The sequence below is a fragment of the Nocardia tenerifensis NBRC 101015 genome, from assembly GCF_000308715.1.
Classification (GTDB): Bacteria; Actinomycetota; Actinomycetes; order Mycobacteriales; family Mycobacteriaceae; genus Nocardia; species Nocardia tenerifensis.
On record NZ_BAGH01000376.1, the window covers coordinates 1 to 47,610 of the forward strand.

The 47,610-nt window shown below is 68.5% G+C and carries 46 protein-coding genes, 4 tRNA genes and 2 pseudogenes; 18 read left to right on the top strand and 34 right to left on the bottom strand.

Going from position 1 to position 47,610, the window contains the following annotated elements; genetic code table 11:
* Positions 1-139 precede the first annotated feature (139 nt).
* From ON39_RS29825 to rplJ, 11 genes are all read right to left on the bottom strand, one after another.
* Positions 140-1,381, bottom strand: a complete 1,242-nt coding sequence (locus ON39_RS29825; RefSeq protein ID WP_040739338.1) for an MCE family protein — start codon at positions 1,379-1,381, stop codon at positions 140-142.
* Positions 1,378-2,571 (bottom strand): MCE family protein, encoded by a 1,194-nt coding sequence (locus tag ON39_RS29830; RefSeq protein WP_040739340.1) that lies wholly within the window; start codon positions 2,569-2,571, stop codon positions 1,378-1,380. The genes ON39_RS29825 and ON39_RS29830 overlap by 4 nt, the downstream gene beginning before the upstream one ends.
* Before the next feature lie 41 nt (positions 2,572-2,612).
* A complete protein-coding gene (locus ON39_RS29835) occupies positions 2,613-3,866 on the bottom strand; it encodes an MCE family protein (RefSeq protein WP_040739341.1) in 1,254 nt (417 codons plus the stop codon).
* 1 nt (position 3,867) lies between these two features.
* On the bottom strand, positions 3,868-4,878 hold the full coding sequence (locus ON39_RS29840) for an MCE family protein (RefSeq protein ID WP_040739376.1): 1,011 nt from the start codon (positions 4,876-4,878) through the stop codon (positions 3,868-3,870).
* Positions 4,878-5,954 (bottom strand): MCE family protein, encoded by a 1,077-nt coding sequence (locus tag ON39_RS29845; protein ID WP_174412577.1) that lies wholly within the window; start codon positions 5,952-5,954, stop codon positions 4,878-4,880. Before ON39_RS29845 ends, ON39_RS29840 begins: the two co-directional genes overlap by 1 nt.
* Positions 5,951-7,321, bottom strand: coding sequence for an MCE family protein (locus ON39_RS29850; protein WP_051187330.1), 1,371 nt, complete (start codon positions 7,319-7,321; stop codon positions 5,951-5,953). Before ON39_RS29850 ends, ON39_RS29845 begins: the two co-directional genes overlap by 4 nt.
* Positions 7,318-8,106, bottom strand: a complete 789-nt coding sequence (locus tag ON39_RS29855) for an MlaE family ABC transporter permease (protein ID WP_246002811.1) — start codon at positions 8,104-8,106, stop codon at positions 7,318-7,320. The genes ON39_RS29850 and ON39_RS29855 overlap by 4 nt, the downstream gene beginning before the upstream one ends.
* A gap of 81 nt (positions 8,107-8,187) precedes the next feature.
* Positions 8,188-8,982: an MlaE family ABC transporter permease gene (locus ON39_RS29860; RefSeq protein WP_051187322.1), complete on the bottom strand. Its 795-nt coding sequence runs from the start codon at positions 8,980-8,982 to the stop codon at positions 8,188-8,190.
* A gap of 11 nt (positions 8,983-8,993) precedes the next feature.
* Positions 8,994-10,070, bottom strand: coding sequence for an ABC transporter ATP-binding protein (locus ON39_RS29865; RefSeq protein WP_051187323.1), 1,077 nt, complete (start codon positions 10,068-10,070; stop codon positions 8,994-8,996).
* Between the two features lie 243 nt (positions 10,071-10,313).
* Complete coding sequence (gene rplL, locus ON39_RS29870; RefSeq protein WP_040739343.1) at positions 10,314-10,694, bottom strand: 50S ribosomal protein L7/L12; 381 nt, start codon at positions 10,692-10,694, stop codon at positions 10,314-10,316.
* 68 nt (positions 10,695-10,762) lie between these two features.
* Positions 10,763-11,323 carry a 50S ribosomal protein L10 gene (gene rplJ, locus ON39_RS29875; protein ID WP_040739345.1) on the bottom strand — a complete coding sequence of 187 codons (561 nt, stop codon included), beginning with the start codon at positions 11,321-11,323 and terminating at the stop codon, positions 10,763-10,765.
* A gap of 402 nt (positions 11,324-11,725) precedes the next feature.
* Between rplJ and ON39_RS29880 the strand changes: the two genes are divergently transcribed.
* A complete protein-coding gene (locus tag ON39_RS29880) occupies positions 11,726-13,348 on the top strand; it encodes an MFS transporter (RefSeq protein ID WP_051187324.1) in 1,623 nt (540 codons plus the stop codon).
* A 48-nt stretch (positions 13,349-13,396) separates the two neighbouring features.
* Here the strand turns inward: ON39_RS29880 and ON39_RS29885 are convergent, their stop codons facing one another.
* The 11 genes from ON39_RS29885 to ON39_RS29935 all read right to left on the bottom strand — a co-directional run bounded on the left by ON39_RS29885 (position 13,397) and on the right by ON39_RS29935 (position 19,252).
* Positions 13,397-13,927 (bottom strand): NADPH-dependent FMN reductase, encoded by a 531-nt coding sequence (locus ON39_RS29885; RefSeq protein WP_040739347.1) that lies wholly within the window; start codon positions 13,925-13,927, stop codon positions 13,397-13,399.
* Between the two features lie 145 nt (positions 13,928-14,072).
* A complete protein-coding gene (gene rplA / locus ON39_RS29890) occupies positions 14,073-14,786 on the bottom strand; it encodes a 50S ribosomal protein L1 (RefSeq protein ID WP_040739348.1) in 714 nt (237 codons plus the stop codon).
* Positions 14,787-14,861: 75 nt separating this feature from the next.
* Positions 14,862-15,296 (bottom strand): 50S ribosomal protein L11, encoded by a 435-nt coding sequence (gene rplK / locus ON39_RS29895; protein WP_040739349.1) that lies wholly within the window; start codon positions 15,294-15,296, stop codon positions 14,862-14,864.
* 97 nt (positions 15,297-15,393) lie between these two features.
* Positions 15,394-16,206: a transcription termination/antitermination protein NusG gene (nusG, locus tag ON39_RS29900; protein ID WP_040739351.1), complete on the bottom strand. Its 813-nt coding sequence runs from the start codon at positions 16,204-16,206 to the stop codon at positions 15,394-15,396.
* A 118-nt stretch (positions 16,207-16,324) separates the two neighbouring features.
* Entirely contained in the window at positions 16,325-16,717 is a 393-nt protein-coding gene (secE, locus tag ON39_RS29905; RefSeq protein ID WP_040739352.1) for a preprotein translocase subunit SecE, read from the bottom strand.
* Between the two features lie 106 nt (positions 16,718-16,823).
* Positions 16,824-16,896: transfer RNA gene (locus tag ON39_RS29910), tRNA-Trp, on the bottom strand.
* Between the two features lie 278 nt (positions 16,897-17,174).
* Positions 17,175-18,236, bottom strand: coding sequence for a fused (3R)-hydroxyacyl-ACP dehydratase subunits HadA/HadB (locus ON39_RS29915; RefSeq protein WP_040739382.1), 1,062 nt, complete (start codon positions 18,234-18,236; stop codon positions 17,175-17,177).
* A 268-nt stretch (positions 18,237-18,504) separates the two neighbouring features.
* Complete coding sequence (gene rpmG / locus ON39_RS29920; protein ID WP_014988500.1) at positions 18,505-18,675, bottom strand: 50S ribosomal protein L33; 171 nt, start codon at positions 18,673-18,675, stop codon at positions 18,505-18,507.
* Between the two features lie 42 nt (positions 18,676-18,717).
* Positions 18,718-18,793, bottom strand: a tRNA-Met gene (locus ON39_RS29925).
* 90 nt (positions 18,794-18,883) lie between these two features.
* Positions 18,884-18,956, bottom strand: a tRNA-Thr gene (locus ON39_RS29930).
* A gap of 213 nt (positions 18,957-19,169) precedes the next feature.
* Positions 19,170-19,252, bottom strand: a tRNA-Tyr gene (locus tag ON39_RS29935).
* A gap of 168 nt (positions 19,253-19,420) precedes the next feature.
* Here ON39_RS29935 and ON39_RS29940 point away from each other — a divergent pair.
* Positions 19,421-19,912 (top strand): YajQ family cyclic di-GMP-binding protein, encoded by a 492-nt coding sequence (locus ON39_RS29940; RefSeq protein WP_040739353.1) that lies wholly within the window; start codon positions 19,421-19,423, stop codon positions 19,910-19,912.
* Positions 19,913-19,918: 6 nt separating this feature from the next.
* Here ON39_RS29940 and htpX read toward each other — a convergent pair whose 3' ends face one another.
* Both htpX and ON39_RS29950 read right to left on the bottom strand, forming a co-directional pair.
* A complete protein-coding gene (gene htpX, locus ON39_RS29945; protein ID WP_040739354.1) occupies positions 19,919-20,800 on the bottom strand; it encodes a zinc metalloprotease HtpX in 882 nt (293 codons plus the stop codon).
* Positions 20,801-20,882: 82 nt separating this feature from the next.
* Entirely contained in the window at positions 20,883-21,905 is a 1,023-nt protein-coding gene (locus ON39_RS29950) for a polyprenyl synthetase family protein (RefSeq protein WP_040739355.1), read from the bottom strand.
* A 193-nt stretch (positions 21,906-22,098) separates the two neighbouring features.
* Between ON39_RS29950 and ON39_RS29955 the strand changes: the two genes are divergently transcribed.
* From ON39_RS29955 to ON39_RS29965, 3 genes are all read left to right on the top strand, one after another.
* Entirely contained in the window at positions 22,099-23,364 is a 1,266-nt protein-coding gene (locus ON39_RS29955; RefSeq protein WP_040739356.1) for a geranylgeranyl reductase family protein, read from the top strand.
* A gap of 91 nt (positions 23,365-23,455) precedes the next feature.
* Positions 23,456-23,929, top strand: coding sequence for a helix-turn-helix transcriptional regulator (locus ON39_RS29960; protein ID WP_051187325.1), 474 nt, complete (start codon positions 23,456-23,458; stop codon positions 23,927-23,929).
* A gap of 9 nt (positions 23,930-23,938) precedes the next feature.
* Positions 23,939-24,376 (top strand): VOC family protein, encoded by a 438-nt coding sequence (locus ON39_RS29965; RefSeq protein ID WP_040739357.1) that lies wholly within the window; start codon positions 23,939-23,941, stop codon positions 24,374-24,376.
* Positions 24,377-24,424: 48 nt separating this feature from the next.
* On the opposite strand, the gene ON39_RS29970 is transcribed toward ON39_RS29965, so the two are convergent.
* The gene (locus ON39_RS29970; RefSeq protein WP_040739358.1) at positions 24,425-24,931 is read right to left on the bottom strand and encodes a DUF2505 domain-containing protein; all 507 of its coding nucleotides are present in this window, start codon (positions 24,929-24,931) and stop codon (positions 24,425-24,427) included.
* A gap of 39 nt (positions 24,932-24,970) precedes the next feature.
* Between ON39_RS29970 and ON39_RS29975 the strand changes: the two genes are divergently transcribed.
* The 4 genes from ON39_RS29975 (at position 24,971) to ON39_RS29990 (ending at position 31,992) form a co-directional block, all read left to right on the top strand.
* Positions 24,971-25,423, top strand: a complete 453-nt coding sequence (locus ON39_RS29975; RefSeq protein WP_040739359.1) for a DUF3592 domain-containing protein — start codon at positions 24,971-24,973, stop codon at positions 25,421-25,423.
* A 320-nt stretch (positions 25,424-25,743) separates the two neighbouring features.
* Complete coding sequence (locus ON39_RS29980) at positions 25,744-26,883, top strand: glycosyltransferase family 4 protein (RefSeq protein WP_083894775.1); 1,140 nt, start codon at positions 25,744-25,746, stop codon at positions 26,881-26,883.
* Between the two features lie 52 nt (positions 26,884-26,935).
* Positions 26,936-27,730 carry a demethylmenaquinone methyltransferase gene (locus ON39_RS29985; protein WP_255219310.1) on the top strand — a complete coding sequence of 265 codons (795 nt, stop codon included), beginning with the start codon at positions 26,936-26,938 and terminating at the stop codon, positions 27,728-27,730.
* Between the two features lie 113 nt (positions 27,731-27,843).
* Positions 27,844-31,992 (top strand): bifunctional nitrate reductase/sulfite reductase flavoprotein subunit alpha, encoded by a 4,149-nt coding sequence (locus ON39_RS29990; protein ID WP_040739385.1) that lies wholly within the window; start codon positions 27,844-27,846, stop codon positions 31,990-31,992.
* Between the two features lie 17 nt (positions 31,993-32,009).
* On the opposite strand, the gene ON39_RS29995 is transcribed toward ON39_RS29990, so the two are convergent.
* Entirely contained in the window at positions 32,010-33,044 is a 1,035-nt protein-coding gene (locus tag ON39_RS29995; protein WP_040739361.1) for an aldo/keto reductase, read from the bottom strand.
* An 82-nt stretch (positions 33,045-33,126) separates the two neighbouring features.
* On the opposite strand from ON39_RS29995, the gene ON39_RS30000 reads away from it, so the two are divergent.
* The gene (locus ON39_RS30000; RefSeq protein WP_040739362.1) at positions 33,127-33,735 is read left to right on the top strand and encodes a TetR/AcrR family transcriptional regulator; all 609 of its coding nucleotides are present in this window, start codon (positions 33,127-33,129) and stop codon (positions 33,733-33,735) included.
* Here ON39_RS30000 and ON39_RS30005 read toward each other — a convergent pair.
* The gene (locus ON39_RS30005; protein WP_040739363.1) at positions 33,732-34,193 is read right to left on the bottom strand and encodes a MarR family winged helix-turn-helix transcriptional regulator; all 462 of its coding nucleotides are present in this window, start codon (positions 34,191-34,193) and stop codon (positions 33,732-33,734) included. The two genes, ON39_RS30000 and ON39_RS30005, sit on opposite strands and share 4 nt — an antisense overlap.
* Positions 34,194-34,254: 61 nt before the next feature.
* On the opposite strand from ON39_RS30005, the gene ON39_RS30010 reads away from it, so the two are divergent.
* Complete coding sequence (locus ON39_RS30010; protein WP_040739365.1) at positions 34,255-34,761, top strand: SgcJ/EcaC family oxidoreductase; 507 nt, start codon at positions 34,255-34,257, stop codon at positions 34,759-34,761.
* Between the two features lie 6 nt (positions 34,762-34,767).
* On the opposite strand, the gene ON39_RS30015 is transcribed toward ON39_RS30010, so the two are convergent.
* Entirely contained in the window at positions 34,768-35,346 is a 579-nt protein-coding gene (locus tag ON39_RS30015; RefSeq protein ID WP_040739366.1) for a TIGR03086 family metal-binding protein, read from the bottom strand.
* Positions 35,347-35,550: 204 nt separating this feature from the next.
* Between ON39_RS30015 and ON39_RS30020 the strand changes: the two genes are divergently transcribed.
* Entirely contained in the window at positions 35,551-35,787 is a 237-nt protein-coding gene (locus ON39_RS30020) for a DUF8836 family protein (RefSeq protein ID WP_040739367.1), read from the top strand.
* A 132-nt stretch (positions 35,788-35,919) separates the two neighbouring features.
* The gene (locus ON39_RS30025; RefSeq protein WP_040739368.1) at positions 35,920-36,162 is read left to right on the top strand and encodes an Rv3202a family protein; all 243 of its coding nucleotides are present in this window, start codon (positions 35,920-35,922) and stop codon (positions 36,160-36,162) included.
* A gap of 19 nt (positions 36,163-36,181) precedes the next feature.
* Here the strand turns inward: ON39_RS30025 and menD are convergent, their stop codons facing one another.
* From menD to ON39_RS30040, 3 genes are all read right to left on the bottom strand, one after another.
* Positions 36,182-37,825, bottom strand: a complete 1,644-nt coding sequence (gene menD, locus ON39_RS30030) for a 2-succinyl-5-enolpyruvyl-6-hydroxy-3-cyclohexene-1-carboxylic-acid synthase (protein ID WP_040739369.1) — start codon at positions 37,823-37,825, stop codon at positions 36,182-36,184.
* Between the two features lie 206 nt (positions 37,826-38,031).
* Complete coding sequence (locus tag ON39_RS30035) at positions 38,032-38,478, bottom strand: DUF6918 family protein (RefSeq protein WP_040739370.1); 447 nt, start codon at positions 38,476-38,478, stop codon at positions 38,032-38,034.
* Between the two features lie 85 nt (positions 38,479-38,563).
* A complete protein-coding gene (locus ON39_RS30040; protein WP_051187326.1) occupies positions 38,564-39,208 on the bottom strand; it encodes a PaaI family thioesterase in 645 nt (214 codons plus the stop codon).
* 155 nt (positions 39,209-39,363) lie between these two features.
* Between ON39_RS30040 and ON39_RS30045 the strand changes: the two genes are divergently transcribed.
* The 3 genes from ON39_RS30045 (at position 39,364) to menE (ending at position 42,202) form a co-directional block, all read left to right on the top strand.
* Positions 39,364-40,257: a 1,4-dihydroxy-2-naphthoyl-CoA synthase gene (locus ON39_RS30045; RefSeq protein ID WP_040739371.1), complete on the top strand. Its 894-nt coding sequence runs from the start codon at positions 39,364-39,366 to the stop codon at positions 40,255-40,257.
* A gap of 1 nt (position 40,258) precedes the next feature.
* Positions 40,259-40,651: a VOC family protein gene (locus ON39_RS30050; RefSeq protein ID WP_040739372.1), complete on the top strand. Its 393-nt coding sequence runs from the start codon at positions 40,259-40,261 to the stop codon at positions 40,649-40,651.
* Between the two features lie 417 nt (positions 40,652-41,068).
* Positions 41,069-42,202 carry an o-succinylbenzoate--CoA ligase gene (gene menE / locus ON39_RS30055; RefSeq protein ID WP_040739373.1) on the top strand — a complete coding sequence of 378 codons (1,134 nt, stop codon included), beginning with the start codon at positions 41,069-41,071 and terminating at the stop codon, positions 42,200-42,202.
* A gap of 10 nt (positions 42,203-42,212) precedes the next feature.
* On the opposite strand, the gene ON39_RS30060 is transcribed toward menE, so the two are convergent.
* Both ON39_RS30060 and ON39_RS30065 read right to left on the bottom strand, forming a co-directional pair.
* Positions 42,213-42,641, bottom strand: coding sequence for a TA system VapC family ribonuclease toxin (locus ON39_RS30060; protein WP_040739374.1), 429 nt, complete (start codon positions 42,639-42,641; stop codon positions 42,213-42,215).
* Positions 42,641-42,871, bottom strand: coding sequence for a hypothetical protein (locus tag ON39_RS30065; protein ID WP_040739375.1), 231 nt, complete (start codon positions 42,869-42,871; stop codon positions 42,641-42,643). Before ON39_RS30065 ends, ON39_RS30060 begins: the two co-directional genes overlap by 1 nt.
* A 92-nt stretch (positions 42,872-42,963) precedes the next feature.
* Here ON39_RS30065 and ON39_RS30070 point away from each other — a divergent pair.
* Positions 42,964-43,951, top strand: a pseudogene (locus ON39_RS30070) (ATP-binding cassette domain-containing protein).
* A pseudogene (locus tag ON39_RS30075) lies at positions 43,948-44,785 on the top strand (ABC transporter permease). The pseudogenes ON39_RS30070 and ON39_RS30075 overlap by 4 nt, the downstream one beginning before the upstream one ends.
* 96 nt (positions 44,786-44,881) lie before the next feature.
* On the opposite strand, the gene ON39_RS30080 reads toward ON39_RS30075, so the two are convergent.
* A partial coding sequence (locus tag ON39_RS30080; RefSeq protein WP_040739387.1) for an ATP-binding protein occupies positions 44,882-47,610 on the bottom strand: 2,729 nt, incomplete at its 5' end.

A 47,610-nucleotide genomic window follows, 5' to 3' on the forward strand; every position in this document is an offset into this window, starting at 1 on the left:
GCCTCGATCGGCGCCTCCGCGACCGCCTCGGACCGCCCGACGCCGTCGGCGGGGTCCGGTGATTCCGGCGGCTCGTTCTGGTCGAGTCGCTTGTCCGCATCTGAGGTCACGCCAGCCACCCTAACGTCATCGTTGCTGGTCACCGCTTCGGCGTAACCCCCATCAGGGTGGCCATCTGCACGGCGATCGGATTCAGGTTCAGCCGATCCGGATCGGTCTTCGGGGTGGAGTCCCAGGGCTGCACGACGTTCGGATCGGCGAGGACGGCCCGTTCGCCGCCGCGCACGGCGGTCGGGTTACCTTGCGGCACAAGGCACTTCGCGTCCTTGTTGAACGGGAACTCGTCGCGGGTGTCGTCGAAGTTCGGATTCTGCGCCTTCATCTGCTCGAGGATCCGCTGCGTGCCCTCGTAGCCGACGGTACAGGCGGGCGGATTGTTCGCCTCCAGCACGAGCCCGAAGTGGGTGGTGCCGTCGCCCGGCGCGGTGGACGAGCCGCCGATCGACAGCTGCGGCAGGAACTGCAGCAGCGGGCGGATCGCGTAGAACTTGGGCGAGATGGCCAGTAGCAGCTGACGCAGGTTCCCGAGGTCCTGGGTGAGCGCGCCGCCGCTCTCGTGCAGCAGCGCGTCGAGTTGCCGGCCCGCGTCGGCGCCGGTGCCGATCAGCCGCCGGATGTCCGGGTCGCTGGAGCGCAGCTGTGCGGTGAGCTTGTCGAGGCCGTCGCTGAACTCGCGAATGGCGCCGGACTGCTCGGCCTGGGTGCCGAGCGCGACCTTGCTGTCGCGGATGAGCTGGATCGTCTGCGGCAGCGTCTCGTTGAACGTGGCGGTGAACTTGTTCAGCGAGTCGACGAAGACCTGCAGATCGTCGCCCTTGCCGTCGAACGCCTTGCCGAGCTCGCGCACGGTGGTGTTCAGCGCCGCGAGATCGACCGAGCGGGTGAACGTGTCGACGCTGGCGACCAGTTGCTCGACCGGCACCGGCGTGGTCGCCGAGGAGATCACCGAGTTGTCGTGCAGGTAGGGGCCGGAGTCGTTGTCCGGCTGCAGGTCGACGTACTGCTCACCGATCGCGGAACGGTTGGCCACCACGGCCTTCGCGCTCGCGGGGATCTTCGGCGAGTTCGAGTCGATGACGAGGTTCATGACGACGCCGTCGTCGGTGAGTTCCAGCTCGCCGACCCGGCCGACCGGCACGCCGCGGTAGGTCACCTCGGCGCCCTTGTAGATGCCGCCGGTCTGCGTCGACCGCACCTGCACGTCGTACTGGCCGAAGCCGAGCATGTGGTCGAGCCGAATGTACTTGGCACCCACGAAGACCACGCCCACCACCGCGATGAGGGCGAACGCGATCAGCTGCCAGCGGACCAACTTACTCATCGGGTACCACCCACTCCGAGCTGCTCGAGGATGGCGCCCACCGGATTCGGCGGCACGCCCGGCGCGGGCGGCTGCGCCATGTTCGGCGGCAACGGCAGGATCGACACCGTCGGCCAGCCGGGCCGAGGCCCGTTGCCGTTGTAGTAGGGGTTGGTCGGATTCACCGGCACGGGCGGGCCGAGCGGCGGGACGTAGACCGGGTCCGGCTTGCCCACGCCGAGATTGCTCAGCGTGACGCCGATCTGCTGATCCACCGACAGCCAGGTGTTGACCGAGCCGCCGAACGTGGACTCCAGCGTGGAGTCCGGGAACGGGTAGGTCGGGATCAACGGCAGCGCGGTGATCAGGTCCGGGGCGGACCTGCCCAGCTCCTGCAGCGTCGGGCGCAGCGAGGTCAGATCGCGGATGAGGTCGTCCTTGGAGTGGTCGAGCACGTCGAAACCGGCCTGGCCGACCCGGTCGAGCTGGCTGAGCAGCCCGACGAGCTGCGGGCGCTGCTCCTCCAGGATCTTGATGCCCTGCGGCAGCTGATCGAGGATCTTGCCGATCTGGTCGGTCTGCCTGCTCACCCGGCTGCTCAGCACGTCGAGGCCGTCGAGGGCGCGGGTGATGTCGTCGACCTGATCATCGAGGCCCTTGATCAAGGTGTTGGCCTGATCGAGCAGCGAACGCACCCGCTCCTCGCGACCGCCGATGGTCTTGTTCAACTCGGTGACGATCGGCTGCAGCTGGGCGACGCCGCCGCCGTTGAGCAGCAACGACAACGCGCCGAGCACCTGCTCGATCTCGGTCGCGTGCCGGGTGCGCTCGATCGGGATCACCGCGCCGTCGGCCAGCTTCTTCGCCTCCGGCTCGGCCGCGGGCTTGGACAGCTCGATGAACTTCTCGCCGAGCAGGTTCGACTGGCGCACCTCGGCGCGCGCGTTCGCGGGCAGGTCGACCGAGGAGTTCACCACGGCCCGCACCGTCGCGGTCCACTGGTCCTTGCCGATCTTGATCTCCTCGACCCGGCCCACCTGCAGGCCCTCGACCTTCACCGCGGACTGCGGCACCAGGTCGAGCACGTCGTCGAACTGGATGTCGAGGTGGATCGGGTGCTCGCCGAGGTCGGCGCCGCCGGGCAGCGGAACGCTGTAGATGCCGTCGGACGAGCACGAGGCGACCAGCGCCGTGGCCAGGCCGGCGGCCATCGCGGCGCCGAGACCGCGTGTGACAGAACGGATTCGGCTACTCACCGCTCCCCTCCCTGCGACGGCGGAAGCCGATCGGACGGCGTGCCGGGCACGGTGCCCGGCACCGGCGCGCGCTGCTCGTTCTCCCCGCTGAGAATGCCGAACGGCAGGATCAGCGTCGGCGTCTGCACCCCGGCGGTGATCTGGTCGGCGATCTCCTTGCAGTGGTCCAGGATCGGCCGCATCTGCCTGCCGAGCGCGTCGAACTGGGGATCGCCCGGCCGCAGCTTGGACACGTCGATCAGCTTGCACATCACGCCGAACGGGTCCTGCAGGTCGGTGAAGTTGGCGCGCATGTCCAGGGTGCCGGACTCGCCGTTGTGGATATTGATCAGATTGCTCAGCGCGAGCGGCAGCACCGGCAGCGCGGCCGCGAGGTCGTCGCGCTGATCGGACAGCGTCTTGGTGAGCGTCACCAGGCCCTCGGCGTTGCTGGCGACCAGGTCCCGGTTGTTGTCGATGAACCGGGCGACGTCGCCGAGGGCGACCGAGAGCAGGTTCAGCGCGGCGCCGAGGTCGCTGCGTTCGTTGGCCAGGAAGGTGGACAGGTCGGCGAGCTGGGTGTTGAACTGGCGCACCTGCGCGTCGTTCTCGGCCAGCATCGCGACGAAGCTCTGCAGGTTCTTGACGGTGTCGAAGATGTCGCCGCGCGCGTCCGACAGGTACTTGGCCGCCTTGGACAACTGCGTGAGGCTGTTGGCCAGCGCCTCGCCGTTGCCGTCGAGGTTGGCCGCGCCCGTGCGCACCAGCTCGTTGACCGCGCCGTCCTTGTTGGCGCCGTTGGGGCCCAACGCATCCGAGAGCTCGGTGATGCTCTTGTACAGCTGGTCCACCTCGACCGGGGTGACCGTGCGTTCGCGCGGAATGGTCGCGGTGCGCGGCATTTTCGGGCCGCCGGTGTAGACGGGGGTCAGCTGGATGTAGCGGTCGGACACGATCGACGGCGTGATCTGCGCGGCCCGCGCGTCGGCGGGCACATCGTAGGAGCGATTCACGCTCATCACGATCTTGACCTGATCGCCCTGCGGCTCCACCGATTCCACCCGGCCGACGGGAACGCCGAGCACCCGCACGTCCGAGCCCTCGTAGATGCCGACCGAACGGTCGAAGTAGGCGGTGATCTTGGTGGTGGTCAAACGATCGAAGGTCCACCACAGCACGCCGGCGGCGACCACCGCCACCACCACGACCAGCGCGATGGCGATCTTGGTGCCGCGGCCCGAATTCCGTAGTGCCCGTACCCGGTCCGCCACGTCAGTTACCTCCCATGTTGCGGATCGGCGGGCGGGCGCCGGGGATGTCCGGCAGCGCGGGCGGGATCAGGTTGACGATCACCGCGTCGAACCAGCGACCGGTGCCGAGCACATTGGCGTAGATCCCGTAGAACGGCGCCGCCAGCTCCAAGGTCTTGGAGATGTTCTGCTGGTTGGCGTTGAGCAGATCGATCGAGGCGCGCAGATTCTTCAGCGCGGGGCCGATCTGCTCCTCGTTGTCGTGCACCAGCGCCGAGAGCTCCGCGGACACCGTCTTCGCGCCGGAGAGCAGCTGCGCGATCGACTGCTGACGAATGTTGAGCTCGGCGAGCAACTGTCCGCCGTTGGCGAGCAGTCGCTCGAACTCCGCGTTGCGGTCGGCGAGCACCTGGGTGGTCTGCCGGGTGGCGGCGAACAGCTTCTTCAGTTCCTCGTCGCGCTTGGCCAGCGTCTCCGACAGGCGGGCGACGCCGTCGATGGAGCCGCGCAGCTCCGGCGGCGTGGTCGCGAACGCGTCGGAGAGCACCCGCATGCTGGTGGCCAGCTGCGCGGTGTCGATCTGGTCGATGTTCTTCGCCGCGTCGGTGAACGCGTCCACCACGTCGTAGGGGGCGACGGTGCGCGACAAGGGAATTCGGCTCGACGGATCGGCCGCGCGGGAGCCCTTCGGGTCCAGCGCCAGATACTTCTGACCGAGCACCGTCTTGATCTGGATCGAGGCGGTGGTCTCGCTGCCGATCCAGGCGTCCTGGGTGCGGAAGTCGACGAGCACCTTGGCGCCCTCGAGCCGCACGTCGGACACCGAGCCGACCTTCACGCCCGCGATGCGGACCTCGTTGCCCTTCTTCAGGCCTGCGGCCTCGGAGAATTCGGCGGTGTACTTGGTGCCCGCGCCGATGATCGGCAGCCGGTCCAAGAAGAACGCCGACACCGTGACCAGCAGCACCATGGCGAGGCCGAGCACGCCCATGAAGACGGGGCTGCGGCGTCCGAGCAGAATCCGGTCGTCCATCAGCGGGCCTTCCCGGAGCAACGCGGCGCGGCGTTGGTGTACAGCGGCTGGTTGATCGTCGGCAGCCCGGCGGGCAGATTCAGCTGCGGGGCGTCCGCCGCGCCCGGCCCGACGACGATGTCGATACCGCAGAGATAGAACTGGAACCACGAGCCGTAACTGCCGACCCGGCCGAGCTTCTCCATCTTGAGCGGCAGGTTGCGCAGGACGTCGTTCACGTCGTCCTGACGGTCGTTGATGGTGCCCGCGAGCTGGTTCAGCCCCGCGATCGAGCCCTGCAGCGTCGGGCGCACCGGGACCAGCAGGTCGGCGGTGGCCGAGGCCAGGTTGCCGAGCGAGGTCACCGAGCGGCCGATCGTGTCGCGCTCCGCGGACAGCCCGCTCACCAGCGCCTCGGTATTCACGATGAGCTGGTCGAACTGGTCATCGCGCCGATTCACCGTGTCGAGCACCGCGGTCAGGTTGCGCACGAGCTCACCGATCACCGCGTCCTTGTCCGCGATCTTGTTGGTCAGGCTCGCGGTGGTGGCGACCAGGTCGTGGATCGTGCCCTGCTCGCCCTGGAACACCTGGATGATCTCGAAGGAGAGCTTGTTCACGTCGTCGGCGGTCAGCGTGCGGAACAGCGGACGGAAGCCGTTGAACAGGGTGGTCAGATTGAGCGCGGGCTTGGTGCGCTCGAGCGGAATGGTACCGCCCGCGTTGAGCTTTCGGCCCTGCTCGCCCGTGCCCTGTTCCAGCGCGATATAGCGCTGGCCGACCAGGTTGCGGTAGCGGATGCTCGCGGTGGTCGAGGCGGGCAGCCAATCCCGGTCCGTGAGTTCGAATTTCACCTCGGCCATGCGCCGGTCCACGATCGAGACGTCGGTGACCTTGCCGACCCGCACGCCGGCCACGCGCACCTCGTCGCCCGGATTGAGCGAGGTGACATCGGTGAAGCGGGCCTTGAACTTGGTGCCGCTGCCGCTGTAATTGGCGATGGACAGGGCGAGCACGGTCGTCGCGAACACGGTCACGACTACAAAGATGATCAACTTGGTGAGCGGGCCACCCAGGCCGCGCAGTTTCTGCTTCATCGAACGCTCACCTCGCTGCCGCGGAACGCGGGCGCCCCGACCCTGGTCACCCAGCCCGGCACCTGATCCGGCGAGACGTCATGGGCCGCACCGTAGATCGCGCCGAGCGACTGCTGCTCCATCGGCGATCCCGCGATCGTCGCGACGTGGCCCGCCGGGTAGACGCCGAACTGCGGCGGCGACAGCTTGCCCGTCTCCTGGTCGCCGGGGTTGCGCGAGGGCACCGCGTAGGAGCCGTCGTTGTTCGCGCCGCCGGTGTACTGGCCGGGGTCGACCCCGAGCGGCTTCTCCGGAATACACCACGGCCCACGGTCGTCGAGCCACCGCGGCTCGTCCTGATTGGGCAGGTACCGGCCGCGCGGGTTGGTCAGCTCGATGGTCACCCGGGTGCCCGGGTTCTTGGTGCCCTTGCCGAGGATCTCATCGATGCGCGGCTTGAGCTGAGCGAAGTTCGCCATCACGCACGGGAAGGTCGGCGAGTAGGTGGCCAGCTGCTCGAGCAGGGGGCGCGAGTCGGCGGACAGGTCGATGATGTTGTCCCGGTTGGCGACCAGGAAATCGGCGGTGTCCGACGAGGCGGGGGTCAGCACGGCGTAGAGGGCGTCGATGTCGCCGCGGCGCTGCACGATGGTCGCGTTGGTGGTGCGCAGGTTGTCCAGCGCGTCGACCAGCTGCGGTGCGGCGTCGGAGTAGGTGGCGGCCACCTGGGCGAAGCTGCGCAGGTCCTCCTGTAGATCCGGCAGCACGCCGTTGACCTGACGGAAGATGTTGTCCAGCTTGTCGATGCTCTCGCCGAGCGCGAGCCCCTGACCGGAGAGCGCCTGCGACAGCGCGCCGAGCGTGGCGGCGAGGTCCTGCGGCGGAATCGCCTGCAGCAGCGGCATCAGGTCGTCGAGCAGCTTGCTCAGCTCGATCGCGTTGCCGCTCTGGTCCTGCTGCAGCGTCACGCCGTCGGTCAGATGCTTCGCGCTGCGCTCGGCCGGGATCACCAGGTCCACGTAGCGCTCGCCGAACAGCGTCTTCGGCAGCAGGCGCGCGGTCGCGTTGGCCGGGATCTGGTCGGCCTTGTCCGGCTGGATGGCCAGGTTCAGCGTCACCTTGCCGTTGTCGGAGTGGCTCGAGCGCACGTCACCGACGGTGATGCCGCGAACCTTCACGTCCGCGTTCTTGGTGAGCGCGTTGCCGACGCTGTCGGTGACCAGATGGACGTCGACGGTCTTCACGAACTGCTTGTTGTAGATCGCGATGGTCGTCGCGAGGAACAGCGCGCACACGACGAAGAAGGCGATGCCGAGAACGCGGACACGCAGCTTCTCCGTCGACCGCCACGCCTGTCTACCGCGCGCCCCGCCCGATGCCGCGTTCATCCGGCCACCCGCACCGTCGTGGTGGTGCCCCAAATGGCAAGGCTGAGGAAGAAATCGAGCACGTTCACCAGCACGATCGCGGCACGCACCGCGCGCCCGACCGCGACGCCGACCCCGGCGGGTCCGCCGGTGGCGTGGAAGCCGTAGTAGCAGTGCACCATGATGATCACGAACGCGAAGACCAGCACCTTGACGAACGAATAGAGCACGTCTTCGGGTGGTAGGAACAGGCTGAAGTAGTGGTCGTAGGAGCCACTGGACTGCCCGTTGAACCAGATACTGATCATCCGCGACGCCAGGAACGTGCCGAGCAGGCCGACGATATAGAGCGGGATCACCGCGAGGAAGCCGGCGATCACGCGGGTGGTGACCAGGAACGGCACGCCGGGCACCGCCATCACCTCCAGCGCGTCGATCTCCTCGGAGATCCGCATGGCGCCGAGTTGCGCGGTGAAACCACAGCCGACTGTCGCCGACAGTGCCAGCGCCGCGACCAGCGGGGCGATCTCGCGGGTGTTGATGTAGGCGGTGAGGAAGCCGGTGAGCACCGAGCTGCCAAGGGCGTCCAGGGCTTTGAAGCCCTGCAGGCCGACGACGACGCCGACCGACCCGGACATGAAGACGATGACGCCGATGGTGCCGCCGATCACCGCCAGCGCGCCGCTGCCGAAGGTCACCTCGGCGAGCAGCCGCATGACCTCCTTGCGGTAATGCACGGCGGTGCGCGGGATCCAGGCGATGGCGCGCGAGTAGAACGACATCTGCTCGCCGGCCCGGTCGATCATGTTGAGCGGCGCACGCGCGACGTCGCCCACCCGGCGCAGGGACTTGGCGATCACAGGGTTGCGGTACTGCGTGGCCACCGGTCAGGCGCCCTTGGCCGGGACGACCTGCAGGTACACCAGGGTGAGAATGAGGTTCACGAAGAACAGCACCAAGAACGTGATCACCACGGATTGGTTCACCGCTTCACCTACTCCCTTCGGGCCGCCCTTGGGGTGCAGGCCTTTGTACGCGGCGATCACTCCGGCCAGCAGACCGAAGATCAGCGCCTTGAACTCGCCGATCCACAGGTCCGGCAGCTGTGCGAGGGCGGAGAACGACGCGAGGTAAGCGCCGGGCGTTCCGCCCTGCAACAGCACGTTGAAGAAATACCCTCCCGCGATGCCGACGACCGACACCAGGCCGTTCAGCAGCAGCGCGACCACGGTCATGCCGAGCACGCGCGGCACGACCAGCTTGTGCACCGGATCGACGCCGAGCACCTCGAGCGCGTCGATCTCCTCACGGATGGTGCGCGAGCCGAGATCGGCGGCGACCGCCGAACCGGCCGCGCCCGCGATGATCAGCGCGGTGACGATCGGCGCCGCCTGCTGCACGGTGGCGAGCACGCTCGTCGCGCCGGTGAACGACTCGGCGCCGAGCTGTTTGATCAGCGAGCCGGTCTGCAGCGCGACAACCGCGCCGAACGGGATAGCGACGAGTGCGCTGGGCAGGATCGAGACACTCGCGATGAACCACGACTGCTCGATGAACTCCCGCCACTCGAACGGCCGGCGAAACGTCTTGCGCAGCACGTCTACGAACAGCGCGAAAATGTTGCCGGCCTGGCCAAACCCCGACTCCAGTGGGGTCCGCAATCGCGCCAGGGAGGAATTCACGATCGCAGATGTTACCCGTTAGTTGTGTTGTGTCGAGTGGTGGTCTCGAACGCGGCGCCCTGGTAACCACCCAGGTCGTTGTTGTTGTACGCCAGCACCTGCGTATCGTCGTTCTGATCAAGTGACTCGCGAATCGCGGTCTGCGCCGCATGCGGCAGCGTGTGCATGATCTCCCGGACGCGCTCCTTGCGGCGCAGAACCGCTTGGCGCACAGGCATTCCCGGCGTCGCCTGCATCTGCGGGATGATGCCCTCGACCTCTTCGGCGCCGCCGTGGTGGTGGCCCGCGTCGAACATCGCTTGCTCGCGCGCCATCTGGGCCTCGTCCTTCTCCTCGGACATGCCGATCGGGCCCTGCATGCGGCCGTTGAGGAACTGCTTGACCACCGGCTCGTCGGAGGTCAGCAGCACCTCACGCGGGCCGAACATGACCAGCTGACGACGGAACAGCATGCCGATGTTGTCGGGCACGGTGCGGGCCAGGTTGATGTTGTGGGTGACGATCAGGATCGTCGCGTCGATCTGCGCGTTGATATCGATCAGCAGCTGGCTCAGGTACGAGGTGCGCACCGGGTCCAGACCGGAGTCCGGCTCGTCGACCAGGATGATCTGCGGATCCAGCACCAGGGCACGCGCCAGCCCGGCGCGCTTGCGCATACCGCCGGAGATCTCGCCGGGCAGCTTGGTCTCGGCCCCGAGCAGACCGGTCAGCTCCAGCTTCTCCATGACGATCTTGCGAATGTCGGACTCCGACTTCTTCGTGTGCTCACGAAGCGGGAAGGCGACATTGTCGAACAGGTTCATCGAGCCGAACAGCGCGCCGTCCTGGAACAGCACGCCGAAGAGCTTGCGGATCTCGTAGAGCTCCTTGTTGGAGCAGGTGGTGATGTCGGTGTCGCCGATGAAGATCGAGCCGCGCTCCGGGCGCAGCAGACCGATCAGCGACTTCAGGAAGACCGACTTGCCGGTACCGGACGGGCCGAGCAGCGCGCTGACCTCACCGGAGGGCAGAGTCAGGGAGACGTCCTGCCAAATTCGCTGGGATCCGAAGGACTTGGTTACACCCTCGGTTCTGACCTCGACGCCCACGCCAACCTCCACAATTTCTCAGCGAGCTGCCCACCGGCTAACCGCGTGCTCGGTCGCGCGGTGTGTCACGTCACAGTGGGTCGGGCCACTGTATCCCACGAGCAAGACGGGGCACACCCCAACCTGACTGAAGAGTAACCCTGTTTCATTCGCTATTTCCGGATTGTTGGCGCAGGTCGCCGGAGAAAGCAAACGGGCGACCCCCACAAGGGGGTCGCCCGTCGGCGTTTTCCGGTCGCGGAATTACTTGACCGTAACCTTGGCGCCGGCCTCTTCCAGCTTCGCCTTGGCGGCGTCGGCGGCGTCCTTGGCAACCTTCTCCAGGATGGCCTTCGGCGCACCCTCGACGAGGTCCTTGGCCTCCTTCAGGCCCAGGCCGGAGACGATCTCGCGGACCACCTTGATGACCTGGATCTTCTTGTCGCCCGCACCCTCGAGGATGACGTCGAACTCGTCCTGCTCCTCGACGGCGTCCGCGACGGCACCCGGGCCGGCCGGGCCGGCGACGGCGACCGGAGCGGCGGCGGTGACCTCGAACTTCTCCTCGAACTTCTTGACGAAGTCCGACAGCTCGAGCAGGGTCATGTTGCCGAAGGTCTCGAGCAGTTCGTCAACGTTGGCCATGATGTTGTTCCTTTCGGTAGTGATTGTCTATGAGGGCGACGCGCCGCATGCGAATCACCCGCATGGGGTTATTCAGCGGCGGTTTCCGCAGCGGCAGCGGTGTCGCCACCGGCTTCGGCCTGCTTCTTCTCCACGAGCGCGGCGGCGAGGCGAGCCACCTGCGACGCGGGAGCGTTGAACAGACCGGCGGCCTTGGCCATGTTGCCCTTCATCGCGCCGGCCAGCTTGGCCAGCAGGACCTCGCGGGACTCCAGGTCGGCGATCTTCTCGACCTCGGACACGGACAGCGGCGCGCCATCCATGTAGCCGCCCTTGATGATGAGCGCCTTGTTGTCCTTCGCGAAGGTCTTCAGGGCCTTCGCCGCGGTAACCGGCTCACCACTGATGAAGGTGATCGCGGTCGGTCCGACGAACAAGTCGTCCAGGCCCTCCACGCCAGCCTCGGCGGCGGCGCGCTTGACCAGGGTGTTCTTGGCGACGGAGTACGTGGCTTCGGCGCCGAGCGCGCGTCGCAGCTCGGTGAGCTTGCCGACCGACAGACCACGGTATTCCGTGACCACGGTGGCGGTCGAGCTCTTGAACTGCTCCGCGATCTCCTCGACCGCGGTGACCTTCTCGGGTTTCGCCATACTTCGCCTCCTCTCTGATGGTCGGTTCGAAAACGAACTACCGATCAGGGGTCGGCGACAAAACAAACGCCCCGGACGCAAGGCGTTCCGGGGCGCACAAAAAACACACGGCCTCGGTTCTCCCTGCGTGGGCCGCCAGCGGTATCGCCGGACCTTCGATCGAACCCATGCGGGCTCGACGACCAACGGTCTTCGGTAGAACGGATTTGGGTAGGAATCGAACTAAGTCGATAACTGCCGTCCAATGTACCTGGACCCACCCCCATCTGCCAAAACGGGGCCGAACCCGCTCCGCCGCCAGCCGAACCGGCATGGCACAGCTCACACCAGCTGCCGATTGTGTCCGAGATCGCGGCAAACAAGTGTTACCAACGGTGACAGTTACTGTTTGACTGCTGAACTATGGCAACCTCCATAGTCGATCCACCGGTGCTGCTGGAACGACGTAACCAGCGCTTTCTCGCCTTGGCAGTGATCTGCCTCGCGGAGCTGCTCGTCGTCCTGGACAACACCATCGTCAATGTGGCGCTCCCCTCGATCGGGGTGCAGCTTCACACCGGCGTCAGCGGCCTGCAATGGGTCGTCGACGCGTACACCCTCACGTTCGCGGGCCTGTTGCTCGCCTTCGGCAATCTCGGCGACCGGGTCGGCCGGCGGCGGATCATGATGGTCGGCCTGGTCGGTGTCGGCGTCATGTCCGTCGCGGGCGCGCTGTCCGGCTCGATGGGTGGGGTGATCGCCGCGCGCGCCGCGATGGGCGTGTTCGCCGCGGCCGTCTTCCCCGCGACGCTCGCGCTGATCATCAACATCTTCCACGACAAACGCGAGCGCGCCCTCGCCATCGCCGCGTGGACCGCCATGGCCGGCTTCGCCATCGCGATCGGCCCGATCTCCGGCGGCTGGCTGCTCGCGCACTTCACCTGGCACTCGGTGTTCTGGATCAACGTGCCGCTCGCGCTCATCGCCCTGGTCGCCACGCTGATCTGGGTGCCGGAGTCGCGCTCCTCGCAGGTCGGCAGGCTCGACCTGCCCGGCATCGGGCTGTCCATCGCGGGCATCACGCTGGTGGTCTGGTCGATCATCGAGGCGCCGCGCTACGGCTGGCTCTCCACCACGACGCTCGGCACCGGCGCGCTCGGCCTGCTCTTGATCGTCGCGTTCGTCGTGTGGGAATTACGCACCGCCGCACCGATTCTCGATATGACGCTGTTTCGCAATCGCCGATTCTCCATGCCCGCCTTGTCGATTGCGATCGGTTACTTCTCGATGTTCGGTTTCCTTTTCCTCATCACCCAGTATTTCCAAGGGGTGCGGGAATACACACCGCTCGAATTCGGCATCGCCTCTTTGCCTTTCGCGTTCTCCGTGGCGGTCGGCGCACCGGTCGCGACTCTGCTAGCGCAACGCTTCGGTCCTACGCCGGTCATCGTCGTCGGGCTGCTGACCACCGGGCTCGGGCTGTACCTCGGCGGTCAGGTGACCGTGGACAGTCCCTACGTCACCGACGTGCTGCCCGCGATGGTGTTCATGGCGCTCGGCGTCGGCATCGTGCAGGGCCCGGCCACCGAGTCGATCATGGGTTCGCTGCCGCTGAACGAGGCGGGCGCCGGGTCCGCGGTCAACGACACCACCCGCGAGATCGGCGGCACGCTCGGCGTCGCGGTGCTCGGCTCGATCGTGGCGTCGTACTACACGAGCAGGATCGCCCCGCGCATCGACGCGCTGCCCACCACCCTGATGAACGAGAACGAGAAGGGCCTGGTGAAAGCCAGCCCGCTCAGCGTGCTCGAGATCCGCAAGCGCCCGCTGCCACCGTTCTTCGAGAGCCAGCGCGAGAACCTCATCGTCGCGATGAAGACGGCGGCGCTGGAGGGCTCACACACGGCGTCGCTGGTGGCCGCCGGTGCGGTCGTCGTGTGCGCGCTCGTCGTGGCCGTCTTCCTGCCGTGGGGCGCGCAGGAGGGCGACTCGGTGCTGCTCGGCTGGCGCAAAGGGCCTGAGCGGCAAGGGAATTCGGCCGACTGACGGCCGCACAGGCGACGGCCGGGACCCGCGCGGTCTCGGCCTTCGTCGTCAGGAGGTCACCCTGGCCACCAGTGCGTTCAGGGCTTCAACTGCGCCGCCGCGGAATTCGGCGGTGGTGACCAGGCCGTCCGGTCCGACGTCGTCGCGGCCGACCGGCAATCGGGGGCATTCGCCGGCTTCGACGTCGGCGCCCACATAGCCCAGCACGAGCGCCAGGGTCGCGGCGGCTCCCTCGCCGCGGCCGGGCGCCGCGACGGTGATCCAGGCGGTGGGCTTCTCGTAGAGGTCGGCGTTGCCGACGGTCCAGTCGAGCAGGTTCTTCAGGCTGCCCGGCAGCGTGCCCGCGTACTCCGGGGTGCAGAACAGCACCGCGTCGGCCTGCGAAAGCTGTTCGCGGAGCGCGAGAACCGAGGGGTGCCCGGTGCCGTCGTCGTCCGGGTTGAACGCGGGCAGGTCGGCCAGGCCGTCGTACCAGCGCGCGTCGACGCCGTCGGGCGCGACGGCCTGCACGGTGCGCAGGGCGGCCGAGTTGGTGGAGGCACCGCGAGTGCTCCCGGAGATGAGCAGGACAACCGTCACCTCATGCCCAACCACGGTGGACCAAGAATTAGTCCGCGGCGGCCTTCGCCGGGAACGCGTAAGGGCGGGAACGCGAATCGCGTTCCCGCCCTCCGGACTCAGGTGTTACGCAGCCGGTCGGCTCGAGCGACCGGCAGAGCAGTCGCTACGCGTCCTCGTCGAGGAGGTTGCGGGTGCGGTTCGGGTCCACCGGGATGCCCGGTCCGGTGTTCGTCGAGACCGTCACCTTCTTGACGTAGCGGCCCTTGGCGGTCGACGGCTTCACACGCAGGATCTCCTCCAGCGCGGCGCCGTAGTTCTCCACCAGCGCGGCATCGGCGAAGGAGGCCTTGCCGATGACGAAGTGCAGGTTGGCCTGCTTGTCGACGCGGAAGTTGATCTTTCCGCCCTTGATGTCGTTGACGGCCTTGGTCACGTCGTTGGTGACCGTGCCCGTCTTCGGGTTCGGCATCAGGCCACGCGGTCCGAGGACACGCGCGATCCGGCCGACCTTGGCCATCTGATCCGGGGTGGCGATCGCGGCGTCGAACTCGAGCCAGCCGCCCTGGATCCGCTCGATCAGGTCCTCGGCGCCGACGGCGTCCGCACCGGCGGCCTCGGCCTCGGCGGCCTTCTCGCCGGCCGCGAACACGATGACGCGGGCGGTCTTACCGGTGCCGTGCGGCAGGTTGACCGTGCCGCGGACCATCTGGTCCGCCTTGCGGGGATCGACGCCGAGACGAACGGCGACCTCGACGGTCGCGTCGGTCTTGGTGGTCGCGGTCTCCTTGGCCAGCCGCGCGGCGGCGAGCGGGGAGTACAGCGTGTCGCGGTCGACCTTCTCGGCCGCGGCGAGATACGCCTTGCTTCGTTTTGCCATGATTCTCTGTCCTTAAGTTTCTGGTTCAGCCGTGGTATCCGGGCCTGGCCGGCCCTCCCACCTAGAGCAGGCCGCTCAGCCCTCGATGGTGATGCCCATCGAACGCGCGGTGCCCGCGATGATCTTCGCCGCCTGATCGAGATCGTTGGCGTTGAGGTCTTCCTGCTTGGTCTTGGCGATCTCGCGCACCTGATCCATGGTCACCTTGGCGACCTTGTTGCGGTGCGGCTCGGCCGAGCCCTTCTGCACGCCGGCGGCCTTGAGCAGCAGCCGGGCGGCGGGCGGGGTCTTCAGCTTGAAGTCGAACGAGCGATCCTCGTACACCGAGATCTCGACCGGAATGACGTTGCCACGCTGCGACTCGGTCGCGGCGTTGTACGCCTTGCAGAACTCCATGATGTTGACGCCGTGCTGACCGAGCGCGGGACCCACCGGAGGAGCGGGGTTCGCCTGGCCGGCCTGGATCTGAAGCTTGATGATCCCGGCGAGCTTCTTCTTCTTGGGGGGCATCTTTCTTTCCTAGGTGTCTGTTTTCCTTGCTCTTTGCAAGTCCTGACGTTGCGATCCTCGGCCGCACGGGTGTGCCCGGCCGTAAGACGTAACAGGTCTAAATCTTCGCAACCTGGGTGAAGCCGAGCTCGACCGGGGTCTCGCGGCCGAAGATCGACACGAGCACCTTGAGCTTCTGCTGCTCGGCGTTGACCTCGGAGATGCTGGCGGGCAGCGTCGCGAACGGGCCGTCCATCACGGTCACCGACTCGCCGACCTCGAAGTCGACCTCGATGGTCGGCTTGGCCACCGACTCGGTGGCGGTCTCGGTCGTGCCCGTGGCGCCGGCGGCGGCAGGCGCCTTCTTCTGCTGGGCGGCCGGGACGAGGAACTTCACCACGTCGTCGATGGACAGCGGCGAGGGGCGCGAGGTCGCGCCGACGAAGCCGGTGACGCCCGGGGTGTTGCGCACCGCGCCCCACGACTCGTCGTTGAGCTCCATGCGGACCAGGATGTAGCCGGGCAGCACCTTGCGGTTGACGTTCTTGCGCTGGCCGTTCTTGATCTCGGTGACCTCTTCGGTCGGCACCTCGACCTGGAAGATGTACTCCTCGAGATCGAGGTTCTGCACGCGGGTCTCGAGGTTGGCCTTCACCTTGTTCTCGTAGCCGGCGTAGGAGTGGATGACGTACCAGTCACCGGGGGCGCGACGCAGCGCGGACTTCATCTCGGCGACCGGGTCGGCGGGCTCGGCGTCGATCGGCGCGGCCTCGGCAGCGACGTCCTCTTCGGTCTCCGGTTCGGAGTCCGCGGCGCCCTCGGAGTCCACGTCCTCGGAGTCTTCGACGGTCGCGTCGTTGTCGGTCGTGGGGTCCACCACCGCGTCCTCGACCGGGAACTCTTCGTTTGTGTCGTTCTCCGGGGTGCTCACTGGGGCACTCGCTTCCTGTGTCGTCACGTACATCCTCTGCGTGCCGGGGCCTGGCGCGCGGCGGAACTGGTCCGCCCGGGTCCGCCCCGGGATCGGCCTGCGGCGTCGGCGTCGATAGCTAGCCGAACAGCCAGTTGACACCCTTGATGAACGCCACATCCAACCCGCTGATGAACGCGACCATGAAAATCACGAACACCAGAACAACGCTCGTATAGGTGACCATCTGCTTCCGGTTGGGCCAGATCACCTTGCGCAGTTCCGCGACTACTTCACGCAGGAACTTGATCAAACGCTTGAACGGGTTACCCGTCTTCTTGCGTTCGGCCCGATCGGTCTTGGTTGCCTTGCGCGACGAGGGACGATCCAGTGTGGCGATCGAACCCGTGTCGGATGACGCGCTGCGAGTCCGCCGAGCGGATCGCTTGCCGCTCGGGCGAGCTACCCCAGCGGTGTCATCGCCATCGGTCGCATGCGCGCCGCCCAGGCGATCTTCCCGCTCGTCGCTCACGCCATCACCTCGCTTCGCTCGGCACCGGCGTGCGCGAAGCGCGCTGTGCCAATGGCTCGCTCGCTGCGCTCGCTCACGTCGATCCTTTCGTCGCTGGCATCCAGGGCAGGGGCGACAGGACTTGAACCTGCAACCTGCGGTTTTGGAGACCGCTGCTCTGCCAATTGAGCTACGCCCCTTCGGTTGGCTCCGTGTTGGCCGTCCAACCACTGTTCGGTATTCAGTTATGGGTTCCGGTGTCACCCGACCGCGCGCGTCGCTGTACATGACACGCGCGCTGCTTCGGCAGTTGCCGGCCCCGTCGGCGAACCCTCGCGGACTCGCCTGGAACCAGCCCCACAGAGCAGCGCGCAGCGGCTGGTGACCCCAGAAACCTCAGTGTACGTTACCGTCCGCGTCGATAGCCAATCAGGGTCAGTCGACCAGGTCAGGGCTGTCTCCGCATCGGCCGGATCGCTCAGGCCAGTTGGACGGTCGCCGTCGCGCGCCCGAAGATCTTGCGCCCCGCCGACTTCGCCACGATGGCGACGACCGCGGTCCGCGTCTCCGGATCCACCGACTTCACCTTACCGCTGTACTCGATCTCGGCGGCCTCGTCGGTCCCCACATAGACCGGGCTGGTGAAGCGGACGTTGTACTCCTTGACCGCGCCGGGGTCGCCGAGCCAGGAGGTGACGAATCCGCCGCCGAGGCCCATGGTGAGCATGCCGTGGGCGACAACGTCCTCCAGGTCGACGAGCTTGACGACCTCGTCGCTCCAGTGGATCGGGTTGGCGTCGCCGGAGACGCCCGCGTAGTTCACCAGGTCGCCGCGGGTCAGCCGGACGATGCGGGTGGGCAGCTCGTCGCCGGCCGAGACGTCGTCGAAGCTGAGCGCGCGCTTGCTCGCCACGACCTCGGGGACGCTGGCGAGCTGCAGCGGCTCGGTGAGGACGTTGGCGCGCGGGCGGTGGTCCGGGGCGTCCTCGCCGATGCCGTGCATGAGCACGTTGCGGACGACCTCGTTGAGGTTCGGGTCGATTTCGCCGCCGCTGCGGCCGATGAGCGTGGTGTAGGTGGTGAGCACCAGCTCGTCGTTCTGCGCGGTGACGATGTTCTTGGTGACGATGATGTCGCCGCCGAAGGCCTGCCGGAACGAGTGCAGGTACACGTCGCAGACCAGTCGATCGCCGACCTTGATCGGGCGATGAAACTCGAGGATCTGATCGGTCTGCAGGATCTGGCTGAGGTCGTAGCCGGTGACGATCTCCTCGAACAGCTTGCGCTGAGCCAGAATTCCGACCAGGGAGATGAACGTCAGCGGCGCGATCAGGCCGTCGTAGCCGTACTCGTGCGCGAGGCCCTCGTCCCAGTGCACCGGGTGGTAGTCCTGGACGGCGCGGGCGTACTCACGCACCTTCTCGCGGCCGACCTCGTAGTAGTCGTCGACGCGGTAGTGGTGACCGACCATGGAGGCCGCGTGTGCCGCGGGGTCGAGCGCCTCGACCGCCGGAGCCGCTTCGTCTGTACCGGTGTTGATTGTCACGGGAGGACTGTACCTATCTGACCCCGAGGCCCGGAGTCGGCGGAGCGTCTACGACCGCGCCTCGCTGGCGCTCGGCTACGTCGTAACCGCTGGGCGGCTGTGTTAACCGTTCACTCGCTGGCTCGTCCACCTACCGCAGTCGACCGTGGAAATGCGTCAGGGCCGGACAAACGTCCGGCCCTCACACTGTCACGATTCGAGATTGCCGAGAGCGATCGCCGCTCCCGGCGCCGATCCACGCGGCAGCTTCACGCGTGGCGGACTAGCGGGATTCTTTGTGTCCCCGGTGCGTGCCGCAGTTCGGGCAGAACTTCTTCAGTTCCAGCCGATCCGGGTCGTTGCGCCGGTTCTTCTTGGTGATGTAGTTGCGGTGCTTGCACTGCTCGCAGGCCAAGGTGATCTTTGGCCGGACATCGGTGGACTTCGCGGCCACGATATTCCTTCTTTCGGGTCAACCAGTTGGTCTGATCGGTTTTGGTAGCGATGGCCGGACTTGAACCGGCGACACAACGATTATGAGTCGTTTGCTCTACCGACTGAGCTACACCGCCACGGGGCGCATTGCTGTGGTGCCGCGCCCCGGCCCCACCAGAGTGGGAGCTAACTGCGATGCCAGGTCGGTCACCACCGGCAATCCGGCGAGCCCCCTAACGGAATCGAACCGTTGACCTTTTCCTTACCATGGAAACGCTCTGCCGACTGAGCTAAGGGGGCATGACTACTTTCGCACCGAGTTCCGAACACTGAACCCCGGCGCGGCGAAGTCTTGAACGAGGTTACACACTCACCGGTCCCTCTACCAAACCGGGTGGTCAGAGGCCCTTTCCGAGGCGTGTCGACGCGGCGGGGGCGCAGTCGCACGGGAGCACAAGACCCCGTACAGCACGAAACCCCCGGGGATCTGAGTCGATCCACGGGGGTTCCGGGTGGCAGATGTAGGATTCGAACCTACGTAGGCTTTCGCCGACGGATTTACAGTCCGCTCCCATTGGCCGCTCGGGCAATCTGCCGTCGCGCTCTCGGCGCGAGAAGCAGAATACATCCACCCCCCGCCCCGATTGCAAACCGGCTGGCCATCGGCCGTGCGTCGGGACTACGGTCACGCTCCGGGGTACAACTAACGGGGACCGATCAACCGGTCGAGCGAGCCCGTTGGACCGTCAGGACAGGAGCGAAGTGTGGCCGATTCGTCATTCGATGTCGTCAGCAAGGTCGAACGTCAGGAGGTCGACAACGCGCTGCATCAGGCGGAGAAGGAGCTGACCACCCGCTACGACTTCCGCGGCACCGGCGCGAGCATCGAGTGGTCCGGCGAGGACAAGATCGTGCTGACGGCCGAGGCCGAGGAGCGGGTCAAGGCGGCGCTGGAGGTGTTCAAGGAGAAGCTGATTCGCCGCGACATCTCGCTCAAGGCGTTCGACGCGGGCGAGCCGGTCGCCTCGGGCAAGACCTACAAGATCACCGGAACGCTGGTGCAGGGCATCGACACCGAGCATGCGAAGAAGATCACCAAGAAGATCCGCGACGAGGGCCCCAAGGGCGTGAAGGCGCAGATCCAGGGCGATGAGCTGCGGGTGAGCAGCAAGAAGCGCGATGATCTGCAGGCCGTGATCTCGCTGCTGAAGGGCGAGGACTTCGGCATCGCCCTGCAGTTCGTCAACTACCGGTAGCGCGCCTCAGTAGCGCCTCGGCCCGCCTGCCATCTCCTCGAGCCGGGCGATGCGCTCGGCCATCGGCGGGTGCGTGGAGAACCAGCGCGCGGCCCGCTCGCCCGCCCGGAACGGGTTGGCGATCATCAGATGTGATTGCGCGGTCAGCTGCGGCTCGGGCGGCAAGGGCGCGGCTTGCACGCCGCGCTCCAGCTTGCGCAGGGCCGAGGCGAGGGCGAGCGGGTCGCCGGTGAGTTCGGCGCCGGACTGATCCGCCTGGTACTCGCGCGAACGCGAGACGGCCAGCTTGATCAGGCTCGCGGCGATCGGGCCGAGCAGCGAGACGAGCAGCACGCCGAGCATGTTCGGGCCCTCACCGTTGCGGTTGCCGCCGAAGGCCGAGGCGAAGAAGGCCAGGTTGGCCAGGCCGGAGATGACCGCGGCGAGCGCGCCGGCGACCGAGGAGATGAGGATGTCGCGGTTGTAGACGTGCGACAGTTCGTGGCCGAGGACGGCGCGCAGCTCCCGCTCGTCGAGGATCGACAGGATGCCGCTGGTGCAGCAGACCGCGGCGTGACGCGGATTCCGCCCGGTGGCGAAGGCGTTGGGCGCGTTGGTCGGGCTGATGTAGAGCCGAGGCATCGGCTGGCGCGCGGTGGTCGCCAGCTCACGCACGATCCGGTAGATGACCGGCGCCTCCAGCTCGCTGACCGGCTGCGCGTGCATGGCCCGCAGCGCGAGCTTGTCGCTGTTGAAGTACGCGTAGGCGTTCATGCCGACGGCGAGCAGGATGGCGATGATCAGGATCGTCGGGCTGCGGAACAGCGCACCGGCGACCACGATCAGCGCCGAGAGGCCGACCATCAACCCGAACGTCTTCAGCCCGTTCGCGTAGCCGTGCGTGTGCATAGGACTCCTTTGCCCACTCCCCGATCGTCGAGTGTTGACAACAGGTCAACGATAGGAGCCCGTGCCGAAGTTCCTGCTGAACTCAGCCGACACGCTCGATCGTGTACCGGACCAGGTGCTCGAGGGCGTCGTTGGCCGGGCAGGCGGGCAGCGCGGAGAGTTCGGCGTGCGCGAGGTCGGCGTAACCCTGCAGCTTCTCCTTGGCCAGCACCATGCCGCGCGAGCGCGACAGCAGGTCCAGCGCCTCGTCGACCTCAGCGTCGGTCTGCAGCGGGTTGGCGAGCAGCTTGCGCAGGCGGTCGCCTTCGGCGCCCTCGTCGCGCAGCGCGTACAGCACCGGCAGCGTGTGCACGCCCTCGCGCAGATCGGTGCCGGGCGTCTTGCCGGATTGCTCTGCGGCAGAGGAGATGTCGATGATGTCGTCGGAGATCTGGAAGGCGGTGCCGACCGCGTCGCCGAGGCGGGCCAGCCGCTCGACGTGCTCGGCGCCCGCGCCGGAGAAGGTGCCGCCGAAGCGACCGGCGGCCGCGATCAGCGAGCCGGTCTTCTCCCAGACGACGCGCAGGTAGTGCTCGACCGGGTCCTGGGATTCGCGCGCGCCCATGGTCTCGCGCATCTGGCCGGTGACCAGTTCGGCGAAGGTCTCGGCGATGATGCGCACGGCGTCGGGGCCGAGGGTGGAGGTGAGCCGGGAGGCGTGGGCGAACAGATAGTCCCCGGCGAGGATCGCGATGTTGTTGCCCCAGCGGGCATTCACGCTCGGCGCGCCGCGACGCATGGACGCCTCGTCCATCACGTCGTCGTGGTACAGCGTGGCCAGGTGCACGAGTTCGACGACGGTGCCCGCCGTGATCAGCGCGGGATCGGTCGGGCGCGGGCCGAGCTGGCCGGTGAGGATGGTGAACAGCGGCCGGAACCGCTTGCCGCCGGCCTTGGCCAGGTGCAGCGCCGCCTCCTGCAGGAAGTCCTCCCCGTCGGACAGCTCGGCGACCAGGAGCTTCTCGACCTCTTCCAGGCCGTTGCGCACGGTCGCCGCGAGCTCGACGTCGACGAGGTCGACCCCGGCCACCACCGTGCTCTCGTCCTTCACAGCCGATGTGCTCATTTCTTCTCCCACCGATCCGTCCGACCCCACGATAGAGAACCTAGCGTGTCCCCGGCCGATGGCCCATGAACACCATCACTATGCGGTGTATCAGACACTTTCGCACATCACCGCCCGCGCGCCACGCCGTGACCGCGCGCCGTGACGCGCCCGCCGTCGACACCGGCGAGATCATCCTGCGAGTATGGGGGCCATGGGTTCACCGGAAGTCACCCCCGCGGGCGGGGACGCGCTGCCAGCCAGGGCCGAGGTGCTCGTCGTCGGCGCGGGTCCGGCCGGATCGGCTTCGGCGGCGTGGGCCGCGCGCGCCGGGTGCGACGTGGTGCTGCTCGACTCCGCCGTCTTCCCCAGGGACAAGACCTGCGGCGATGGGCTGACCCCGCGCGCGACGGCCGAACTGGAGCACCTCGGTCTCGGCGACTGGCTGCGCGCGCACACGGTCAACCACGGCCTGCGGATGACCGGTTTCGGCGGCGAGGCGCTGCTGCCGTGGCCCGGCGGATCCTTTCCGACGTATGGAAGTGCCGTTCCCCGAACCGAACTCGACGACAAGCTGCGCGAGACCGCGATGAAGTCCGGCGCGCGGATGATCGACGGCACCAAGGTGGTCGACGTCACCCGCGACGGCGACCGGGTCACCGGTGTGACGGTGCGGACAGCGACGGGCACGCACGCCATCGAGTGCGCGACGCTCGTCGTCGCCGACGGTGTCCGCTCGCCGATCGGGCGGCTGCTCGGGCGCACCTGGCATCGGCAGTACGCGTACGGCACGGCGGCGCGCGCCTACATCAAGTCAGCCCGCAGCGACGACCAGTGGATCACCTCGCATCTGGAACTGCGCGACGCCGAGGGCGCGCTGGTGCCCGGCTACGGCTGGGTGTTCCCGCTCGGCAACGGCGAGGTCAATATCGGGGTCGGCTCGCTGGCCACCGAGCGGCGTCCCTCGCATATCGCGCTGAAGCCGCTGCTCGAGCACTACACGAAGCTGCGCTTCGACGAATGGGAGTTCGAAGGCTCGCTGCGCGCGGTGGCCTCGGCACTGCTGCCGATGGGCGGCGCGGTGTCGAATGTGGCGGGGCGCAACTGGGTGCTGGTCGGCGACGCCGCGGGCTGCGTGAACCCGTTGAACGGCGAGGGCATCGACTACGGCCTGGAGGGCGGGCACATGCTGGCCGGGCTGCTCGACGAGCCGGACCTCACGCGCGTCTGGCCGGAGTTGCTGCGCGCGAAGTACGGCCGCACCTTCTCGGTGGCGCGGCGCATCGCCGGGCTGGCCACCCATCCGCGCATGGTGCCGATCGGCGGCCCGCCGGTGATGCGGTCGAAATACCTGCAGCGCACCGCGGTTCGGGTGATGGGCAACCTGGTCACCGACGAGGACGTCGACCTGACCGCGCGGGCCTGGCGCGCGGCAGGCCGGATGTCGATGCGCGCCGACGACCTTCCCCCCTTCGCCTGAGGGCGCGGACCTGCGGTTTCAGCGTGCCGAGGCGGTAAGGGCACCGGTAGGCTGAGCCCTGCCTTGCCCACGCGACGACAGGTGCACAGCCATGGGCGGACGACCCGCGGGTGGACTGCCCGCGCTGTATTTGCTGCCGCATCTGCGGCGGGCGCGCGACCTGGCGGATCGGCGGTACGCCGACCCGCTCCGGCTCGATGAATTGGCCGCCGCCGCAGGGGTTTCCAAGTATCACTTCCTGCGCGCGTTCGCCGCGGTGTACGGGCTGACGCCGGCCGCGTACCTGGCGGAGCGGCGGATCGAGCGGGCACAGGATCTGCTGCGCTCGTCCAATGTGACGGTCACCGAGGTGTGCATGCTGGTCGGTTACAGCAGCCTCGGCTCGTTCAGCAGCAAGTTTCGGCAGCTGGTCGGGGTGACGCCCTCGGAGTATCAGGCCAAGTTCGCCGACGGGGCGCCGCGCATTCCAGGGTGCTATGTGTTCATGCACGGCCTCAGCGACCGCAAGCCCGGCTGGCGTGATCGCGCAATTTCGGAGAAGCCACGCGCCACCGGCCGCCCATAGCCTGGTCGCATGACAACGATCACGAACGTCTCGCTGGTCACCGTGTACGTCACCGACCAGGACGAAGCGAAGCAGTGGTACATCGACAAGCTCGGTTTCGTCGAGGTCTCCGATATCACCATGGGCGACAACGGGTTTCGCTGGCTCACCGTCGCCCACCCGGCGCACCCCGAGCTGGAGGTGACACTGATGGTGCCCGGCCCGCCGCTGGACGACAATCTGGCCGACGCCATCCGGCGCGCGCTGGCGAACGGCACGCACGGCGCGCTCGGCCTGCGCACCGAGAACTGCCAGAAGGCCTTCGAGGAGCTCACCGCGAAAGGCGTCGAGTTCGTTCAGCCGCCCGCCGAGCGGCCCTACGGCACTGAGGCGATCATCCGGGACAACTCCGGGAACTGGCTGGTGCTGGTGGAGCAGAAGGAGTACTCCGCCACGGATTTCGCGTAAGACGAACCCCGTCGTCCCGGCACGGGCCGGAACGACGGGGGCGGCGGGTCAGGCGGTCGCCTGCGCGGCGACCCACTCCTCGACGAACGCGCGCTCGCTGTTGAGCACGCGATGATGCAGCTGTTCCGCGAGCGGTTCGATGGCGCCGCCGACCACCGGCACCTTGACCTGCACGGTGCCGACCACCTCGATCTCGGAGCCCTCCGCGGTCGAGCGCATCTCGTAGGTGCCCGACATCTCGGTGGCGATGCCGGTGGTCGCGCCCTCGAAGGTGCCCTTGGCGACCTCGCCGGTGAGCTCGCGCCAGTTGTCGGTACGCGAGAGCGTGAGCGGGCTCTTGAGCACCTTGCTCACGACGCTGGGAATCTTGTCCTCGGAAGCCTTTTCGGTCATGTGGATGCGGATGGTGCCCGCACCGTCGGGATGGGAGAGGTCGAGGGTCGCGGTCTCGGCGTCGGCGAAGCGCGCCTGCCAGACCTTGTCGTCGGTGAGTGCCCGGTGAAGATCTTCGACCGGGACGGCATAAGGCACGGTGAAGCTGAATTTTCGGGACATGCGCGACACCGTAGCCGAGCCGGTCGGTAGCCTGTTGCAGTGTTGGAAACCACGCAGTCTGATCGACGCTCGATCCGCCTGCGGCGGGCCGGGATCGGCGTGCTCACCGCCGCGACGGTGGTCAGCGTGCTGGTCGTGCTGCTGGTGCTGGCCGCGTGGCGCAACGACTATCTGATCAGCTCGGACAAGGGTGTGACCAGCGCCGAGGTGCTCTCGGCCGGCCGCCTGCGCTCGGCGGTCATGTACGTCACCCCGGACGGCGAGACGCACAATCCGAAGGTCGGCGTGCTGTACCCGACCAATCTCACTGCGGGCGAACGCATCCGGGTGGAGTACAACCGCGAGGACCCCGACCTGGTGCGAGTGGAGGGCCGCGACGTGCGCGTCGCCATTCCCCCCGCGCTGTCGGTGATCGTGGTGGTGTGGCTGGTCGCCCTGCCGACCCTGTGGCTGCTGGCCCGGCTACGCGGACGACGACCGCGACCGAGCTGAATCAGCGCGCCCACAGCGGCGACATCCGGCTACCGTCGGGCAGGACGGCCTCGAAGCCCGCCGTATCGCGACGAACGCCTCGTCCGTCCGTCGTTGGGGTTGCCGACCACGATCGGGCCGCCCCCGGGACGACGAGCGCACGGCAAGGAAGCGGTGGCCGTGCTGCGCCCCCTTGCTCGGCGCCACCGAGCAGGGCGTGGCCGATCCGCGGTACCACGCGTGCGGCATGTGACGGCGCGGTCCGAGGAGTTCGCTCGATCTTCAGGTCCGCTTCACGCTGGTGTGGGGGCCCGGCGCGGTGCGGACGCCACGCTGAGGGGGTGCGTGTAGCGATCGTCGCGGAGTCGTTTCTGCCGAATATGAACGGCGTCGTCAACTCGGTGCTCCGGGTGGTCGATCACCTGGACCGGCACGGCCACGACGCGGTGATCATCGCCCCGGACACCCCGCGCGGTCTGCCGCCCGCCGCGCGCTGGCACGAGCGGTTCCGGGTGCACCGGGTGCCCGCGGTGATGGTGCCCAAGATCAGTTCGCTGCCGGTGGGGCTGCCGCAGCCCGGGATCGTCTCGGCCATCGAGAATTTCGACGCGGACGTGGTGCATCTGGCATCGCCGTTCCTGCTCGGCGCGGGCGGCCTGGCCGCGGCCGTGCGGCTGGACCTGCCGACGGTCGCGGTGTATCAGACCGACGTCGCCGGGTTCGCCAAGAGTTACGGGCTCGCGCTGGCCAGCCGGGCCGCGTGGGCCTGGACCCGGCGCATCCACGAGGGCGCGACCAGGACGCTGGCCCCGTCGCGGGCGGCGGCGGAAGACCTTGCGCAGCATGGCATTCCGCGCGTACACCGGTGGGGTCGCGGCGTGGACATCGACCGGTTCAACCCGGCCGCGCGACGCACCGCCTTGCGCGACTCCTGGCTCGACGGCGACAAACTGGTGGTCGGCTTCGTCGGCCGGCTCGCGCCGGAGAAGCATGTCGAGCGGCTCGCGGTGCTCGGCGACGATCCGGACATCCAATTGGTGATCGTCGGGGACGGGCCGGAGCGGAATCGGCTCGCGCGGATGATGCCGCGCGCCGTCTTCACCGGCGAGCTCGGCGGGGACGCCCTGGCCCAGGCCTACGCGAGCCTGGACGTGATGGTGCACGCCGGCGAGCACGAGACCTTCTGCCAGGGCGTGCAGGAGGCGCTGGCTTGCGGCGTCCCGGTGATCGGGCCCGACGCGGGCGGCCCGCGCGACCTGATCGCGCACTGCCGCAACGGATATCTGCTTCCGGTCGATCGTTTCACCGAGCTGCTGCCGAGTGCCGTCGCGGCGCTGCACGATCCGGTGCTGCGGGTCCGATTCGCCGGTGCGGCACGCAAATCCGTGCTGCACCGCACCTGGCCCGCCGTCTGCACGGAGTTGATGGGTCACTACGCCGACGTGACGGGTCACCGAATGCGGCTACCACACACGGCCTGATTCGCCATCCCGGAGCCGCCGAGCGAAACGTGACGACTGGTCTCGTGAGAACATGGGTGACTCGTCGGGTACGCCCACCATCGGCGCGCACCGGACGCAGGACCTGCACGCAAACCAGGAGGCACCCGACTTGAATGGCCTGAACACGCGCAGCGGCGGATCAGTCAGGGCCTCGTTGGACAAGCAGCCGCACGAGGTCGCGACGATGTTCGACGGCGTCGCGCGCCGGTACGACCTGACCAATACGGTGATCTCCGCCGGCCAGGACCGCTACTGGCGCTGGGCGGTGCGCAAGGCGCTCGCGCCGCGGCCCGGCGAGCGGGTGCTCGATCTCGCGGCGGGCACCGGGGTGTCCACGCTCGATCTGGCGAAGTCCGGCGCGTGGTGCCTGGCCGCCGACTTCTCGCAGGGCATGCTCGCCGCGGGCAGGCACCGCAGGGTGCCGATGGTGGCGGCCGACGCGATGGCTCTGCCGTTCGCCGACGAGTCCTTCGACGCGGTGACCATCTCCTACGGGCTGCGCAACATCACCGACCCGGAGGCCGCGCTGCGCGAGATGCTGCGGGTCACCAAGCCGGGCGGGCGGCTGGTCATCGCCGAGTTCTCCACGCCGATCGTGCCGGGGTTCCGCACGCTGTACATGGAGTACCTGATGAAGGCGCTGCCGAAGGTGGCGCGCGCGGTCAGCAGCAACCCGGACGCGTACGTCTACCTCGCGGAGTCGATCCGGGCGTGGCCGAACCAGCGGCAGCTGGCCTTGCGCATCGCGGGCAGCGGGTGGTCGTCGGTGAAATGGCGCAACCTGACCGGCGGGATCGTGGCGCTGCACCGCGCGTACAAGCTCTGAGCCGCGATCCGCGTCACACCTCACCGGCGATTTTCGCGACGGTGAGGGTCATTGTCACCTGCCGATAACGCGCGGTAAATTCGCCGCAATCGGCGGTCGCCATGATCGGAACCATGGTGGACGCAGGCACGACCCCCGCGGACGGCACCGCGCGGACGGCATGCTCGTACTGTGGCGTCGGGTGCGGCATCACGGTGCAGACCCGCGCGGGCACCGACGGAGCGCCGGTGATCGCCAAGGTCAGCGGGGACAAGCTGCACCCGTCCAACGCGGGCAGGCTGTGCACCAAGGGCGCGACCCACCTGGAGTTGATGCGGACGCCGGGCCGGATGGAGACCGCGTACCGACGTCCCGAGCGCGGCCAGGAGCCGGTGCCCGTGCCGGTCGACGACGCCGTGCGGGAGGCGGCCGGTCGGCTGCGCGCGATCCTCGACGAGCACGGCCCCGACGCGATCGCGCTGTATGTCTCCGGGCAGATGTCGCTCGAGGCGCAGTACCTCGCGACCAAGCTGGCCAAGGGCTACCTGCGGACCGTGCACATCGAGGCCAACTCCCGGCTGTGCATGGCGAGCGCGGGCACCGGATACAAACAGTCGCTCGGCGCGGATGGTCCCCCCGGCTCCTACGACGACTTCGAGCACGCCGATCTGTTCTTCGTCATCGGCGCGAACATGGCCGACTGCCACCCGATCCTGTACCTGCGCATGGCCGATCGGCTCAAGGCGGGAGCGAGGCTGATCGTCGTCGACCCGCGGCGCACCGAGACCGCGGCGCGCGCCGACCTGTTCCTGCAGATCGCGCCCGGCACCGACCTCGCGCTGCTGAACGGCCTGCTGCAGCTGCTGATCGAGAACGGCGACATCGACCACGAGTTCATCGCCGAGCACACCGAGGGCTGGGACGAGATGCCCGCGTTCCTCGCCGACTATCCGCCCGCGCGGGTCGCCGAGATCACCGGCCTCGCCGAGGCCGACATCCGCACCGCCGCGCAGTGGATAGGCGCGGCCGGCGAGTGGATGTCGCTGTGGACGATGGGGCTCAACCAATCCACCCACGGCACCTGGAACACCAACGCGCTCTGCAACCTGCACCTGGCCACCGGCGCCATCGGCCGTGTGGGCAGCGGGCCGTTCTCGCTGACCGGCCAGCCGAACGCGATGGGCGGGCGGGAGATGGGCTACATGGGTCCGGGCCTGCCCGGCCAGCGCAGCGTGCTCTCCCCCGCCGATCGCGCGTTCGTCGAGGCCGAGTGGGGCCTCGCGCCCGGCAGTATTCGCGACGAGGTGGGGCCGGGCACCATCGAGATGTTTCGGGAACTGGCCGCCGGGCAGATCAAGGCGGCCTGGATCATCTGCACGAATCCCGTTGCCACCGTGGCCAATCGGAAGACCGTGCTGGACGGGCTGGAGGCCGCCGAGCTGGTGATCGCCCAGGACGCCTATACCGAGACCGCCACGAACGCCTACGCCGACCTGCTGCTGCCCGCCACGCTGTGGGCCGAAGCCGATGCGCTGATGGTGAATTCGGAGCGCAACGTCACGCTGCTACAGCGCTCGGTCGATCCGCTCGGTGACGCACGCCCGGATTGGCTGCTGATCGCTCAGGTCGCGACGGCGATGGGCTTCAGCGGGTTCGAGTACGCCTCCAGCGCCGAGGTTTTCGCCGAGATCAAGCGGTTCGCCAATCCCGCCACCGGATATGACCTGCGGGGCATGGATTTCGAGCGGCTCAGGCAGGGGCCGATGCAGTGGCCGTGCCCGGACGGCACGCGCTCGCGCAACCCGATTCGCTACCTCAACGACGGTGTCAGCCAGCATCCGCACGTCGAGGCGGACGGGCACACGCCTCGGCTGGCGTTCGCCACGTCGACCAGGCGTGCGGTGTTCTGGGCGCGACCGCACCTGCCCGCGCGGGAAATGCCCGACGACGACTATCCGTTCCTGCTCAATACCGGCCGGCTCCAACATCAATGGCACACCATGACCAAGACCGGCAAGATCGACAAGCTGAACAAGGTGACCGGGCAGCCGTTCGTCGAGGTGCATCCGGACGACGCCGAACGGCTCGGCGTGCGCGCGGACGATCAGCTCGAGATCGCCTCGCGCCGTGGGCGGGCCGTGCTGCCCGTACGGATCAGCGACCGGGTCAGGCCGGGGGATTGCTTCGCGCCGTTCCACTGGAACGACGAGCACGGCGAGTATCTGACGATCAACGCGGTCACCAACGACGCCGTCGATCCGGACTCGCTGCAACCGGAGTTCAAAGCATGCGCGGTGTCGCTGCGTCGGGTCGCGGTGCCGCAGCGCCCGATGCCGGAATCTGCGCCGCCCTCAGCCCCGACGCCCGCGCTGGCCGCCGCGCACCCGCTGGCCGCGGTGTTCGGGTTGGACGCGGCCGCGACCCCGATGCTCACCGAGACCGAACGGATCTATCTCAGCGGGTATCTGGCCGCGCTACAGGCGCTTCCGGTGACCGGGCTGCCCGTCCTGCCCGCGGCCGCGCCGATGTCGGCGCAGAGCAGGCTCTGGGTCGACGGCGTGCTCGCGGGCATGTACTCGCGCGCCGAGGCCGGCGCGACGCAGGCCCGTCCGGTCACCGTCCTGTGGGCATCGCAGACGGGCTCGGCGGAGGAGCTCGCCGCGACGGTCGCCGCGCGGCTGACCGAAACCGGTTACGCGCCAACGCTGCTCGATATGGACTCCTGCGCGGTGGACGCGCTCTCCGGTGACGTGCTGGTGATCAGCAGCACGTTCGGGGACGGCGGGCCCCCGGACAATGGTGCCGATTTCTGGCAGCGGCTCGACGGCGGCGCCGCGCGGCTGACCGGCGTGCGCTATGCGGTTTTCGCGCTCGGCGACTCCTCTTACGACGACTTCTGCGGGCACGGGCGCAGATTGGACGAGAAGTTCGCGGAATACGGTGCCACCCGGCTGCTTCCGCGGGTCGACTGCGAGCCGGATTTCCACGACCCGGCGCAACGTTGGCTCGACTCGATCGTGGCCGTGCTGGGCGAAGAGCCGGAACACATTGTACCGGAGAGCGTTTCGGTACCCCCTTCGCGCGGTAACACGACAACGGCGGTACTCACCCGCACACAGGCCCTCGCGCCGGCACGGACTCGACGGGAGGCCATCCCGTTCACGAGACAGGCTCCGGTGCTCGCACCGCTGGTGCGCAACGAACCGCTGACCCTCAGCGGATCGACGAAAGAGGTGCGGCAGTTCGGGTTCGACCTGCGCGGGCTCGACGCCGGCTACGAGGTCGGCGACTCGCTCGGCGTGTGGCCGACCAATGACGCCGCGCTGGTGGACGAGTGGCTCAGCGTCACCGGGCTCGACGGACGTCGGACGATCGAGGTGGACGATCGGGAACTGCCCCTCGCGGAGGCGCTGCGCGCCCACTACGACATCAGCAAGGTGAGCAACGACCTGCTCGCCTTCATCGCCGAGCGCAACCCGAACATCCGGCTGGCCAAGCTGCTGCGCCGCGACAACCGCATCGAGCTCGACAACTACCTGTGGGACCGGCAGGCCGTCGACGTGCTGCGCGACTTTCCGGTGCGGGCCGATCTAATCGACTGGCTCGGCTCACTGAAAAAGCTCCAGCCGCGCCAGTATTCGATCTCGTCGAGCCCGCTGGTCAGCCCCGACGAGGTGCAGCTGACCGTCGGCGTCGTGCGCTACGGCGATCCCGCCGCCACCGGGTCGTCGGCCCGGCGCGGCGGGGTCTGCTCGACCTTCCTGGCCGACCGGGCCGGCGTCGACGTGCCGATCTTCCTGCAGCGCGCGCCGCATTTCCGTCCGCCCGCCGACCCGGCCGCGCCGATGATCATGGTGGGCCCCGGCACCGGCATCGCGCCGTTCCGCGGGTTCCTGCACGAGCGCAGGGAACTCGGCTGCACGGGACGCAACTGGCTGTTCTTCGGCGAGCAGCACGCCGCCGGAAACTTCTACTACCGCGGCGAGCTGGAGGACATGTTCCGCTCCGGCTTCCTCACCCGCCTGGACCTGGCCTTCTCCCGGGACCAGCGGGAGCGGATCTACGTGCAGCACCGCATGATCGAACACGGCGCCGAGCTGTGGTCCTGGCTGGCCGACGGCGCCCACCTCTACATCTGCGGCGACGCCACCCGCATGGCCAAGGACGTGGACGACGCCCTCCTGCGCATCGCCCGCGTCCACGGCAACCTGGATGACCAAGGCGCCCAAGCCTTTCGGAAGAACCTCATCGCTCAGAAGCGCTACGTCCGCGACGTCTACTGAGCCCGTCGACGGACTTCTCACACGGCCGGCGGATTGAGGCGGGTGAAGTCCGGGAGGCGGTAGTACGGGTAGTAGGGGTAGGGCGGCGTGGTGGCGCTGGCTTTGTCGAGACGGGCGACCTGGTCGGTGGTGAGTTGCCAGCCGATGGCGCCGAGGTTCTGGCGGAGCTGGTCCTCGTTGCGGGCGCCGACGATGACGGTGGCGACGGTGGGGCGGCGCAGCAGCCAGTTGAGCGCGATCTGCGGGACGGTCTTACCGGTCTCCGCGGCCAGTTCATCGAGCACGTCCACCACGTCGTAGAGCTTCTCGTCGTCGACCGGCGGACCCGCCTCGGCGGTCTGGTGCAGCCTGCTGCCCGCCGGAAGTGGTTGCCCGCGACGGATTTTGCCGGTGAGCCTGCCCCAGCCGAGCGGGCTCCAGACGACCGCGCCGACGCCCTGGTCCTGACCGAGCGGCATGAGTTCCCACTCGTAGTCGCGGCCGACCAGCGAGTAGTACACCTGATGCGCGACGTAGCGGGTCAGTCCGTGCTTGTCCGCCGCGGCAAGGGATTTCATCAGCTGCCAGCCGGCGAAGTTGGACGCGCCCAGGTAGCGGATCTTGCCCGCGCGAACCAGATCGTCCAGCGCCGCAACGACTTCCTCGACCGGCGTGCCCGCGTCGAAGGCGTGCAGCTGGAACAGGTCGATGTAGTCGGTGCCGAGCCTGCGCAGCGAGGCCTCGACCGCGCCGACCAGCCGAGCCCGCCCGGAGCCGTACTGCGTCGGTCCGGGTCCGGTGGGCAGCGACGCCTTGGTGGAGAGGAGCAGTTGGTCGCGCCGGCCCTTGATGGCCGCCCCGAGCACCTCCTCCGAGGCGCCGTCGGAGTAGACGTCGGCGGTGTCGAACATGGTGACCCCCGCCTCCAGGCTGATGTCCACCATCCGCCGCGCCTGTTCGGCGTCGGTGTCGCCCCAGGCGCTGAACAGTTCTCCCCGTCCGCCGAAGGTACCCGCGCCGAAGCTGAGCGCCGGGACGAGCAGACCGGATGCGCCGAGCCGCCGATACTCCATTGTGACTCCTAAAGGGTCTATAGTTCCGTTAACGACTAGGACGCTACACCCTTTCCGCGCTAAATGAAACTGGAGACCCATTATGAATCTGGACGAGGCCACGCCCGGCTCTATTCGCCCTGGTGGGCGCACCGCCCGCGTCCGCGAGGCCGTGCTGCGCGTCGCGGGCGACCTACTCGCCGAGCACGGCTTCGCCCACCTGGATCTCACCGAGGTCGCGGCGGCCGCGGAGGTCGGCAAGACCACCGTCTACCGCCGCTGGCGCAATCCGACCGGCCTGGTCATCGACCTCCTGAGCGACATGGCCGAACAGTCCCTGCCGCACGCCGACACCGGCTCGCTGCTCGGCGATCTCACCGCCAACGCCCGCTTGGTCGCCAAGACATTGACCGACCCCCGCCAGGGCAGGCTGTTCCAGGCCGTCATCGCCGCGGCCACCTGCGACGAGGCCGCAGCCACCGCCCTGCGCCGCTTCTACGACGTCCGGCTCACCGAGTGGGCGCCGTGCGTCGAACGCGCCATCGAACGCGGCGAGGTTCCCGAGGGCACGGACCCGCGCGCCGTGCTGTCCGCCGTCTCCGCACCCCTGTACTACCGGCTGCTCGCCAGCGGCGACTCCATCGACGACGCGGCCGCGGCCACCGCGGCGACCGCCGCGATGAACGCCGCGACGGCGGGCACGTTCACTTAGGTTTTCCGAGCGACGAGCCGTTCGGCCTGCTCGCGGTGGACACGCAGCGCCGTCCGGAGAAAGTCGAGTATCAGGGCGAGCTGGTCGGAGTCGTAGCGCCCCAAGGCTTTTGCGCCCGCCTGCCCGACCGGCTCGAAGATGTCCTCGGCCACTCCTCTCGCCGCGTCGGTAGGCGCGACGAGCACCCGTCGCCGGTTGACGGCGTCCTGCGCGCGCGTGACGAGCCCGGCCCGTTCGAGCCGGTCGATGACCGTCGTGGTCGCCGCGGGACTCAGCTTCAGCTCGGCGCTGAGCTCCCCCGCCGCCAGCGGCCCGCGACCCAGCACCACGTCCAGGCACCGCAGGTCGGTCCGGTTCAGCCCGAGGTGGCCGGCCGCCGCCTCGTCGAACGTGTCGAAACTCCGCTGGAGCAGCCGTAACTGCGAGCCGACCTGGCCGATCAGTTCATCTTTCGACATTCGAAGCTTTCTGTTACCGTACATTTCGATCATCGAACGATAACATGGAGCAGGCACGACCATGAACCAAACCCACATCCGCACCGACGACGCTCAGATCCGGCAGCTGTTCCACGATTTCATGCAGGCGTGGACCGACAACGACGCCGCGGCCTTCGGCGCGCTGTTCACCGAGGACTCCGACTACGTGTCCTACGACGGCACCCGCGCGACGGGGCGCGCGGAGCATCAGCGCAACCACGACAAGCTTTTCCGCGGCGTGCTGGCCGGCTCGGCACTGGTCGGCGAACTCGAGTCGATCCGCTACGTGGCACCCGACGTGGCCGTGCTGCACGGCACCGCCTCGGTCCTGATGCCGTGGCGATCCAGCCTGCCCCGGCGCAGGCTGTCCCGGCAGACCGTGGTGCTCGTGCGCACGCCGGAAGGCTGGCGCTTCACGGCGATTCACAATGGCCGGGTGCGGCCGGTCACCGTGCCGGAGCCGAACTCGTTGCCGTCCAAGATGTCTCAGCTGATGACCCGGGTCGCGCACAGGCTTGGTGCGGGCAGGCGGCTCACGCCTGCCTGACCCCGGCTACGCGGGCCAGGCGGCGCTGCGTCCGGTGAGGGCGAGGACGCGATCCAGGGCGGAGGCCTCGGCGGGCACCGGCAGCACCGGGCCGAAGAGTCCCGGCGTGCCCTCCGGCGGGTTCTCGCGCAGCAGGTCGAGCAGGATCGCCAGGTCGGCCGCGGTGGCGTGGAACGGACCGTCGGTGGCCTTGGCCAGATCCCAGCCGTGCACGACCAGTTCGTTCAGCGCGATCCTGGCCATCACCGGCGCATGCTCGCTGACCCCGCCCGCCTCGGTCACGCCGTCCCAGGCCTCCGGCTCGCGCCACGCCTCCACGAGCGCCTTCAGCTGCGCGGGAATGCGCGTGCGCCAATCCTCGGGTAGCGCGCGCTCGGGGCCGACGGAGGGCGCGACCGACCCGCCGACCGCCTCCTTCGTCGCGGCCTGCCGGAACGCCTCGGTCAGGTCGACGACGTGGGCGAGCAGATCGCGCACGGTGGTGTCGGCGCACGGCGACTCGCCCGCGAGCTGATCGTCGGTGACGCGGACGACCACGGCCCCGAGGGCGGTGGCGGCCGGTTCGAAATCGAATTCCTGATTCATCGGATTCTCCTGGGCATGCGGGACGTCTCTTCCTGTGCAGACGACGCGGCGCCGCGGGATTCATCGCACGCCCCGAATTCCGCCGGGACGCACGCCGTGCCGTGCGCGCGGCCGAATCCACCGGCCCCCGGCTCACCGCCCGCGAGACCCCCTCGCGACCAAGTCGTGATCGCGAAAGATGCTGGAAAAGCGGACAATTGGTAGATGAAGGGTGATCGAGTTGAGATCGTTGTCGACTTCGGCGACGGGTCTCGCAGTTATGAAGTCGTCGCCACCCGGGCGGGGCGACGAGTCGAGGTGCGCATCGCGCGCGGCGTCGTCGAGGTGAGCGAGGTGACCCGCACCGGAACCCCCGTGCGCACCGCGCGGTTCATGGCGGGACGCACGCTGGCGCTCGTGGAGTTTCCCGCCGACGGAAGCGGGCCGACGGCCGGCGACTAACCTAGCCCACGCCGGGTAGTTGCTCGGCAATCGAACATGACGCATCCTCGACAGTGCTGAACTGTTGTCCGCCTTGATTATGGCGTGCCGCACCGGGTACGCCCCGACCGAGGCCACTACGGAGAGGAGCGCATGATGCCCGATCGCCGCACGTCCGACGACATTTACGCGGTACCGGAAGCCGACCTCGCCGAGCAGTCGATCCCCGCCTACCCGAGCGAGCCGGGCTATATCGACGACGGACCGGATGAGGGCGACGCCATCGACCCGGAGATCGCCGAGACCGTCTCGCGCGACGCGTGGGACGCCGACCCGGCCGACGTGCTGGACCAGTCCATCCCCATCCCCTTCGACGACGAGCCGGACCTCATCTGACAGCGGCGGGCCGAGCGCTTCAGGGAGCGATTTTGGCGCGCACCGTCGCGTGCAGCTCGCGCAGACTGGAGCGCTCGGTCGCCACCTCCAAAACCCGCATGCCATGGGCGTTTCCGGCCAGTTCGACGGCCAGCTGTTCGGGGTCGACCTGCCGGTGCGGGATACGATAGGCCGCGCACAACGCCGCCAGGTCCATCCCGTGCGGCGTGCCGAAGACGCGCTCGAACACCCCCGCGTACTGCGGATCACCCTGCTCCAACAGTTCGAAGATGCCGCCGCCGTCGTCGTTGGCGACCACGATGGTCAGGTCCGCGGGCCGAGGCTCGCCGGGGCCGATGAGCAGGCCGGACGCATCGTGCAGGAAGGTCAGGTCGCCGATCAGCGCCACGGTGCGGCCCTCGTGCCGCAGCGCCGCCCCGACCGCGGTGGAGACGGTGCCGTCGATGCCCGCGACGCCGCGGTTGGACAGCACCCTGATGCCGGGGCGCGGGTGCGAGACCAGCGCCGCGTCGCGCACCGGATTGGAGGCGCCGAGCAGTAGTTGGTCGCCCTCCCGCAGCGCGTTCATCACGACCGCGGCCACGTGCAGGCCGGTCGGCTTCGGGTGCCGGTCGAGTTCCTGGCGCACCACGTGATTCGCCTTCGCGTCGAGCTCGCGGCAGTACGCCAGCCACTCCGGGCGCGGCGTGCCGGTGGTGACCGCCCTGGTCCCGGTGCCGAGGACATTGCCCGAGACGTCGGGCCAGCGCGGCCCGGTGGTGAGCGCGTAGACCCGAACAGCCGGATCCGCAAGGACTTTCGAAACCTGACGATGCAGGGTCGGTCGACCGGTGATGATGGCCTGGCGCGGCTTCAGCAGCGGCAGCGCGAGCGGATGCAGGGCGGGGCCGTGCATGGGGGCGGTGGGCTCCGCGACGGTGGGCAGCTCGGCGAGCTCCGGCCGCAGGCCCGCGCCGTGGCCGGAGATGACGACGGTGTCGGGGGTGAGGTCCAGATCGAGCGGCACGTCCAGGGTGGCGTACTGGGTCTTGGTCCACGCCTGGTCGTCCGCGCGCCCGCCCGGCGCCAGCTCGCCCGGCGCGAGGTCGGGCACCAGCGGCTCGCGCAGCGGGATGTCGAAGTGCACCGGGCCCGCGTTGCCGGAGCGAGTGCCCCTGGCCGCCGCGAGCACGCGGCAGACCGCTGAGCGCCACTGACTGTTCTGATGCCCGTACGCCGCGCAGTCGGCGGTCACGTCCTCCTTCTCGGCGAGGCCGAGGCTGACGGTGGCGCGGACCTGGCTGCCGAACAGGCCGAGCTGCTCCACCGTCTGATTCGCGCCGGAGCCCAGCATCTCGTAGGGCCGGTTGGCGCTGAGCACGACCAGCGGGACGCGGGCGTAGTTGGCCTCCAGCACGGCGGGGCCGAGATTGGCCACCGCGGTCCCCGACGTCATCACCACGGGCACCGGCAGGCGGCTGGCCACCGACAAGCCGATGGCGAGGAAGCCCGCCGTGCGCTCATCGACGCGCATGTGCAGCCGCAGCCGCCCCGCGGCGTCGGCGGCCTGCAGCGCGAAGGCCAGCGGGGCGTTGCGCGAGCCGGGGCACAGGACGACATCCCGCACCCCGCCGCGCGCGAGTTCGTCCACCACGACCTGCGCTTGTGCTGTAGACGGGTTCACAGCTCCAGCCTCTCAGACAGTAGGCCTCGCGTCTTCGTCGCCCTGCTCACACCGGCCAGGCCGCTTGTCGAAGTTCGGATGGATGCATCCGGGTCCGCCGAGCCGCGCGATGAATGGGCCCGAACGGCGAAACGCGCCGCACATCGAAAGATCCGGCCGCGGGCGGCCGGTCGATGTGCGACGCGTTCGACGTGCACGGTGTCGATTCAGTTGGCGTGCTTCTGAACCAGGTCGCCGACTCGCGGCAGCGCCTCGATGACGTTCTTCTTCGCCGACGAACGCATCGACGAGTAGACCTTCTTCAGCGCGGGCCGGGTGGACGCGTCGGCGCGGGCGTCGGTGACCGAGAGCAGCGCCTCGGCGACCTCGTCGGACTTGGCGACCAGCAGATCGCCGAACGTGCCCGACCCCGTCGCGGCGTACTCCTGCCAGAACGGGTCCAACTGCGCAAGCAGCTTGGGCGCCAACGACTCCAGCGCATCAGGAACGATCGACGGGCTGATCTTCTTGACCGCCGCGTAGCCACCCTTCACAGCCAGGCCGGACGCACCACCCTTGTCCGAGACCTCGGCATCAAGAACCTCGACGGCATCGGCGAGAAAAGCCGGGCGCTTGGCGTCGTCGAGCAGGGATTCAGACAGTGCTGCAACCACTTTCAGGTCCTCCGGAATAGGTTTCGATGAACGAGCAGGCGCAACTATACGCATCCCCGCGCGACTGGTCGCGGCACTCACCGGCTCAAGGCTGCCACGGCAGCAGCTGCACCATCAATCCTTCGCAGTCCGCGAGCAAATTGCCCTGCTCATCGAGCAATTCGGCGGTGATGAAGGTCTTGCGCCCCTCGATGCGGTCGACACGACCCCGCACCGTCAGCGGCACCTCGAGCGGAGTGATCTTGCGATAGTTCACATGCAGATACGCGGTGCGGCTGATCGGTCGTCCGGCGTAGTGCACGATCATGCCGAGCAGATCGTCGAACAGCAGCGGGAGCACGCCGCCGTGCGCGGCGCCGTTGCCGCCGAGGTGAAAACGCCGGAACTCACCGGTCATCCGGATGCCGTCCGGGCCCGCCTCGACCACCTGCCACGGCAGCAGCAGAAGGCTTCCGCGCCCGGGCAATTCGACGGCGCGGCCCGCGGGACCCTGGAGTTCGGGCGCGCGATAGGGCTCGAGCAACGCGATCAATTCCTGCGCCCGGTCGAGTGCCGCGCCGAAGACCTCGTCGGGCGCGTCCACCGAGACCGCGAGATCCTGCAGCGTCCGCATCGCCTCGACGAACGGGCCGAAATTGCGCCCGATCTTCGCGCGGGAGACCTTCGGGAATCCCCCGTGCTTCTCGTACCGGGACTCGTCCACCGCGCTGCGGTCGATAACCGGTTTCACTCGCCCTCCCGCCACCCGGCCGCCGCCCCTCATTGAATCGCTTCGCGATGCTTTCTCCATAGATGCACGGTATCGCGTTGTTTTACACCGTCAAGTCACCTCGTGACCACGGCACCGAGTTATCCCCTCCGACATCGAGGGCAATAATCACTCGGGTGACGTTCAATCCGAAGTTGTGGCGACCCGTCCCCGGGTTCGAGAACCTGACCGACATCACCTACCACCGGCACATCGAGCAGGGCACGGTCCGTGTCGCCTTCGATCGCCCCGAGGTGCGTAATGCGTTCCGCCCCCACACGGTCGACGAACTCTATCGGGCGCTCGACCACGCGCGGATGACCCCGGACGTCGGCGCGGTGCTGCTCACCGGCAACGGGCCGAGCGAGAAGGACGGCGGCTGGGCCTTCTGCTCCGGCGGCGACCAGCGCATCCGCGGCCGCAACGGCTACCAGTACGCCAGCGGCGAGACCGCGGACACCGTCGATCAGGCCCGCGCGGGGCGGCTGCACATCCTCGAGGTGCAGCGGCTGATCCGGTTCATGCCGAAGGTGGTCATCGCGCTGGTGAACGGCTGGGCCGCGGGCGGCGGGCACAGTCTGCACGTGGTCTGCGATCTGACGCTGGCCAGCCGCGAGCACGCGCGCTTCAAGCAGACCGACGCCGACGTCGGCAGCTTCGACGGCGGTTACGGCAGCGCCTATCTCGCGAAAATGGTGGGCCAGAAGTTCGCCCGCGAGATCTTCTTCCTCGGCCGGCCCTACACCGCCGAGGAGATGCATCAGATGGGTGCGGTGAACAAGGTCGTGGACCACGCCGAACTGGAAGACGTCGCGCTGGAATGGACCGCCGACATCAACGGCAAATCGCCGCAGGCACAACGGATGTTGAAGTACGCGTTCAATCTGCTCGACGACGGACTGGTCGGCCAGCAGCTGTTCGCGGGCGAGGCGACGCGGATGGCCTACATGACCGACGAGGCGGTGGAGGGCCGCGACGCGTTCCTGGCGAAGCGCAAGCCCGACTGGACCCCCTACCCCTGGTATTTCTGACATGGACATCCTCAGCAGCCGGATCATCCTGCGGCCGACCGACTACGAGCGGACGCTCGCTTTCTACCGTGACAGCCTCGGGCTGGCCATCGCGCGAGAATATCCAGGTGGAACCGTTTTCTTCGCTGGACAGTCGCTGATCGAGGTGGCCGCGCACGGCGGATCGGGCCGGCCGTCGCAGTTCGACGGTGCTATTTGGCTGCAGGTGCGCGACGTCTCGGACGCGGCGGCGGAGCTCGCGCTGAAGGGCGTCGCCCTCGATCGGGCGCCCGTTCAGGAGCCGTGGGGACTGATCGAGATGTGGGTGCGCGACCCGGACGGGGTACCGATCGTGCTCGTCGAGATTCCGCCGGATCACCCCATCCGACGGGATACCCGCAGGTCAGCGGGCTGAGTTTACATTTGCAAGTGCAATCGGGCGGCGAGCCGAGTTGCCAACGGCCGTCTCGGCGAGGACGATAACGCTCGATGGCCGCCGACCGCCGATGCCCGGCCGGCCACCGTGCGTAACCCGTCCGACGAGTGAATCGCAGTCTCGATGCCTGGCGTACCTGAACCCCATTTCCCGGGGGCGGCCACCCGCGTCCCGCGCCGCCCCAGCAAACCGACCACCCGTTCCGCGTTCGGCGACGCGGACATGACACGATCGCTACCGTGAGCGAGCGCAGTGGGCGAGCCGTAGGCACAGTGCCTCTGGGGAACAGCGAGGTGGAGTCGTGAGCGAGCGAACCATCGACACAGCGTCCTCGCGAACGATGGAGCCGAGCGCTAGCGAGGTGGAGTCGTGAGTCGCACTCTCCGCACCCTGCCCATGCCTACCGGCTCCGGGGCGGGCGAGGTGCTGCCGCATCTGCGAGAAGCGTTGGAGGGCAACGGGCCCGCGTGGCTGCCGATCCCGACCAGCGACCGTCGCGAGGCCAGGCGGCTCAGCGACGCGCTCTCCCCCGGCGAGACCATCGATGACGAGGTCGCGCTCGTGGTGACCACGTCCGGCACCACCGGCGTGCCGAAGGGGGCCATGCTGAGCGCCGCCGCGCTGCGGGCCAGCGGCACCGCCACCCATGACCGACTGGGCGGGCCGGGCACCTGGCTGCTGGCCCTGCCGACGCACCACATCGCGGGCATCCAGGTCTTGTTGCGCAGCATCCTGGCTGGCACCCAGCCGACCATTCTCGACGTGTCGGGCGGGTTTCTGCCCGAGGCGCTGGCCGGTGCGGTCTCGGCCATGCGCGGCGAGCGTCGCTATACCGCGCTGGTGCCGACCCAGCTGATCAAGGCGCTCGACGCGCCCGTCGCCGCGGCCGCGCTCGCCCAGCTCGACGGCGTCCTCGTCGGCGGCGCGGCCACGCCGGTGCCGGTGTACGAGCGCGCGAAAGCGGCCGGTATCAACGTGGTTCGCACCTACGGCATGAGCGAGACCTGCGGCGGCTGCGTCTACGACGGCCTGCCGCTGGACGGCACGCAGGTCCGCATCGAGGACGGCAGGGTAGTGCTCGGCGGCGCGATGATCGCCTCGGGCTACCGCGGGCAGCCGGACCATCCGGCCTTCGCCGAGCCGGGCTGGTTCCGGACCGAGGACGCGGGCACCTTTATCGAGGGCAGGCTCAACATCACCGGCCGACTCGACGAGGCGATCATGACCGGCGGACTGCTGGTGATCCCGCAGGTGGTCGAGGCCGTGCTGATGAACCACCCGGCCATCCGCGAGTGCGTGGTGCTCGGCCTGCCCGACGAGCGCCTCGGTCAGCGCGTGGCGGTCGTGGTGGTCCCGGCGCCCGGCGCCGTGCCGACCCTCGAGGAACTGCGCGAACACGTAGTGGCGGAACTGGATTCGATAGCCGCGCCCCGCGAACTCACGCTGGTCGACGAGATCCCCATGCGCGGCCCGGGCAAGCCCGACCGCACCAGGCTCCGGGAAAGTCTGCTCACCGAGTCGCCGCGCTGACATCGGCCGCTCAGTCCGTGAACGGGTCGCGCACCGAGATGGCCGGGTACTTCCGGAAGTCGCGGTCCCGCGTGTAGATCGTCGAGACGCCGTGCTCGAGCATGAGCGCGACGATCACCGCGTCGGGCACCTCGTTGCCCCGCCCGCCGCCGACCCGGGTATAGCACCGCCAGAAGTTCGCGCCCTCCGCGACCACCCGGATCGACGGCGACGCCAGCACCGCGTCGATGGCCTGCTGGGCCGCCGCGATCGGCAACGGCGACGAGCAGATCGTCGGATGCGTGACGATCCGTAGGTAGCTCTGCAAGACGGGCCAGAACACGGTCGTCAGCTCCGGCCCGCGCAGCATGTCTTGCACGAGCGCGGCGGCCTGTCGATGCACGGGCGAACCGGCGTCCGAGGCGTAGATCAGGAGATTGGTGTCGACCGTGCGCGACATCAGTCGGCCGCGTCCAGCGCCGCGTACAGCGCGTGCTTGTCCTCGATATCGACGCGCAGGCCGAGATTCGTACTCGGCCAAGCGATATCGACGGAGGGCAGCCGGTCTTCCTGGGCGATCGCACTGGCGAGCAGTTCGGAAACCAATTGTCCCAAGGTCTTTCCCTCCCGCTTGGATCGATGTCGAAGGTGCTCCAAGACGACGGCATCGATGTCTATTGTCGTCCGCATGCATCTGATGCTATCCGATTACGCATCTGATGCATAGGGGTTGTCATCGGCGTGCAAGGGCCGTGCAAGAGGCGAGCCGCACAGTCTTACCCATGACTTCTTTCACACCCACTTCAGCACTCGCCGTCGAGGCGGACGGGCTGGTCAAGGTGTTCGGGGAACAGCGCGCCGTCGACGGCGTGAGCCTGGCGGTGCCGCAAGGCTCTGTGTACGGCGTGCTCGGACCGAACGGCGCCGGCAAGACCACGACCATCAAGATGCTGGCCACCCTGCTGCGGCTCGACGGCGGCAGCGCCCGCATCTTCGGCCACGACGTGGTCGCCGAGCCGACGGCCGTGCGGTCGCTGGTCGGCGTCACCGGCCAGTACGCCTCGGTCGACGAGGACCTCTCCGCCACCGAGAACCTGATCCTGTTCTCCCGCCTGCTCGGCCTGAGCCGCGCCGACGCGCGCCGCAAGTCGGCCGAGCTGCTCGAGGAGTTCGATCTGGTCGAGGCGGCGGCCAAGCCGCTCAAGAACTTCTCCGGCGGCATGCGGCGCAGGCTCGATCTGGCGGCCAGTCTCATCTCGACCCCGCCGCTGCTGTTCCTCGACGAGCCGACCACCGGCCTCGACCCGCGCACCCGCGCCCCAGATGTGGGACACCATCCGCAGACTGGTTCGCGAGGGCGCGACGGTGCTGCTCACCACGCAGTACCTGGACGAGGCCGATCAGCTGGCCGACCGCATCGCGGTGATCGACCACGGCCGGGTGATCGCCGACGGCACCGCCGACGAGCTCAAGGCCTCGGTCGGCGGCTCCTCGCTGCACCTCACCCTGGTCGACCGGGGTCAGCTCGACGAGGCCAGGCGCATCGTCAGCGAGTTCCTCGGCAGCGAGGCGACCATCACGCCGGAGGCGGGCCGGCTGACCGCGCCGCTGCAGGACGCGGGCGTCACCGCCGATCTGCTGATTCGCCTGCGCGAGTGGGAGATCGGGATCGAGGAGATCACCGTCAGCAAGCCGAGCCTGGACGAGGTCTTCCTCACCATCACCGGCCGACCGGCCGACGACACCGACACCGAAAGGAGCGCGGCATGACCACGATCACCGCCCCCTCTCCCGCACGCCGGGCCGCGCCCGTGAACATCCCCGAGGTGAGCGATCACATCGGCCTGCGCAGGGCGGTGGAAGACCTCGTTCACCATGGCCTACCGCGGACTGCTCAAGATCAAGCACAATCCGGAGCAGCTGTTCGACGTCACCGTCCAGCCGATCCTGTTCACCGCCCTGTTCGCCTACATCTTCGGCGGGGCGATCGGCGGATCCGTGCACGACTACCTGCCCACCCTGATCCCCGGCATCCTGGTGCAGACGGTGGTGCTGACCTCGGTCGTCACCGGAACCCAGCTGCGCGAGGACATGGACAAGGGCGTCTTCGACCGCTTCAAATCCCTGCCCATCGCCCGCATCTCGGCGCTGGCCGGCGCCTTGATCGCCGACATGGTGCGCTACACCATCGCGACGGTGCTCACCGTCGTGGTCGGGCTGTGCATCGGCTACCGCCCCGACGGCGGCTTCGCCGGCGTCGTGGTGGCCGGGCTGGTCATCATCGTGTGCTCGTTCGCGGTCAGCTGGATCTGGGCGCTCGTCGGCGTCACCGGCAAGAGCGCCTCCGGCGTGCAGGGCATGTCGATGATGATCATGTTCCCGCTGACCTTCATGTCCGGCGCGCTGGCGCCGGTGCAGACGATGCCGGGCTGGCTGCAGGGCCTGAACCACGTGAACCCGGTCTACTACATGGTGAACGCGTGCCAGGACCTGATGAACGGCAACGTCTACGGCAGCAACCTGGCCTACTCGCTGCTCGGCTCGGCGGTGGTGATCGCGATCTTCGCCCCGCTGGCCGTCAAGGCGTACATGCGCCGGGCGTGATTTGGTCGAAAAACGAGGCAGGGCAACACCGGAGGGCCTTCCGGTGTTGCCCTGTCTCGTGCACGGAACGCGTCACCACACGCGCCGTGCCGCGCGTCACGGTGCCGGCAGCTCGGACAGAATCCGCTTGATGCGCTCGGCCGCGGCCTGCCTGCGCATACCGTTCGTCGCGGTTCGCGCCCGCGCCAGCCGGTCCTGGCCGAGCAGGCCCTCGACCAGCTCGGCGTGCGTCGCCCAGCGCATCGACGGATAGTCTTGGCGGCAAAAGACTTTCGGCGCCAGCGCGAACAGTTCGAGCCCACGATCCAGGTCGCGTCCGGTGACGATCGCGTACGAGCCGACGGCGCAGGCGATGGCGCCGATCTGCGGCAGATCGACGTAGCGCCCGAGCACCGTCTCCGCCTGCTCGATCAGCTCCTCGACCAGCTTGTCAGCGGTGTCGGCCGCGCCGTGCAGCACCCGCGCGTCGATGGCCGACGCACCGATCATGAGGTGACCGGGCCCCTGCCGCTCCGCCGCGGCGGGCCAGCCGCAGAGTTCCAGGGCGCGGTCGTAGCGGTAGAGTCCGCCCGCGACATCTCCCTTGGCGAGCGCCAGCTCGGCGGCGCTGTGCATGACGGCGACGAGCAGATGGTTCTGCCCCGGCACGGTCGCCTCGGCATCGGTCGAGCCGAAGGCGAGGTCCAGCTCGTGCTCGGCCGCCGCCGTGTCGCCCGTGCCGAGCAGCGCCGCGACCAGCATGCTCCTGGTCTCGATGGTGTCCTCGTAGGCGCCGAGCCGCTGCAGCATGTCGAGCGAGCGGCGGTAGTGCACAACGGCTTTCGCGTACTCCGCGATCTGCCCGTATACCTGGCCCAGGTGCCTGCTCACCATCGCCGCGTTCCAGACGTTCTCGGGACCGAAGATATCCAGTGCCCGGACCGCGTCCACCGTCGAACCGCGCACGTCGCCGAGGTTCTCCTTCACGTTCGCGCGCAGCAGCAACGCGCTGGCCCGGGTTTCGACATCCGGGGAGCGGACCGCGTGCGCGATCAACCGGGCGAGGCCGCGGCCGTCGGGCCTGCACAGCGTGATGCTGCTGGTGAAGCGGATGCTGGGGCTGAGATCGGCCCGGTCGCGCAGCATTCGGCGCACCTTGGTCCGCAGCCGCGCGAGGTCGCGCACCGGGCCGCGGTCGAAACTCAGATGCATGAACATCGTCTCGTAGCTGAGCATCACCAGGTCGGCGCGTGGCGCGTCCGCGTCGCTCATGTCGGGCTCGACCTCGGCGACCCGCTTGGCCCAGGAGACCACCTCCATGTGCGATCCCCGCAGGATCCACAGGGTGGCGACGACCGGAAAGACCGTGTACGCCGTGTTCGCGTCCCGCCGGTCGAGCGCGTAGCGCAGCGTCGCGAGCAGATTGTCCAGCTCGGCGGAGACCGACTGCGCGAGCCGCACCTGGTCACCGGTGAGGTATCGGCCCGCGATGTCGTCGGCGTAAGTCCTGGCCCACAGCAACATTCGGTCGGTCACCAGATCTGCCTCGTCCGGCAGGGCGGCCAGCCGCTCCTCGCCGTACTCACGCACCGTCTCCAGCATGCGGTAGCGAGTGCCGAGCGCGTCCTCCTCCAGGACGGTGAGCAGCGACTGGTTCACCAGGCCCGCGACGGCCGCCGCGACGTCGTCGACGTCGGGGCCGCGCGCGACCACCTCGGCGGCGGACAGGGTGAAGCCGGCCGGGAATCGGCACAGCCGCCGTAGCGCCGCCTGCTGCGCGGCGTCGAGCAGGTTCCAGCTCCAATCGATCACCGCGTGCAGCGTGCGGTGTCGCTCCGGCGAGCTGCGATCGCCGTGGCGCAGCAGCGAGAACCGGTCGGCCAGTCGAACATTGATCTCTTCGACGCTCATCACCCGGACCCGCGCGGCGGCCAGCTCGATGGCCAGCGGCAATCCGTCGAGGGTGTGGCAGAGCTGGGCCACCACCTCCGGATCGAGCCGGACGCCCGGGCGGATCGCCCTGGCCCGCGCCTCGAACAACTCGGTCGCGGGCGATCCGGCGGCGTCGATGGTCAACGACGGCAGCGGGTAGACGGTCTCGGCGGTGATCATCAACGGCGCCCGGCTCGTGGTCAGCACCGTGAGCCGGTCGGCGGACCCGATGAGGTCGGCGACCACCACGGCGACCGCGTCGATCACGTGTTCGCAGTTGTCCAGGATCAGCAGCATGGGCCGCGCCGCCACGGCCTCGCGCAGGCGCTGGCGGGCGTCGATGCGGCTGATCAAATTCGTTGTGCCGTAGGTGAGATCGCTCAGGCCGAGCACGGCGCTGATCGCCGCCTCCAGCTCGACGCGCGCGTCGTCCTCGTCGGTCCGCAGCGAGGCCAGCTCCACCAGCACCACCCGGCGGGTGGCCGCGGCGCGGGCGCCGACCTCGTTGGCGATGCGAGTCTTTCCCGAGCCGCCGGGGCCGAGCACCGTCGTCACCCTCGACGTGCGCAGCAGCGCTTCGAGGGCGGCCAGATCGTCGTCGCGGCCGAGCAGGGCATTGGGCGCGGCGCGCAGGCCGATCGCGGCGGGTACGCCGACTTCCGCTGCGATATCGCGGTTTTCGGCGTCGTGATCGAGAGTGTGCGCGGCGCGCCGTTTCCGCATCGCGGCGTCGGGCTGGTCACTCGCGCCGGGGCCCGCCGCGTCTCCGCGCAGGATCGCGGTGTTCAACTCGACGAGCGCGGCGCCGGGGTCCGCGCCGAGTTGCTCGGCGAGCCGAGTCCGGAAGTCCGCGAAGGACTTCAGCGCCTCGTTGGCGCGGCCCGCCGCGGCGAGCAGCCGCATCAGGGTGAGCT

Excerpts from the sequence above, each read along its gene's own strand:
- ON39_RS29825 (WP_040739338.1), bottom strand. The coding sequence starts at position 1,381 with ATGAGTAAGTTGGTCCGCTGGCAGCTGATCGCGTTCGCCCTCATCGCG.
- ON39_RS29830 (WP_040739340.1), bottom strand. The coding sequence starts at position 2,571 with ATGGCCGCCGGCCTGGCCACGGCGCTGGTCGCCTCGTGCTCGTCCGAC.
- ON39_RS29840 (WP_040739376.1), bottom strand. The coding sequence starts at position 4,878 with ATGGACGACCGGATTCTGCTCGGACGCCGCAGCCCCGTCTTCATGGGC.
- ON39_RS29845 (WP_174412577.1), bottom strand. The coding sequence starts at position 5,954 with ATGAAGCAGAAACTGCGCGGCCTGGGTGGCCCGCTCACCAAGTTGATC.
- ON39_RS29850 (WP_051187330.1), bottom strand. The coding sequence starts at position 7,321 with ATGAACGCGGCATCGGGCGGGGCGCGCGGTAGACAGGCGTGGCGGTCG.
- ON39_RS29855 (WP_246002811.1), bottom strand. The coding sequence starts at position 8,106 with ATGATCGACCGGGCCGGCGAGCAGATGTCGTTCTACTCGCGCGCCATC.
- rplL (WP_040739343.1), bottom strand. The coding sequence starts at position 10,694 with ATGGCCAACGTTGACGAACTGCTCGAGACCTTCGGCAACATGACCCTG.
- rplJ (WP_040739345.1), bottom strand. The coding sequence starts at position 11,323 with ATGGCGAAACCCGAGAAGGTCACCGCGGTCGAGGAGATCGCGGAGCAG.
- ON39_RS29880 (WP_051187324.1), top strand. The coding sequence starts at position 11,726 with ATGGCAACCTCCATAGTCGATCCACCGGTGCTGCTGGAACGACGTAAC.
- rplA (WP_040739348.1), bottom strand. The coding sequence starts at position 14,786 with ATGGCAAAACGAAGCAAGGCGTATCTCGCCGCGGCCGAGAAGGTCGAC.
- rplK (WP_040739349.1), bottom strand. The coding sequence starts at position 15,296 with ATGCCCCCCAAGAAGAAGAAGCTCGCCGGGATCATCAAGCTTCAGATC.
- htpX (WP_040739354.1), bottom strand. The coding sequence starts at position 20,800 with ATGCACACGCACGGCTACGCGAACGGGCTGAAGACGTTCGGGTTGATG.
- ON39_RS29950 (WP_040739355.1), bottom strand. The coding sequence starts at position 21,905 with ATGAGCACATCGGCTGTGAAGGACGAGAGCACGGTGGTGGCCGGGGTC.
- ON39_RS29955 (WP_040739356.1), top strand. The coding sequence starts at position 22,099 with ATGGGTTCACCGGAAGTCACCCCCGCGGGCGGGGACGCGCTGCCAGCC.
- ON39_RS29960 (WP_051187325.1), top strand. The coding sequence starts at position 23,456 with ATGGGCGGACGACCCGCGGGTGGACTGCCCGCGCTGTATTTGCTGCCG.
- ON39_RS29965 (WP_040739357.1), top strand. The coding sequence starts at position 23,939 with ATGACAACGATCACGAACGTCTCGCTGGTCACCGTGTACGTCACCGAC.
- ON39_RS29970 (WP_040739358.1), bottom strand. The coding sequence starts at position 24,931 with ATGTCCCGAAAATTCAGCTTCACCGTGCCTTATGCCGTCCCGGTCGAA.
- ON39_RS29985 (WP_255219310.1), top strand. The coding sequence starts at position 26,936 with ATGGGTGACTCGTCGGGTACGCCCACCATCGGCGCGCACCGGACGCAG.
- ON39_RS29990 (WP_040739385.1), top strand. The coding sequence starts at position 27,844 with ATGGTGGACGCAGGCACGACCCCCGCGGACGGCACCGCGCGGACGGCA.
- ON39_RS29995 (WP_040739361.1), bottom strand. The coding sequence starts at position 33,044 with ATGGAGTATCGGCGGCTCGGCGCATCCGGTCTGCTCGTCCCGGCGCTC.
- ON39_RS30000 (WP_040739362.1), top strand. The coding sequence starts at position 33,127 with ATGAATCTGGACGAGGCCACGCCCGGCTCTATTCGCCCTGGTGGGCGC.
- ON39_RS30005 (WP_040739363.1), bottom strand. The coding sequence starts at position 34,193 with ATGTCGAAAGATGAACTGATCGGCCAGGTCGGCTCGCAGTTACGGCTG.
- ON39_RS30010 (WP_040739365.1), top strand. The coding sequence starts at position 34,255 with ATGAACCAAACCCACATCCGCACCGACGACGCTCAGATCCGGCAGCTG.
- ON39_RS30015 (WP_040739366.1), bottom strand. The coding sequence starts at position 35,346 with ATGAATCAGGAATTCGATTTCGAACCGGCCGCCACCGCCCTCGGGGCC.
- ON39_RS30020 (WP_040739367.1), top strand. The coding sequence starts at position 35,551 with ATGAAGGGTGATCGAGTTGAGATCGTTGTCGACTTCGGCGACGGGTCT.
- ON39_RS30025 (WP_040739368.1), top strand. The coding sequence starts at position 35,920 with ATGATGCCCGATCGCCGCACGTCCGACGACATTTACGCGGTACCGGAA.
- ON39_RS30050 (WP_040739372.1), top strand. The coding sequence starts at position 40,259 with ATGGACATCCTCAGCAGCCGGATCATCCTGCGGCCGACCGACTACGAG.
- menE (WP_040739373.1), top strand. The coding sequence starts at position 41,069 with ATGCCTACCGGCTCCGGGGCGGGCGAGGTGCTGCCGCATCTGCGAGAA.
- ON39_RS30060 (WP_040739374.1), bottom strand. The coding sequence starts at position 42,641 with ATGTCGCGCACGGTCGACACCAATCTCCTGATCTACGCCTCGGACGCC.
- ON39_RS30065 (WP_040739375.1), bottom strand. The coding sequence starts at position 42,871 with ATGCGGACGACAATAGACATCGATGCCGTCGTCTTGGAGCACCTTCGA.